Source organism: Flavobacteriaceae bacterium GSB9 (genome assembly GCA_022749295.1).
GTDB lineage: Bacteria > Bacteroidota > Bacteroidia > Flavobacteriales > Flavobacteriaceae > Flavisericum.
The window spans coordinates 3455343-3513013 of record CP062007.1 but is presented as its reverse complement, the minus strand read 5'-3'; the positions used below and the strand labels follow the sequence as shown (position 1 = coordinate 3513013).

32 protein-coding genes (1 of these 32 only partly in view) are annotated in these 57671 nt (G+C 37.1%); 9 read left to right on the top strand and 23 right to left on the bottom strand.

Annotated elements, in window-relative coordinates; all coding sequences use genetic code 11:
- Positions 1-79 precede the first annotated feature (79 nt).
- The 10 genes from GSB9_03100 to GSB9_03091 all read right to left on the bottom strand — a co-directional run bounded on the left by GSB9_03100 (position 80) and on the right by GSB9_03091 (position 15927).
- Positions 80-322, bottom strand: a complete 243-nt coding sequence (locus GSB9_03100) for a hypothetical protein (protein UKM66510.2) — start codon at positions 320-322, stop codon at positions 80-82.
- A gap of 16 nt (positions 323-338) precedes the next feature.
- Positions 339-914 carry a hypothetical protein gene (locus GSB9_03099; GenBank protein ID UKM66509.1) on the bottom strand — a complete coding sequence of 192 codons (576 nt, stop codon included), beginning with the start codon at positions 912-914 and terminating at the stop codon, positions 339-341.
- 7 nt (positions 915-921) lie between these two features.
- The gene (locus GSB9_03098) at positions 922-1908 is read right to left on the bottom strand and encodes an arabinan endo-1,5-alpha-L-arabinosidase (protein ID UKM66508.1); all 987 of its coding nucleotides are present in this window, start codon (positions 1906-1908) and stop codon (positions 922-924) included.
- Positions 1909-1912: 4 nt separating this feature from the next.
- Positions 1913-2887, bottom strand: coding sequence for a glycoside hydrolase family 43 protein (locus GSB9_03097; GenBank protein ID UKM66507.1), 975 nt, complete (start codon positions 2885-2887; stop codon positions 1913-1915).
- A 12-nt stretch (positions 2888-2899) separates the two neighbouring features.
- Positions 2900-4429: an arabinan endo-1,5-alpha-L-arabinosidase gene (locus tag GSB9_03096; GenBank protein ID UKM66506.1), complete on the bottom strand. Its 1530-nt coding sequence runs from the start codon at positions 4427-4429 to the stop codon at positions 2900-2902.
- A gap of 13 nt (positions 4430-4442) precedes the next feature.
- A complete protein-coding gene (locus tag GSB9_03095) occupies positions 4443-5996 on the bottom strand; it encodes an alpha-N-arabinofuranosidase (GenBank protein UKM66505.1) in 1554 nt (517 codons plus the stop codon).
- A 236-nt stretch (positions 5997-6232) separates the two neighbouring features.
- On the bottom strand, positions 6233-7609 hold the full coding sequence (locus GSB9_03094) for a vanadium-dependent haloperoxidase (protein ID UKM66504.1): 1377 nt from the start codon (positions 7607-7609) through the stop codon (positions 6233-6235).
- Positions 7610-7684: 75 nt separating this feature from the next.
- The gene (locus tag GSB9_03093; protein UKM66503.1) at positions 7685-11185 is read right to left on the bottom strand and encodes a VCBS repeat-containing protein; all 3501 of its coding nucleotides are present in this window, start codon (positions 11183-11185) and stop codon (positions 7685-7687) included.
- Positions 11186-11220: 35 nt separating this feature from the next.
- Positions 11221-12792, bottom strand: a complete 1572-nt coding sequence (locus tag GSB9_03092) for a RagB/SusD family nutrient uptake outer membrane protein (GenBank protein UKM66502.1) — start codon at positions 12790-12792, stop codon at positions 11221-11223.
- Positions 12793-12804: 12 nt separating this feature from the next.
- Positions 12805-15927: a TonB-dependent receptor gene (locus GSB9_03091; protein ID UKM66501.1), complete on the bottom strand. Its 3123-nt coding sequence runs from the start codon at positions 15925-15927 to the stop codon at positions 12805-12807.
- Positions 15928-16189: 262 nt separating this feature from the next.
- Here GSB9_03091 and GSB9_03090 point away from each other — a divergent pair, with 262 nt between their 5' ends.
- Positions 16190-16879, top strand: a complete 690-nt coding sequence (locus tag GSB9_03090; protein ID UKM66500.1) for an NUDIX hydrolase — start codon at positions 16190-16192, stop codon at positions 16877-16879.
- A gap of 6 nt (positions 16880-16885) precedes the next feature.
- Here GSB9_03090 and GSB9_03089 read toward each other — a convergent pair whose 3' ends face one another.
- The 13 genes from GSB9_03089 to GSB9_03077 all read right to left on the bottom strand — a co-directional run bounded on the left by GSB9_03089 (position 16886) and on the right by GSB9_03077 (position 41501).
- Positions 16886-18748: a hypothetical protein gene (locus GSB9_03089; protein ID UKM66499.1), complete on the bottom strand. Its 1863-nt coding sequence runs from the start codon at positions 18746-18748 to the stop codon at positions 16886-16888.
- Positions 18749-18812: 64 nt separating this feature from the next.
- A complete protein-coding gene (locus GSB9_03088) occupies positions 18813-20171 on the bottom strand; it encodes a glycoside hydrolase family 28 protein (protein ID UKM66498.1) in 1359 nt (452 codons plus the stop codon).
- A 23-nt stretch (positions 20172-20194) separates the two neighbouring features.
- Positions 20195-21730, bottom strand: a complete 1536-nt coding sequence (locus tag GSB9_03087; protein UKM66497.1) for an aldehyde dehydrogenase (NADP(+)) — start codon at positions 21728-21730, stop codon at positions 20195-20197.
- 5 nt (positions 21731-21735) lie between these two features.
- A complete protein-coding gene (kdgD, locus tag GSB9_03086; protein ID UKM66496.1) occupies positions 21736-22659 on the bottom strand; it encodes a 5-dehydro-4-deoxyglucarate dehydratase in 924 nt (307 codons plus the stop codon).
- Between the two features lie 25 nt (positions 22660-22684).
- Positions 22685-24211: a galactarate dehydratase gene (garD, locus tag GSB9_03085; protein UKM66495.1), complete on the bottom strand. Its 1527-nt coding sequence runs from the start codon at positions 24209-24211 to the stop codon at positions 22685-22687.
- Between the two features lie 15 nt (positions 24212-24226).
- Complete coding sequence (locus tag GSB9_03084; GenBank protein ID UKM66494.1) at positions 24227-25657, bottom strand: GntP family permease; 1431 nt, start codon at positions 25655-25657, stop codon at positions 24227-24229.
- Between the two features lie 3 nt (positions 25658-25660).
- A complete protein-coding gene (locus tag GSB9_03083) occupies positions 25661-26893 on the bottom strand; it encodes a glycoside hydrolase family 88 protein (GenBank protein ID UKM66493.1) in 1233 nt (410 codons plus the stop codon).
- 101 nt (positions 26894-26994) lie between these two features.
- Positions 26995-29115, bottom strand: coding sequence for a RagB/SusD family nutrient uptake outer membrane protein (locus tag GSB9_03082; GenBank protein UKM66492.1), 2121 nt, complete (start codon positions 29113-29115; stop codon positions 26995-26997).
- 13 nt (positions 29116-29128) lie between these two features.
- On the bottom strand, positions 29129-32443 hold the full coding sequence (locus tag GSB9_03081; GenBank protein UKM66491.2) for a TonB-dependent receptor: 3315 nt from the start codon (positions 32441-32443) through the stop codon (positions 29129-29131).
- A 476-nt stretch (positions 32444-32919) separates the two neighbouring features.
- Complete coding sequence (locus GSB9_03080; protein UKM66490.1) at positions 32920-33702, bottom strand: rhamnogalacturonan acetylesterase; 783 nt, start codon at positions 33700-33702, stop codon at positions 32920-32922.
- The gene (gene pelA / locus GSB9_03079; protein UKM66489.1) at positions 33689-35710 is read right to left on the bottom strand and encodes a pectate lyase; all 2022 of its coding nucleotides are present in this window, start codon (positions 35708-35710) and stop codon (positions 33689-33691) included. Before pelA ends, GSB9_03080 begins: the two co-directional genes overlap by 14 nt.
- Positions 35711-35888: 178 nt before the next feature.
- Positions 35889-36617 carry a hypothetical protein gene (locus GSB9_03078; protein ID UKM66488.1) on the bottom strand — a complete coding sequence of 243 codons (729 nt, stop codon included), beginning with the start codon at positions 36615-36617 and terminating at the stop codon, positions 35889-35891.
- Positions 36618-36623: 6 nt separating this feature from the next.
- Complete coding sequence (locus tag GSB9_03077; protein UKM66487.1) at positions 36624-41501, bottom strand: pectinesterase family protein; 4878 nt, start codon at positions 41499-41501, stop codon at positions 36624-36626.
- Between the two features lie 599 nt (positions 41502-42100).
- On the opposite strand from GSB9_03077, the gene GSB9_03076 reads away from it, so the two are divergent.
- The 8 genes from GSB9_03076 to GSB9_03069 form a co-directional block, all read left to right on the top strand.
- Positions 42101-44644 (top strand): T9SS type A sorting domain-containing protein, encoded by a 2544-nt coding sequence (locus GSB9_03076; GenBank protein UKM66486.2) that lies wholly within the window; start codon positions 42101-42103, stop codon positions 44642-44644.
- 469 nt (positions 44645-45113) lie between these two features.
- Entirely contained in the window at positions 45114-48329 is a 3216-nt protein-coding gene (locus tag GSB9_03075; protein ID UKM66485.2) for a TonB-dependent receptor, read from the top strand.
- A 2-nt stretch (positions 48330-48331) separates the two neighbouring features.
- The gene (locus GSB9_03074) at positions 48332-50179 is read left to right on the top strand and encodes a RagB/SusD family nutrient uptake outer membrane protein (GenBank protein UKM66484.1); all 1848 of its coding nucleotides are present in this window, start codon (positions 48332-48334) and stop codon (positions 50177-50179) included.
- 12 nt (positions 50180-50191) lie between these two features.
- Positions 50192-51907 carry a DUF5123 domain-containing protein gene (locus GSB9_03073; GenBank protein UKM66483.1) on the top strand — a complete coding sequence of 572 codons (1716 nt, stop codon included), beginning with the start codon at positions 50192-50194 and terminating at the stop codon, positions 51905-51907.
- A gap of 189 nt (positions 51908-52096) precedes the next feature.
- Positions 52097-53623: a pectate lyase gene (locus GSB9_03072; protein UKM66482.1), complete on the top strand. Its 1527-nt coding sequence runs from the start codon at positions 52097-52099 to the stop codon at positions 53621-53623.
- 3 nt (positions 53624-53626) lie between these two features.
- A complete protein-coding gene (locus GSB9_03071) occupies positions 53627-55870 on the top strand; it encodes a pectinesterase family protein (protein ID UKM66481.1) in 2244 nt (747 codons plus the stop codon).
- 123 nt (positions 55871-55993) lie between these two features.
- Positions 55994-57421, top strand: coding sequence for a glycoside hydrolase family 28 protein (locus tag GSB9_03070; protein ID UKM66480.1), 1428 nt, complete (start codon positions 55994-55996; stop codon positions 57419-57421).
- Positions 57422-57428: 7 nt separating this feature from the next.
- Positions 57429-57671, top strand: partial view of a DUF4861 domain-containing protein gene (locus tag GSB9_03069; protein ID UKM66479.1) — the start only. 771 nt of this gene lie beyond the right edge of the window; only the first 243 of its 1014 coding nucleotides appear in the window; the start codon lies at positions 57429-57431; its stop codon lies beyond the right edge, outside the window.

The window sequence follows — 57671 nt, the reverse complement described above, 5'->3', positions numbered from 1 at the left end:
TTAGTTAAAAACTATTAAACCATTAAAGTGCTATTGTCAAAAATTTATTCCAACTCTCATTGAATAGATTACACTACTTTTATTTTGATTCCAAATACTTACCCTTTATCATTGTAAATGAATGAGGAGGGAATGAATAATTTAGCAAATTATCCTTTGGCTTTATACTGTCTTTTTCTGTAGTCTTTACAATTTCTTTTCCAAAAGTGTTTTGCGATTTTATGTCAGGCCCGTTAACTTCCATAACGTTTAATTTCCCATTGAATGCACCTTCTTGCAATAGAATATCTGTTGAAATGCTTTCTGTAAGGTGTCTGTTCATTACAGAAATGATGATTTCATCTCCATTCTTGGCCACTGATACATCCAGATAAGGCACATTTAATATTATCAAAGGTTACCTGTTGTATAATATCATTACCAATTAAAAGCTTTACTGTAACCTGTACATTCCCTTCTTTTTTTAAAACAATTCGCCCATTGTACGACTTTCCTTTTTCTAAAGCAATGCCCGATTGTTGTATACCTTCAAACGCTGTATTTGTTATGGCTATTTTAGGCGAATGTGCGCCGACATAAGGATTCATTGAGTCCATCGTCACTTTGCCGATAGGCTCCCATCGATTAATTTTTTCCTTTCTATTAATAGGGTTTAACGTATCTGTATTTACCGGATAAAAAAACTTTCTATCATCCAATAATTCAGCCCACAAACAGTCGTCTACTAAGTTTCCTACATCTTCGTTACCAAGATTTTCCATAAACATACCATAAAGATGATTGGAAATAGAATCCTTGGTTTTAGAAATATCAATTTTTGCGACTAATTTTGTAACGGACTGCTGTTGATCACTTTTACAAGCCGTAAGCATGACACAAAACAGCACGGGCAACACCAATCTGATTTTTCCCATTTCTATTTTATTTTAAAGGAGATACTCTTGGCCAGTCGTTTTCCCAGTTTATTTCCTTAACAATCAATTTTGGAACACCATCATCTTTAGCATCGTAGCCATGGCTGAAATAATAATCTTTCCCATCGAAGCTATACACACTATTGTGCCCAACGCCATGCCAGTTTTCATCGCCTTCAATAACCAAACTTCCGCCTCCATGGTTAAGAAGCTTTCCTTCTTTATCTACATACGGCCCTGTTACCGATTTTGAACGGCCCACCACCACTTTGTAAGTACTGTTTTCGCCACGGCAACAATAATCCCACGACAAAAACTGATAGTAATAGTCGCCTTTTTTAAAAATAAAAGGACCTTCTAATGCGGCATCACCAGCATTAGCATCAGGTATATCTGGGCTTCTTTCTCTTCTTGCAATGGGATACCATTCTTGAGGTTGTGCCAAAGTTTTTAAATCGTCATTTAGTCTAACTATTTTTAATCCGCTCCAAAATGAACCAAATGATAACCAAGGGGTTCCTTCATCATCAAAAATTAAATTGGGGTCAATGGCATTCCATAAATCTCTGTTTGGAGCCGATTGAATTACAATACCTTGGTCTTCCCATTTATAGTTTTCGTCTTCTGGATTTAAAGTTGCATTGGTTACCAAACCTATTGCTGAAGTATTTTTACCAAAAGCCGAAATGGAATAATATAAATAATAGGTTCCGTTGTGAAAAGTGATATCGGGTGCCCAAATATGCCCGTTAAATCCTGGGGCTACATCTTTAGCCCATTTAGGACTTTCAGCAAAAACCGGCGCTCCCTTTTTCCATGTTTTTAAATCTTTTGAGGTAAACCTTGTAATACCAGGGCCTGTACAGAATAAATAGTACGTATCACCTTGTTTGGCTACAACAGGGTCGTGCGTTATTGGTTTATCGGTTTGGGCACAAGAAACGATTGTCACTAAAACAGCAAATAACGAAATGTAATGTTTTAATTGATTCATAATATTAGTTTTGAATACCTTCTGATGTCATAATAACACGTTTCATCGTGCCGTCTTCATTATAGTAAAGCCTATCTACACATACGGAACGCCTAAAACTACCTCCATGTGTGGGAATACTTCCATTATGGTAAATAAAATAATCTTTTTCTTTAAATTCAATAATCGCCTGATGGTTGGTATTACTGTTGCCAGCAACCTCATTTAAGATACCTTTAAACTCCCACGGGCCGTTAATTGATTTACTCATAGCATAAGCTATTTTTTCAGGAAATTGGTAGGCATACGATAAGTAGTACCAATCACCTTTTTTATGAATATATGGTGCCTCCGTGAAGTTTGGCAAATCAACAGTCATAATTGGGCCATCAAGCTCAATCATATTGTCTTTTAATTTGGCATATTTGCAAACGGTATTTCCCCAAAATATATAGGCTTGCCCATCGTCATCAATCCATACTGTTGGGTCAATATCATCCCAACTTATCTTAGTATGGGTCGTCATATCATTTGTTATTAATGCTTTTCCAATAGCATCAACAAAGGGACCTGTTGGATTATCGGAAACCGCTACACCAATGGCTTTACCGTGAATACTGCCGTGCTCTACAGTTACAAACCAATAAAACTCCCCATTCTTTTCAATCACTTCTGATGCCCAGGCACTCCCAGACGCCCACTTAAAATCTGTGGGTTTTAACGGTACGGGATGTTCTGTCCAATTAACCATGTCGGGTGAAGAATACACCAACCATTCATGCATTCTGTATGCATTAACATCGTTGGGTGCTTGGTCGTGTCCTGCATACAAGTAAACTTTATCGTTATGTACAATTGCTGCAGCGTCGGCAGTATATTTATCTGTAATGATAGGATTATTAAAGTTTAAATTTTCAATTTTTGAAGAATCGTTTCTTTTTGTAGATCCACAAGCAAAACAAAGTATAGAAGTGGTTAGCAAAGCCAATAATTTTTTCATAATAAATTTGAATTAATTTACTTTTTTACCCCAAATAGCCGTTCCATCATTATTTAAACCAGACAACAAAATGGTAGAAGCTACTTTGTTTTCCCAATCTCTACCGCGCTCAACATATAATTTATCCGTAAATCCGTTAGCCCAAGATAAGGTTAACCACGGTGCACTATATGTCCAAGAATTGTTGGAATCACCATTTATCGAACCATCTGCAGCCAATTCTAAACTAATTGATGTTTGAAAATCGGCCGATATTTGTTCTTCAGCATAGCCTGGAACTACACGGTAACCTAAAATGATTTGCTCGTAGGTTCCAGCTAGATCTGCTTCAGAAATAGCTGCTTGGCCAACAGCTGCGTAACGCTCTGGCGAAACAATAGGCCAACCATCTTCCGTCCAATGTATTTTACGAACGTGTAAAATCATGAAAAAACTATTTATTCCAGGTCTGCCTTGATGTGCCATATAGTATTGACCATTACCATCATTAAAAACAGCTGGATGTGAAACCCCTTGCCATCCAGAATGGCCATTGAATTTATAAGGTGCCAATATCATAGGTACATTATCCACCTCGGTGTTGATATTTATACCATTGTAATCGTAAAAAGGTCCGTCAGGTGTGTCACCACGACCTACCCTAACATTATATTTTGTTTGAAGCCAATCATATGAAATAAACATATAATATTTACCTTGCTCGGCATTGTAAATAACCTCGGGGCCTTCAATATTTCCATTAATGGAACCTCCAGTGAAGCCACGCTGTGCAATACGAGTTCCCTTAGTTCCGTTAACCAATGGCAGACCTGTTGAAGGATTTAATTTCAATTTATAAATACCGTCCCAGGCAGAGCCATAATAGAACCAATGTTCACCAGAAGGCGTTACCACAACAGCCGGATCGATGGCATTGGTTTGCCTACTTCCATCAGCTTCAGAAGTTACTACCAAATCTTTTTCCAACCATGGCCCTTCGGGGCTTGATGAAGTTGCCAATCCGATAACACTTAGTCTTCCTACTTCTGATGATAACGAATAATACAATCGATACTCATCTCCAACTTTCATAACGTAAGGTGCCCATAGTGAATTAAAAGGTTCTGCACCTTTACTTCGGATAAAATTGGCTCCTTTTGAAGGCAAGGTATTAAATGCCCAACCAACCCATTGCCAATTAATTAAGTTTTTTGATTTTCTGATTTGAATCCCTGGACGAACAGCCGATCCAAATGAGACATCGGTGTTATAACAATAATAGGTATCTCCTACCTTAATTACTGAGGGATCGTGTACATTGTAAGGTCCCCAGTCCCTAATATTTTCAACCCCAGCTACATCGTAGTAGGTGTCTTCAATATTATCTACTGTATAAATTTTTGAGGTTGGTTCTTCCTCTTCCTCCTCTTCTTGTTCTTCTTCCTGCTCTTGCTCTTGTTCTTCGTTTATTGGGCTATCTTTAGAACACCCATCAAACAATACGAACATAACAAGCAAAAACGCTAAACATTTAAAATTCCAAATTATATTAATCCTTTTCATAGCATAAAGTTTTTTATTTTCCTTCCAATACCACCACCGAGAAAGGAGGCAGTGTAAGCCTTAGTATACCTTTTTTAAGCTTGTAATCCTTAAATTTCACAGGAACAACTTTTTTGGGGTTGTCGAAAGTATTGTGGTCTTGCAATTTATCGGAAGTCAAAATTTCTCCAGTAATTTCCTTAATTTTCAACTTACTTAAATCCAATTCAATTTTATTTTCCTGCTGTGAATCTATATTTACCAGAGAAACATGAACCATTCCGTTTTTATCTCTTGATGCCGAAGCTGAAATGGCAGGCAGCGTTTCGCCTTTATAAGTATAATTTGGCGACTTAAAAGACAACGGCAATAGCTTGGAATCTTGGTGCACCGCATACATTTTCATAACATGATATGTAGGAGTAAGTAGCATTTTATCGTCTTTGGTTAAAATCGCCGCCTGAAGCACATTAACCGTTTGAGCTAAATTGGCCATTTTTATTCTATCAGCTCTATCATGAAACATATTTAATGATAAACCAGCAATCATGGCATCACGCATGGAATTTTGCTGGTAAGCAAATCCAGGATTGGTACCTTCTTCTACGGCGTACCAACTTCCCCATTCGTCAACCACCAAGGCTACTCGCTTTTTAGGGTCGTACTTATCCATAATGGAAATATGGGTATCTAAAATTTCATTGGTTCTTAAACAGTGTTTCATGAAAAGGAAATAATCAGACTCGTCAAATTTTGTTGCAGAACCTGTTGGTGGCCAACCCGTTCTTGTATAATAATGTACCGAAAGCCCCCACATCATGTTATGTGGCACATCGCGCATCATCACTTCCGTCCAATGATAATTGTCTGAATCGGCTCCAGATGCAATCTTTTTTATGTTTACTCCCGAGTAGTTTCTTGCGTAGGTTGCATATTGTCTGTAAAGGTTTGCAAAATATTCCGGCGTCATATTGCCTCCGCAACCCCAGCTTTCGTTTCCAATACCCCAATATTTTACTTTCCAAGGTTCTTCCTGTCCGTTGGCTTTTCTCCAATTGGCCATAGCTGTGTTTCCGTCATAATTACAGTACTCAACCCAATCGTTTAGCTCTTCCACCGTGCCGCTTCCTACATTTCCTGCTAAATAGGGCTCTGTTTCGAGCAACTCACACAATTCTAAAAATTCATGGGTCCCGAAGCTGTTATCTTCTTCTACCATACCCCAATTTGTATTTAAAATATTAGGCCTATCTGCTTTCGGCCCCACGCCATCTTTCCAGTGGTACTCGTCGGCAAAACAACCTCCCGGCCAACGCAAATTGGGGATTCTCAAACCTTTTAAAGCCTCTATAATATCGTTCCTCACTCCATTGGTGTTTGGTATGTCACTGTCCTCTCCCACATAAAACCCGTCGTATATACTACGCCCCAAATGTTCCGCAAAATGACCGTAGATGTGTTTGCTTATGGTAGGTGCAGACTCGTCTTGACTCACGATTATCGCCGTAGTATCTTGTGCATAAATAATGGAATTTATGATGAAAAATAGTGCGACACATTTCCAAAGAGCTAATTTAACTTTAAACATAACCATAGACTTATTTGTATTATTTAATTTTAGTTGAATGAGTATACTGAATAAAAAATATAAGTGTAATTTACACACTTACAAATTAATTAAAAAGTTTTAAGATTTCCAAAAACACATTGGTGAATTTTATTAAATTAATCATAAAATATAATGTTTGCAATCACTTTTATAATCAAAAAGCAAAAAAATTAACAAATTGACATTTTAGATATTAAGAAAACCTTAGAAAAGCACTAATCCTCCACACCCTTTAAAGTCTTAAGGTTATCTACAATATAGTTACCTATCGACTTTCCTTGATTTAAACCTTCATTAATTGCCATTTCATAATGTATTCCCCCATATAATCTAGACAAAGCTGCTTCTTCTGACGCCTGTATAAAAGAGGTAAATGACCTAGCGGGTAAACCATACTCCATTTCAGTAGTATCTTTAAATCTAAAATTATCCCCAAACAAATGTGTTAAAACAATTGCAGCAGACCCAGAAATTACAGAATGACCACTTGTATATTCAGGAAAGGGGGGGGTTTGCAAAAAGGGCTCCCAATTTTCGTCTATTGACTTATTAATTACTGTTTCTGGACGCACTACCAAGGTGTTCCATTTAGCATCCCAACAGCTTATAAATCCATCAAAAAGGGCTACTGATACGTTGGCAAAAGCATTAACAGTTTCATCAAAACTAGATTTGTCTATGACCGTGGCAAGCGATGTTATACCAATCCAATGACCGCCAGGTGTTATTTTTTTTGTAGCAAACATAGCATGACCTTGGTGGTGCGAAACATATGGATTACAGTCCCAAAACTTTGCTATATCTGCACCTTTTGTGTTCAATTTACCACCAACCTTATAAACTTCAAGTAGTTGCTTTAAGAAAGGGCTTCCTTCAGTTAAATCAAACTCTATGGGTGGGGTGGGTTCAAATTGGTTTGCTGACTGCAACACCAAAGTTCTAATTTTATTCCAATGTGGTTCTATACCCTGCATATAATCGGGCGGTGTAGGTTTCCAATATTGTGGTTCCTTGCGAACTATGTATTGCGGATAAGTACGGGTTTGCTTATAAAAATCGTTGTCCGCCCACTGTAATATATGTTGAGCCACTTGATTTCCGTATTCAAGTGACGCATCCAATACTCTTTTAGGAAGTCCAGTTTGGGTTAAACTATCGTAACAACTTTCTTGAAACTCGGTTAGTTTGTCTTCGGAAAAAACAAGTGCCTTACCAACAGTAAGAAATGCATGTACAGATGCCAAATGAAAGTTAATATTCTTGTTTGATGGCTCTGGCACCTCTTTAAAATCTTTTACCTGCCCCACTAAACTGTTATATTTTTCAGGGTATTTTTTTTGAATAACGGCATAAGACGCTAAACTGGGGTACATGTAAACCCTAGATGCCACCGGAGGTGAAAATATATCGTAAACAATAACATCGGTTAATTCTTTAACAGCCTTCCTAAACAAATCTGGATTATCCAAGGCCTCCTGATATCTCGTATCTTCTTTACAGCCAGAAATTGAACATATCAAAAAAGAACATGAACATATTAAAAAAACACGTTTTAAGTAAATGACATTAAATGTAGGTTTATTATATAACATGACTGTTTTTAAAATTAATTGGTGTTAACGCCGTGATAGAAATCCTCTTTAATTCAAAATAAAAGCTCTGCGGAATTAATCGAAATTTAATTTACGTGTCTCCTTACCCATATTACCATAAAAAGTGATGGTTTTCATTGATGGAATAACGCCAAAACTGTTGGATGATTGCGATAAATACCCCCCTCCTAAGTTAAACAATAGTTTTCTCTTAGTACCATCTTTAAATTGAATTTCAGCAAAAAGCTCGTTGGCTTTGGGTTTTACTGTTGTTTGGCTTTGGTTACTAATGGCCCTTGAAGCTACTTCCCCATTATTTTTACCCACTAATACCAGAGATGTTTTTGGGGTATTTATTCTTACTATACTTTTTGAATCTCCTAAAACCGTAAAGCCTGTATCGCTATTATTTAACACTTTAAAAGTACCATCTCCCTGGTTTTTTAAAACATGTCCTATCGAGGCATCATATCTGCCGGCCCCAACTTCGGTAGCGTAATTATTACCTACCAAAACTAGGTCTAAAAACCCATCGTGATTGATGTCTTCTGCCAAAATACCATTTATGGGCGCTACTTGGGTTTCCAGTGGAAGCGGACTAAGCTTAAACTTGTTGTTTCCCAAATTCTCAATATAACAGGTCCTCAACTCAAAAGCCTTTAATGTTTTTTGCTCTGATGTGTTAAATAAACTTAAAACATCTTCGGTGGAAGACTTTGCGAACGTGTTATAGTACAAAAACTTTTTCTTTACTTTTGGCAGTTGTTTTATCAACTGGTCCAGTGAAGCCATTGGATAATATTGCCCCTCTTCAAATTTTGAAAATATAGGGTCCACAGCTCCATTATCATCAAAATCGGCATAATCTAGCCTTATGGGCTGATTGTCTATCACTTTTAAATTAGAATTCAAACCCAGGTTTCCGGCAACAAAATCAATATCGCCGTCGTTATCAAAATCTCCAGGTTGGATACTGTTCCAAAGCCCAGAGCTATTCTGTAAGTTGGAACTTGACGTTATGTTTACAAGTTCTTTACCATTTCCTTTTAACAGCGTTATTGGCATAAACTCCCCAACTAACACTAAATCTAAATTTTTGTCATTATCAAAATCGGTCCATACGGCCGATGTCACCATGCCCACTTCATTTAAATCCTTACAAACCGTACTATTGGCTATTTTAAACTTACCAGAATTGTTTTCTAGTATATAGCTTTTGGGAGCAATAGGATACTTTCCGGGCACCATGCGTCCACCAACAAATACATCGATATCGCCGTCACCATCAAAATCGGCAGCTGAAACAGCCGATGTACTTGTTAACATTTCAGGTAACTCCCCGATTTGTAGCTCTCCATTTTTGTTGTAATACATTCTGTCCTGATAAGCCTCATGGCCTTCATAACGTTCAGACCCTCCACTGGCAACATAAATATCGTTAAGCCCATCGCCATTGGCATCAAAAATCACAGCGCCTTGGTCTTCATACAATTCGGTATCTTTTATCTCAACTTTTTTAAATCCCCCATTTTTTTCTTGATAATGTATCGTTGAATTATGACCATAAGCCCCTCCAATAAAAATATCGTCCAAACCGTCACCATTTAGGTCTGCTACTGCCATTCCCGGCCCTTGGTTAGAATACTTTTGCATGAGCAATGATTGCGAGGCAAAATCGTTATAACTTTTGTCTTGGTGAACGTGGTTGAATAATGAGTCTATTTCGAAATATTTTGGTTTTTCAATTGACCCGGATTTTTCTACCTGCTCCGCCATATTGTAATCCACAGTAACTACCTGATTAGTGCTTAAATTAAAAAGCGTGTTGGTTTTTCCTCCAGGCCATTCTACCACTAAACTATCAATATTTTCCAGATTTTTTAAACCAAAATGAAGCGTAGTTTCCACCGAACTTTGAAAGCCCCTTACCGGCTGGTTATACCTTATTTTTTTATGGGATGCAACGTGGACCGTTGCTTTTGCTCCAATCCCTTTTTTATTATTTGCACTCCCTTTGAACTTAACCTTTAAATAGTTTGAATTCGCAGTATCGGTTTCACGAAGCCTATTTTTATAAACGAACGCATTTTGATTGATATTACTGACCATCAAATCAAGATCGCCATCGGCATCGAAATCTGCATATACCGCTCCGTTAGATATTGATTCTTCATCAAAGCCCCAGTCTTGGGTTACTTTTTCAAAGGTTGAATCCCCATTATTTTTGTATGCGTAATTAGCAACTTTTATTGTAGGCCTGGTGTAAAGACAATCAATAACAGATTTTTTAAGTTCATCGACGTCTTTAAACGCCGAGGCTTTGCTTTGCCTAAACTTTACAAAATCCATATCGGTAATATCCTTACCAAAACCATTTGTTATGTATATATCGTTCAAGCCATCATTATCAAAATCGGCTATTAACGGCGCCCAACTCCAATCGGTTTTATCGATGCCAGAGAGTTGGCCTATTTCACTAAAGGTTCCGTTGCCATTATTACGCTGCAACATGTTGCGCATGTGTTGGTGCCCGTATCCAAATTGTAAAGCAATTTGAAATATATCGTGAGAGTGTGCACCAGACATGAGCTTTCTTCTTTTTACATTTTCCGGAAGCATATCAACGGTTATCACATCCAGCAAACCGTCGTTATTGATATCGGCCACATCATTACCCATTGAGAAATGGCTAATGTGACCAAAATGATTTGAAACGTCTTCCTTAAACGTGCCGTCTTTTTGATTTATATATAAAAAATCGTGAGAGAGATAATCGTTAGAAACATATAAATCTGGCCATGAATCGTTGTTGGCATCAAAAACTGAAACTCCCAAACCAAAGCCTTCTATGGAAATTCCGGCTTCTTTTGAAACATCTTTATATACTGGATGGTTTAAAGCTTCATTAAAATCATTTCTGTACAACCTATCAGTATTTCTCCCTTGGCCATCTTTGAGTATAGCTCTAATCCGGATAGCAGATTTTTCAAAACCACCACCTGTTAGCAAATACATATCCAAATCGCCATCCAAATCGTAGTCAAAAAAAATAGATTGGATGGATTCACCTGAATCGTCCAAGCCATAATCTTCAGCAGATTCGGTAAACGTAGCATCACCATTATTTATGTAAAGCAGATTAGGAAACACACTTTTGTTCCCCATTCCGCCAACACTTAAATATATATCATCAAACCCATCTTGGTTAATGTCGATTACGCTAACACCCGTACACCATTTTCCTTCGGTATTTATACCAGAACTTTCGGTTATATCATCAAATTGCAATTTGCCTTTGTTAATATAAATTTTGCTCTTTACTAAATTTCCCGAAAAAATAACATCCGGTAGACTATCTCCATTAAAATTTCCAACACCAACCCCTCCACCATTGTAGAGGTATTCATAGTTTAAAATGTTAATTGAATCGTTAGTAGATATTTCATTTTTAAAATTGATGCCTGAAAAATCTGCACTAATACGTTGAAATAATGTATTATTGTCGTTATTTTCTCTAGCACAACCTGTCGCAATAACGACCACCAGTAAGACAAGTATTTTGTTTTTAACTTTCAAGCACCAATTATTTAAAAAACTAACTCAAATTTATTTTAACCTTGGTTTGCCGCATTTCCATCTAAATTAGGGTTTCTATCCAATTCCGTTTGTGGTAAGGGTTGATATTTTCTATTTGGTGCAAAAGAATTGAAGTCTGGATCATTTGCTTTTAACTCATTTAATTTTGTTGCATCATCTAACCAGCCCCATCTTTTAATGTCATACCATCTTAAGCCTTCAATGGCCAACTCGGTTACCCGTTCATGTTCCAATTGATCCATAAATTGACTTAAAGAATAAGCTGCAAATTCGGCCTCCCTATCTGGAAGGTTTGCTCTATCTCTAACTCGTTGAACTTGGGCTGCCGCTGAAGGTATATTACCCGTATTTGCTAAACATTCAGCATACATTAATAAGACATCAGCAAAACGTATGATATGGTAGTTAATACCGCAAGTAAATGGATCTCCTCCTGTGTTTGCCAAAGTATATTTTGCAATATAGAATAGATTCGGATCAAAAGGATAATCTGCTTCTACAGGATAATCAATACCATAAGCCTGCGTTAAACCTTCTGAAGGTTGATATGATAATATAGTGGCTGCAAAACGAGGGTCTAATTTGTCATCAACAGTTCTTTCCATTGATAATTCATCCACTAAAAATTGTGTCGGGATAAAGTCATAAAAATCACCTCTAGAATATGTGGGAGCAACTGCTGAAAATTGCCTCCAATTCACAGTAGGATCTCCTCCCCAGTTAAAATCTACATTTGCACTCTGAGTAAATTCAGCCCAAAATATTCTACCCGGATTTGCATTTTCTAGAGCGGGATCTTGAGAAAACAAATCTCCATAATTTGGAGCTAAATCATATACTTGTGAATCTACAACAGCTTTAAAATAAGGCAATGCTTCATCGTGTAATCCTTGATACAACTTAAGCTTTCCCATCAATGAATTTGCTGCTCCACTAGTGGCTCGGGCTGCTTGACCAGTATCTGGTCCAGTAACATTATCATAGCTAACAGGAAGTTTGCCTATAGCCTCATTTAAATCTGCCTCAATCTGTGCATATATATCTGATTGAGTTATTTCTTGATTAGAAGGGAAAAAACTCTCCGATCCAGCTTGCACCTCCAATACCAAAGGAACATTATTATAAACATTTGTAGCATTAAAATATGCTAAAGCTCTTAAAAAATACGCTTGACCTAAAAGCCTTTCTCTAAGCTCAGGTTCAATATCTTCAATTTGATTAATAGCTGCAAGGGCTTGATTAGCTCTATTGATAACGGTATAATAACCAAGATATGCTATTTCAAGCGCGGTGTCTGTAGAAGGCACTGTAAAATTTCCAGTTTGTGTTAAAAATACCCAAGGGCTTCTAGATCTTGCTTCATCTCCTCTAGCATCACCCATAATTGGTGTCATTCTCTGATAATTTCCATCTATTATAAGCCCATTGTAAATGGCATCCACTGCAGCTTGCGCTTCTTCTTGACTTTGATAATATTGATCAGCACTAAGTCTATTTGGGTTTTGAAGTTCTAGTTCATTATCACACGAATTAATTGATGCAATAACAACTACAAATAAAAATAATTTTAATATGTGTGTTTTCATTTTTCTTAGCTTTTAAAATTTTAATTGCAATCCTACCATGGAAGTCATTGGTCTTGGATATGTTCCAAAATCAAAGCCTGGATTTAATACACCAGCTTGAAAATCTGGATTATAACCCTTATATTTTGACAAAACAGCTACATTTTGTAAGGTAATAAAAAATCGAGCATTAGACATATACATTTTACTGGCAATATTTTCAGGTAAAGTGTACCCCAACGATATTGTATTTATCCTAAAATAGTCTCCATCTTGTAACCAACCAGGCCTGTTTGAATCCCTACCATTGTTGTTAGGATCGTCTAAAATAACACGTGGCACAGTGGTGTTCGTATTTGTTGGTGTCCAACGGTTTAAAATATCCTCGTGCCAGTTGGTATATCCAGAAGTTGGCATTAAACCACGGTATAGGTTACTATTAATTAAATTCCCACCACTACCTTGACCAAATATGGTAAAATCGAAATTTTTATAGTTTGCTGTAATGTTAAGACCATAGTAATAGGTTGGCAATCCTTGACCCAAGAATGTACGATCTTCATCTGTTATAGCACCATCAGGCGTTCCATCTGGTCCACTGATATCCTTAAACTTGATGTCTCCTGGTGCTGTTCCAGGGTTTTGAAAAGGCGCATCAGCCACTTCTTGGGCCGATTGGAAAATACCATCATAAACCCATCCATAATGTTCACCTAAGGAACGACCTACAATATTTCTAGTTCCAGTACCAGTAAGAAATTCTTGACCACCAATTTCAAGTATCTCATTCTTTACTGTGTAAAAGTTAGGAGCAATTTCAAAAGAAAAATTATCACCAATGGGTTGTCTATAAACAGCAGATAATTCAATACCCGAATTTCTTATCGATCCAGCATTGGACAAGATTGTAGAATTAAACGCACCAACTGTGTTTGACAATGGCACAGGGATATCAACTAAAACGTCCTCAGATGTATTTCTATAATACTCAGCAGTAAAATCTATTGCACCATTTAAAAGGGTAGCATCAAGACCAATACTACTGGTTCTTCTGGTTTCCCATTGGATATCTTCATCAATAAGCTGTGTTACAGCTGCCCCAACAACCGTTGAGCCTCCTGAGAATTGATAAGGAATACCTCTATTTATGGTTCTTTGATACAGGTAGTTTCCAACTTCCTGATTACCAACTTCACCCCAACCACCTCTCAACTTAAGGGTGTTGATAAAATCCGGTAATTCAAATTCGTTATGTATTTTCCAAGCTGCAGAAACTGAAGGAAATACTTCATATCGCACATCAGGATTAAATCTTGATGACCCATCATATCTAATATTTCCCGTGATGAAATATTTATCATCAAAAGAATAATTTATACGTCCCAGCAAAGAGAACAATGCAGCTTCTTGAATATTATCAAAAACACTAAAATCAGTGGCATTACCTAGACTTAAAACGTAAGGTTCGGTAAGACCTCCACCAACTGCTGTAACTGCTCTAAACTCGTCCTTTTGATAGGTTTGACCAGCTAAAACAGATATATTATGCTTACCAAACTCTTTGGTGTAGTTTGCTGTATTCTCAACCAAAAATCGACTTATGTTGGTATTAACAACACGCAACTGAGCTAGTGGATTAGGAAAAAAGTAACCTAAATCGTATTTAGGTACAAAGAGCTGACTCTCAATATTAGTACTATTATAAGACGCACTCGATTTTAAAACAAGTCCATCAATTGGTTCAAAACTCAAGTACAAATTAGCATTTAATCTATTTACCTTAGACTCATTATCAATCAATGTATTTATTCCCGGGACATTAAGCGTAATGGATTGATGAATGGTAGCATTGGCTCCTCCATAACCGCCAAGTCGATTTGAATCATAAACTGGAATTGTGGGTGCGGCCTGAAGCAAGTCATTAACCAATGTTGGCCTTCCTCCAGGTAAATTGATGGTAGCTGTATCAAATAAAGGGTTTTCATCTGAATGCACAAAAAAGAGGTTTTCACCTACTGTAAATTTGCCGAATTTTGCTTCTGAATTTACTCTAAAAGAATAACGCTTGTAATTTGGGCCTTGCCCTACTAAAGTACCTTCGTTGTCTAAATAATCTAAGGACAAAAAATAATTGGTATAGTCTGTACCACCAGCAACATTAAAGTTATGGTTTTGGATGAAACCATTTTTATACCCCTCCTCTTGCCAATCTGTATCTATATCGTCAATAAATTGAGGAGAGCTAGGGTCATTCCCTAGTGGTATTGGTATTTGACCATTAGGAGGTTGAACGGCATTAAAATTATTTATCAACTCCCTATTTATGGTTTGATAACCCACTCTATCCAGTACCGGAAGACTTTGTGTTATGTTTTGTATACCATAATATGATGAAAGACTAAAAGTAGTTTTTTGTCCTTTTTTTCCTGATTTAGTTGTCATTATGACAACTCCATTACCTGCTCTATTACCATAAATAGCACCTGCAGACGCATCTTTCAGTACTTGAACGGATTCGATATCATTAGGGTTAATATCCCTAATGCCATCAACAGGAACACCATCAACAACATACAACGGCTCTGCACTTGCTCCTATACCAAAAGTAGCTACACCTCGTATTCGCACACTAGGTGCGGCACCAGGTTGACCATCTGTGGTAATTGAAACACCAGCTACTCGACCTTGCATCATTTGTGTAACATCATTAGTAGCTTGTTTTGTCATTTCTTGCGTATCTACAAGACTTACAGCTCCTGTCAAATCAGATTTTTTCTGGGTACCATACCCAACAACCACCACCTCGTCCAAAGAGGTTAAATCTTCTTTTAATACTACATTGATAGTGGTAGAACTCCCTACGGTTATATCTTGGGTTAAATAACCCAAATATCTAAACTCCAACACATCGCCTGCCGACGCCTTGATAGAATAATTACCGTTAAAATCTGTCACGGCTCCTTGAGTACTACCAAGAAGCAAAACATTTACCCCAGGCAAAGGAATCCCTTCACTCTCAGAAGTAACCGTTCCTGAAATTGTTTGCTGTGCAAAACTAAAATTTGCACAAGCCATCATAATCACCAATGCCATTAACCATTTCTTGAATGGCCAATTACATTGACGACTAAATAATAGTAGTTTAGTTGTAATCATACTAGTTTGTTTTTAGTTAGTAATTAGAATTAATTTAGCACTGAAATAATGAGAAACCTTATTACCGTTGGTTAGTCGGTACACAAAATATTATAAATTTCCCACAAGTGTAAATCTCACATTTGTAAATAAATAACAAAAATTTAACATTTACAAATTTTTTTTAAAGTAAATGTATATTTAACACTTATTCCGTATATTCGAAGCAAATAAAAATTCGACATATTTCAGGTAAATATTATTTTTGATCAAAAAAATAAGTATGTATAAAGGATATATTCCCGAAGATAAAGTTTTTCTCGCTATTGATTGTATTATTTTTGGTTTTGATGATGAAGACCTAAAAGTACTGTTAATACAAAGAGATTTTGAACCAGAAAAGGGCAAGTGGTCTTTAATGGGCGGGTTCTTAAAGCAGAATGAAACACTTGATGATGGAGCCGAAAGGATTCTTTACAGACTAACAGGTATGCACGACATTTACATGGAACAGCTTTATGCTTTTAGTGAAGTTGACAGAGATCCTGTTGCCAGAACCATTTCCACTTCGTATTACGCTATCATCAACGTAGAGAAACACAACGAGGAACTCATTGAAAATTTTAATGCCAAATGGTTTAGCCTATCAAAAGTTCCTGAATTGATATTTGACCATGGTGCTATGTTGGACAAGGCCATAAAACGATTACGAAGAAGAACTTCAATTAACCCTATAGGTTTTGAACTGCTCCCCGAAAAGTTTACTATGCGCCAATTGCAAAAACTTTATGAAGCTATTTTGGATAAAGAACTCGACAAAAGAAACTTTATTAACAAAATACGCTCAATGGACATTTTGATTAAGCTAAACGAAAAAGACATGACCTCATCTACAAAAGGTTCATTCCTCTATATGTTTGACCAAAAAAAATACAATGAAAAACACGATAATAATTTCTATTTAAAGTTGTAGGCACTCTTACTCAACATTACCTGTTTCGATATAGGGAGTTCTATCCCAAGGAAAACTTAGAGTTGGGCGGTTAGCATAACGCTTTGTAAAAATAGTTATTCTTGTACCAGCTCCCGGTAACAATTTAACCCAAAAACTAGAATTATTAATTTGAACTTTACGTCTTCCTATTTCAATATGGCTACATTGATGCTCGGCATAACTTCCCACTTGAAGAACAACCTCTCGCGATTCTAGCTGATTAATATTAACCAAATTAACAGCAACATGACCGGCCGAAATTTCATCAATCAAAGCTGCTACATCATCCGGGACACCAGCCCGTTTCCTTTCTGGATCAAAATATCGTAAACGCGCATGTAATGGACCACCGCCTCTACCTGGGTCCAATCCAGCCATCATAAGTTGACGTAGTGCCTCAATTGAAACTGGGTTGTATTTCATGGGGTCATCTGCTAACCGTGTGTCTGGAGTAGTCATATCATTCAACATAGCAGAGTGTTTTCTCTTTATTCTTTCCAAATCAGAACGCAAAGCAAGTTCTGGATAATCGGGATTATTACCTTCCAGAAAATCAATCCAATCATTATTATTAAACCGTGCTCGTGCACTGGGAGAAAATGTAAAAAAATAACATTCCAAAGCGCTCCACTGGACTGGTCTTGTTCTGTAGGCATACCATCCATCATCTCCAAACATATGTGGATATTGAACTTTACCATTTATAGTTTTTTTATTGGAATTTATTTTATCCAACATATCTCCCCAAGCATTAATATATTTAAAATCTCCTGTTAACAGCAGCGCATTACTAAACCCCACAAACCCTCTGTATACACGAGTTCGATGTACTATCTCCCCTGTCTGCGGAACTATCGGAGAGAAAGCCCAACCATACGTACCCCCGTACCATTTACCATCAGTAGCGCCTCCTATTTTTCCATCTAACCCAACATTACTAGGAATAATACCTCCATTTTTATCCATGCGTTCCAACCATGCATCAGCGTACTCAACTAACCAATCTTTATATTTCTGTTCACCGGTTAGCATAAAGGCGTTCGCTGCCAAACTAGTAGCACTCAAATTTTGAGGATGATCTCCCACCACATCTGTGTAATCCTTGAAATGCGACAACATTTCCTCATAATTGCGCTCTCCATGCCCTGCTTTAAAACGGTTTTTAATTTGAATTCGGTCTCCTGCCCAATCCAAACTCGTAGCCTTTCTCATTAGTGGGCCCCGGCTACCATTAAACATGCTTTTGATAATTATATGTTTCGAATCGTAATTTTGTGCTCCGGGGTCTTCGTTCATGTAAAAACCAGCAAATCGTCTCACGCGCTTTTCAAAATCTAAATCATAAGGGTCGGACAGTCCTTGTAAATTAAACACGCGCAACCCTTCGCCGTTATGCATCCAATCCATCATAACCGGAAACTCTTTATAATACATACCATCTCTTGCAAACGGAACTTCCACAGTTTTAGCCGAGGTATATTGTTTTAGATGGCCTTCCCAAGCTTTTTTATAAAGATGCAAAATGTCGTTTGAAGCCCCTATGGCATGAAGAATAGGCCAATCAGCAACGTTTTCAATAGCATCATCTGGCCCGTCATTTGCCCCCCACCGTTCAACCGCTAACAAATAGCCTCGATCATCAAAATATTTATCAAAGAATTTACGGCATGCTTCAACATTAGTGTCCAACAATTCACGTTCCAGTAAAGCCCATGTTGGGGGACTCATGGGTGTACCGACTAATATTTTTTTTTCAGCTGAAAACGCTTTTCCATTTTGCGCATAAGTAAACATTGGAAAAACCACAAGCATTACTAAAAAACCTGTTTTAATAAAAACACTACTCATGACACCTGAATTTTTAATAATCAATATATTAGAAAATCAAAATCAATCCGACATATATGATTATTTATTTAACTGAACTTGGCACACCTTGTTTCTCACCAATGACTACCTCATTAAAAATGACATTTTTTGTATTAGACAAGGTCATTCCGTTCTTGGCTGAATCTATAATTATATTATCGAGTAGAACATTTTCCACCTTATATTCTGGATATCCCTCAATAACAATAGCAGCATTAGAAACATCGGTAAAACTTAAATTTGATAATGTAATATTTGATATTTTTGAAGGAAACAGCCCCCCACCTTCCCCGTGATAATTAGCGGTCATATAAATAGCATCTTCAACATTTGAGAATGCAATATTTTGAACATAAACATCTTTTATGTAACCGCCTCTATCAGAATTTGTCTTTAGATAAACGCCTCGTTTTAAATATCCGCTAGCCTTACAATTGTAGGCTAATACATTACGCACACCTGCAGACATTTCACTACCTATCACTAAAGCGTGCAACCCTTTAAACCGACAATTTCTTACGATAATATTTTCTGAAGGCTGCTTAGAATTTGCTCTCCCATCATGGTCTCTTCCTGCCTTTATGGCAACATTATCGTCTCCATTGTTAAAATCGATATCTTCAATAATTACATCACTAGAATTTTCAATATCGATCCCGTCATTATTTTTGTTGTGGGCATCATATTTTAAACCTCTTAGCGTTATACTCTTACTTTTTAAAATATGAACACACCAAAATGGAGCATCTTCTATTTTTACGTCTTCAATAAGAATATTTTTAGAGTTCACGAACTGTACAAGTTGCGGCCTTAAATAATAACCTTCTCCTAAAACACGGTCTTCAACAGGAGTTTGGTTGTGATTCATTTTCCTGCTTAATTGCTGCCCCTTATCTTGGATAGGTTTCCAAGTAGCCCACAAACCGTGTCCCTCTCCGTCTATTGTTCCTTCACCTGTAATGGCCACATTAGTAACATTAACACCATATATCATGGGGCTGTAATTATAAAGACTGGTACCTTCCCAACTTGTTAAAACCAATGGGTAATCTTTTGGGCTAGAGCCAAAAATAAGTTTTGCTCCTTTTTCTAAGTGCAACCTTGTATTACTAACAAAATGAATCGGTCCGTTTATTAAGTATTCGCCTGGTGGGACAACAATAACACCTCCATTTCGCTTTTCGCAACGCTTCATTGCCTTATCGAAAGCAGGTTTACAATTCTTTGTGCCGTTTCCCTTTACTCCAAATTTTGTTATTGAAACTTTGTAATCGGGAATAACAGGTAATTTAACACGTGCTTCAATGCTACTAATCATTGAATCCTTATCAAACTGCCTTTGGGCAAAAATAAATTGTGCTCCCAAAATTAAAACTAGAGCAAAAAATTGTTTTTTAACCATTTTCTTTTTTCTATTTTGTGCTTCTATTTTTCCAAGTTTCCATCTACAAGACGCCATATATTGAGCTTATTTTCCGCTTTAAGGGCATCCGGCAAAAACTCGTCTGGGTAATCCTGAAAACATACAGGCCTTACAAAACGTTTGATGGCGTTTGTACCTACTGAAGTGGATTGCGGTGCGGTTGTAGCAGGATATGGACCTCCATGCACCATTGAATGACACACTTCTACTCCTGTTGGATACCCATTAATTATTACACGGCCAACTTTTTTCTCCAAAATATCAAAAAGTTCTTTGTAGTTCTTTAAATCTTCATCGGTTCCAAAAATAGTAGCGGTTAAATGGCCTTCCAATTCTTTAGCGGCTTCAATGACTTCATTTTTCGACGATGCTTCAACCAATATACTTGAAGGACCAAAGTTTTCTTCGGCCAACGATTCGTGCTCTTTTAATCCAGATACTGTTGTTTTAAAAACCTTTGGAATGCCTACATTAATGTTTTCTTCACTCTTTCCCTTTGCTATTTCAATTACATTTTTCAACGAAGCAATTCGATTAAGACCTTCGTTATAGGCTTTTGAAATTCCCGAAGTAAGCATATTCCCTGCTGAAATCTCACTAATACTTTCACCTAATTTATCATAAAAGGCATTGACTTTTTCAGATTTCTCAATAAATGACAAACCTGGATTTGTACAAAATTGACCAACGCCCAAAGTAATTGAACCCGCTAAACCTGAAGCGATTTCGTCTCCTTTCTCCTTTAGTGCTTGAGGCAAAATAAACACAGGGTTTGTACTACCCATTTCAGCAAACACTGGTATAGGTTCTGACCTACTATTAGCATAATCGAATAAGGCTTTTCCGCCGTTGAAAGACCCTGTAAAACCAACTGCTTTTATTTCTGGATGTTTTACCAACAACTCACCCTGCTTATTAGAATTACTGTGTATTAAAGAAAAAACACCCTCTGGCATATTCGATTTTTTTATAGCCTTTTGAATGGCATTGAAAACCATTTCTGAAGTTCCTGGATGCGCTGGGTGGCCTTTGAAAACAACTGGGCAACCAGCCGCTAAAGCAGATGCTGTATCACCGCCTGCAACCGAAAATGCTAACGGGAAATTACTGGCACCAAAAACGGCCACAGGACCTAATGGCAGCAACATTTGCCTAATATCTGCCTTAGGCAATGGTGTTCTATCAGGATTAGATTTATCAATTCTTGCATCAACCCAAGATCCCTCCCTAACCACACTAGCAAAAAGTTTAAGTTGGTTTACTGTTCTTCCTCTTTCCCCTTGTAATCTACCTAAAGGGAGGGCTGTTTCTAAATGGCACCTTTCTAATAAAGCGTCTCCTAAATTCAGTATTTCCTCTCCTATTTGGTCCAAAAAGCTTGCTATACTGTCTTTATCTGTCTTTCTATAGATATCAAACGCTTTTACAGCTTTTTGTACAGCTTCATTAATTTGTTCTTCTGTGGCATTAACAAAATCGCCATCCAATTTTTCATTGGTAAAAGCGTTTATGCCATGAAATATATTGTCACTACTCATAATTTTTACTTTTTTAAAGTTTCAGCTTTTTTTATCAATTTTTTCAACTGCTCTACTTCATTTTCGTTAGGCTGTGGCAAAGGCGCACGCACATTACCTGCTCTTTTACCTATTAATTCAGCCCCTGCTTTAATTAAACTTACAGCATAACCTTGGGCATTGCTTCTCAATTTAACAAAGGGGATGAAAAATTCTTTTAAAATTAAATCAACGGTTTTCTTATCACCTGCCCTAAGTGCCTTGTAGTAATGGTTGGCCATATCGGGAACAAAATTAAATACAGCAGATGAATACGTGTTTACACCAATAGACAAGTAAGCTTCTGATATAATTTCGGCTGTTGGAACACCGCCAATGTAGGTTAAACGGTCACCAATGGTTTTTATAGTTGTATTTAAGGCTTCCATATTTCCTGTGCCATCTTTTAGAGCAATGAAATTAGGACAATCGTCTGCCAATTTCTTTAGATACTCTACTGGTAAAATTCCGTTTGCACGATTATAATAAATTACTGGCAAGTTGGTACTTTGGATGATTGTTTTAGCATACTCGTACACACCACTTTTAGCACACTCCGTAAGATAAGGCGGCATTAAAAGCAATGCATCAATCCCAGCTTCCTCTGCTATTGACGCAAACTCAACAGCTTCTGGGATACTTCTACCCACGCTTGAAACGGTCGGGACACGTCCCTTTACGGTTTCATTTGTTATTTTAACTATGTTTTTATATTCCTCTTTTGACAGTGAAAAGAACTCACCTGTGCCCCCTGCAACAAATATTGCAGAAACCTCGTGCGTAATAAACCACTCTAAACGATCTGCAAAAGTGGTTTTATTAAACTGTCCGTTGTCATCCATATCGGTTACAGGAAAAGATAAAAGTCCGTCACCTAAAGCACTCTTTATTTTTTGAAAGTTTGAATTCATCGTTATTTTTATTGAAGTTATTTTTCTAAGTTAATGGTCCTGGGTTAAAAAGAACCAAATCGTTATGTATCCCTAAAATATCGCAAGCAACCTGTTTTTTGCCGCTGGAAACATCCAAAATCATATGAAACAAATCCCAGCCAGCTTCCTCAATTGTTTTTTCTCCGGTTGCGATTTTACCTGCATCAAAATCGATTAAATCGAACCATCGATTACTCAATTTTGAATTTGTTCCAACTTTTATAACCGGTACCATAGACAAACCATAAGGGGTTCCTCTTCCTGTCATGAATAAATGAACGTTCATTCCTGCTGCAAGTTGCAAGGTACCACAAACAAAATCGCTTGCTGGTGTTGCCGCAAAATTCAATCCTTTTTTTCTAATTTTTTCTCCTGGCTTTAGCACATCAACAATTGGAGAGGTCCCAGATTTTGCTACTGACCCCAAAGCTTTTTCCACAATGGTACTTAAACCGCCCTTTTTGTTTCCTGGCGAGGTGTTCTCGCTCCTATCTACACTTCCTTGTAATAAGTAATCGTCGTACCAAGCCATTTCTTGAATTAGGGCTTTGGCCACTTCTGGTGTTTCAGCCCTAGGGACTAGTAAATGAATGGCGTCTCTTACTTCGGTGACTTCAGAAAACATCACACTGCCTCCAGCCCTAACTATTAAATCGGCTGCAAAACCGGCCGCCGGATTAGCCGTTAAGCCAGAAAACGCATCACTGCCACCACATTGCATACCCACAACTAAATCTGAAGCTGGACAGGTTTCCCGTTTCCGTTTATTTAATTTTTCTAAATGAATCTTCGCTGTTTCCAAAATACCATCAACCATCTCGTTAAATCCATGAAAAGATTCATCTTGCATATAGGTAATAGAATCTCCAGACTCTTCTTCATTACTAACAAGGCGTTCTGGACGTAATTTTTCACAGCCCAGGCCCAAAACCATAATTTCGCCCCCAAAATTTGGGTTAACAGCTATATTTTGAATTGTTCGAATTGGCACAATAGCAGCAGGTGCATTTATTGCTACACCACAACCGTAACTATGTGTAAGGCCTACGACATCATCAACATTTTGATATTGACCAAGTAGTTCCGCTTTAATTTTTTTAACCACAAACTCCGTAAGTCCTGCAACACACTGTACACTATTAGATATGGCCAAAACATTTTTTGTACCTACAGTTCCATCATCATTTTTATACCCTTGAAAAGTATAGCCTTCCAATGGTTCTAAACTTGTAGTATTAGGTTTTGGCATTGACAAGAACTTTAATTCAGGTGGTTTAGGCAACATCATATTTGTTTCATTCACCCACTGCCCCTGTTTCAAGTCTTTATTTGCATAACCTATTACCTCAGTGTACCTTATTATTGGCTGCCCTTCATCAATATCTTGCAAAGCCACCTTGTGCCCATTGGGAACATATTCCAAAAGGGAAAAACCTTCATTTACAAAAGTTCCCTTTTGCATCCCCTCTTCATTGGCCACAATACCCACATTATCCTCAACCGAAGTCTTTATTAAAATATTATTTTTCATTTTTTTACTAAAACATTACACAAAAGGTAAAAATTTTGAACCAATCATAACAGCTATTAATCCAGCAATTGCCATGACCATTAATAATATTGAAAAATGCTGAATGGTTTCTTTTTCTTCCATGCCAGACATTTTTGTAATTATCCAAAATGCACTATCGTTCATCCAAGCAAAAATCTTAGATCCACAGCCTATTGCCAAAGCAATATAAACAGGATGGAAAGCCAAACCTGCATCTGCAACACCTCCAATAATACCAATAGTTGTTACCATTGCGATAGTTGCCGAACCTTGAGCACTTCTCACAATTGCGGTAATTACAAAGGCCATAGGTAAGATAGCCATTTGATAATTTGCCGATAATTCTTGGATTCTAATGCCTATTCCAGTTTGTTGAAGCATTTGACCAAATGCACCTCCAGCAGAAGTAATCAATATTATCATACCCGCACTTGTTAATGCCTCATAGATATATTTTTTAAAAATTTTAATATCCGATTCTCGTGAGTACATCAAGTACATCGCTATTATCGCAGAAACAAATAGTGCTATATTAGGATCTCCCAATGTTGAAAAAAACACTTCAAGGTTTTCTTGAGTTGATGTTAGGCCTGTTCTGCCTTCAAACAACATATTAGTTAATGTGTTTCCCGTAATTAAAATAATTGGAAGGATAACTGGTAAAAGAGACAACCAAAGGTTGGGAAGGTCTTTATTTTGAGTTTCAGAAATTTGCTTTAGTTCTTCAACACTAATATCGGGTGTACTTCGCATTGGCAAGTCCCACCGTAAATTTGCCCATTTTGCATAACCGTAACCTGCCAAAATTGTTATGACTCCTACTCCCAAACCTCCTATCATCATAACACCTAAATCTATATTCATTGTTTCAGCAACAAACAAAGGACCAGGTGTTGGAGGGATTAATGAATGTGCCATCACACCACCGGCAATTACCGCCATTAAATATAGCCCAAATTTCCTTGGGTTTTTAATTCCTAAAGATTTCACAATAGGAATCATCAAATAAAAAACGGTATCAAAAAACACAGGAACTGCCAAAGTAAAACTACTAAACAAGAGCGCTACTGAACTATTCTTTTTACCAAAAACACCTAACAAACTTCTAACAATTCTTTCGGCACCACCGCTTCGCATTAATGAAGTTCCTATAATGGAGGCTAAGGCTATCAATATTCCTATTTTCCCACTAGTATTACCAAAAGCTACACCTAATCTTTTACCCAGACTTACTTGTGAAAACTTTAAAGCTTCTTGTTCTGACATTCCAGTACTAATACCAAAAGCATAGATGAGATCGGGCGATGTTAAAAAAGCAGTTACCAATGCTGCTAAAAGCAAGGAAATTACGGCATGAAGCCTTAGCACTAAAATGCAAAATAATACAACAGCAGTTCCTGTAAGGATTATAAAAATTGGATCCATGGCTTATCTGTTTAGTTCAATTGCAGCTAACACAAATGGCCCTAGACCATGAGAATTATCTGTTAAAATAGGCTCACTCATGTAGTATTCAAAAGAACCATCTCTATATGGGTTTCCTCCTAAACCAGCGCTTTTACAAACTTGCGTGATATGGACTTCTCCATTATCATCAACTTTTATAAGCTCATTAACTATGCCGTTAAAACCTTTATTGGCAACATTAAGGTAATTTTCTGGCAAATACCCTTTGTTTGCTCCTTTTGCTAAAGCATAAGTTAACATGCACGAGCCTGAAGCCTCTAAATAATTAGGCTCTTTATCAGGCATATTAGGCACTTGATACCACAAGCCTGTTTCGTCCTGATATTTCTCAATAGCTTCTGCCAATTGATTTAAATAATCAATTAGCAACTGTTTTTTTTTGTGGTCTTCAGGGAAATAATCCAAGGTATCAACCAAGGCCATAGCATACCATCCAAGCGCCCGTAGCCAAAAGTTTGGTGCCGTTCCTGTTTCTTTATTGGCCCAGTCCATTTGTTTACTTTCGTCCCATGCATGAAAATACAAACCGGTTACTTCGTCTAACGTGTGGTCATGTAGTAATTTAAAATGGTGAGCAACATCATCTAACTTTTCACCATTTTCAAATTCGGTATTATAGCGTGCATAAAATGGTTGTCCCATATATAAACCATCAAGCCACATTTGATTTGGATATATTCTTTTATGCCAAAATCCTCCCGATGGTGTTCTTAAATGTGTTTCCAATTGCTTTCTCAGGGTTTTGAGAGCAGTAAGGAATTTTGGATTTTGAGTGGTTTCATAAATATCAAATAGAATTTTACCTGCATTGATATTGTCTATGTTATAGTCATTTAGTTTGTAGTTTTTTATTTGGCCTTTTGAATTAATTATGGTATCAGCATAATCTTTTCCATAATTGAAATAAATGTCCTTTCCCGTAACATCATAAAGTTTTTGTAACGACAAACAGAACATTCCGATTTTATAATCCCACTTAGTTTCTGTTCTGTCATCAATTTGCCAAGCTTCTGGATAACGTTTAATAACAGATAAAGCCATACGTTCCGACCATTTTAGGGAATCTGGAATGACAGCTTCTTGATTTTCATTTAAATTGGTTTGACTTTGCTTTTTTTGTTTACAACTATTTGAAAGAAACAGAACACATACAATCAAAATACTTCTTAATAAATTGTTTTTTTTAAATGTCATACATTAGAATAAGATTAGTTGATTTTTAGTTGGTTTTATTTAAAAAATAACCCGCTACGAAATTAGAAGCGGGCTATTTTTAAATTTAACTGTTCATTTTTCTACTCAGAAGCATGTCCGTATCCTTGGGTTAAATTTCCATTTGAAGTACGTAAAGCATCACCTGATAACGGCATAATATAACGAGGTGGTACTCCCGCAGCATAAGAACCATCAGGATATCCTTTAAAAAGATCATCTGTGTACTCTGCTTTAGCTTCAACAAGGTTTATACCCCAAGGAGAGAGTTCGTAACCATCAGCCAAAAGAGCTAAACCTTCAGCACTTGCAGGATCAATATATCTATACAAACCCCTAATTGCCAAATGGTTTTTTTGCAAATCTGGAGATAAGGTAGTAAGATAGTCTGCCCATCCGTTATTTGTACCTCTCCAGCCGGGTACCAATACAGGGTATCTAGAATCTGATTCAGAAAGTCCTTCTGGCGTTTGAGTTGTCAACAAATCTAAACTTGGGTCAACATCCTTTATTGAAACGTGTTTAGTATAAATGTAAGCCGAAATTTGATCACCATTATCAAACGTATAATATCCATCGCTTTCAATGCCATTAATCATGTCTCTCATGTTATCACGCATGGTTTGTATTCTCTCTGGCATTGTACCAAATAAAACCATATCCCATCGTGTAACACCCTCGCCTCCAGTCTCTAACTTAAGTTCCATTTCTATACCTTTCAATAAAGCTTGACCAGTCAAGCCATCAACATAAGCATTAACCTTAGTTGCTTGATCTGCAGCAGAAAACGCTCTACCACGTACTTTTTTAAAGTATGTTTTAGCAGTTGCTTCATCACCTGTTGCAGCAGCGGCATAAGCCAAATAAAGCATCACACTACCCATACGCACCTGTTGCCAATTTACACCTGACTGACGTTGTCTAGGGATATAAGGGTCTGACATTCTAGCTTCATCAAATTTATTACTCGCCAAGCCACCTCTTTCACGGTTACCTCTAACCCAACTCATAAGTATTTCACCAGCTTTACCTGTATTACCAGTAATACAAGCAGTTATTTCACGACGCTTATCATCTGGATCAAAGTCTGAATAATAGTAATAAGGGTTTATACGACCTTGCCCATAACATTTGTTAGGACGATCGTTAGAACCAGCACCTCCTGAAGGACGCCCCCAAGAATATGGCCAATCTGAATTTTGAGTTCGCGTATAACCGCATTCAAACAAGGATTCTGGACTAACCTCTAAATCTAAAAGCTTTTGAAAGTTTAATTGAAATGGGTTATCAAAACCTGCACCTCTATCATCTGTTTCTATTAAATAAGCCGACCCAGAATCATTAACAACTTTTAGATAGAATTCCTTAGCCGTTTGCATGAAGCTTTGCCAATTACTATTTCTAACATATACACATTGATTCTGAGCATCTTCTTGACCCCATTGGTCAAATGATATACCCTCATAATCAAAATCTGTTCGACGCAATTGGTAACCAGCAGCGTCAAACGCTAATCTGGCAATCAATTGATTTCCATAAACACGAGAAAAGGTTTCAGCTGTAACACCTTGTTCGCCCAAGTTGTACATCAGAGGTACTGATTTTTTGAGAGCCGCAATTTCGTTATCATAAATATGGTCTCTAATGGTATAGCCTAAGGTATCTGTTTGAGCTGCAGTTTTAATTGGATAATCAAAATAAGGCACATCGCCAAAATACTTGATTAAAAGCTTGTAATTAGTTGCCCTGTGGCATAGAGCCTCACCATAAAGATGCGTCCATGCGTTCTTCTCTCCAGAAGCTACCGCACTTTGATACTCTTGTTTTCCCTCTATTGATTTCATTACCACATTAGCCCGGTTAATTAATAAATAAGACTCTTGCCAAGTATCTCTGTGGGCATCGTCATCAATAGGATAGGGCACTGGAAAAAGCCCCATAGGAATATGTCTAGCCTGTGCAGTGTAAGGTTCTGGATGATGCTCCGAATCAGACCCTACAGAGGATACGTCATAAAAAAGCCTTTTGTCAAGGTCATGCCAAATATCGTACATACCAGCTAAAACTTTATCAGCTTCTTCTGGATAGCCAAAAACGAAGTCTTCATCAACACTAGATGGATTTTGTACCACCAGAAAATCTTTCTCGCACCCCGTATTCACTATAAAAGCTACAGAGAGCATTAAATACATTAGTTTTTTCATAATTTCTTTTTTTTTAAAATTCAATATTTAAACCGAACGTATACAAACGTGGGCGCGGATAAGCATTCAAATCAAGTCCTGGCGTTGGATACCCCCCTTGGTTATTTGCATTATCATTAATTCCACGACTTTCTTGAACGTTAATTTCAGGATCAAAACCGTCATAACCCGTTATAGTAAAGGCATTAAAAACCGACCCGTAAACACGGAACCTGTTTATTCCTAGTTTTTCAATTATACTTTGAGGAATTGTATATCCTAAAGTAAATGTGTTCAGCCTAAGGAAAGAACCGTCCTCGATACCAAAAGAAGACGCTACAGCAGTTTCTGGATAAGGCAGAAAAGTGCTTGCGTTCGCATTAAGTGCATCCAAAGCCGCTGGCTCAACAACTTTTGTTAATTGTCCGTTTACAATATCGTAAATTTTGTAGTGTCCAGCAAGCTCTTGTAACCTGTTTCTATACAAGCCTTGCTCCTTGCTTCCCAAGTAAGCGTTGACATGGTTAGCATTATAAATATCATTGCCAACACTCCACGTGAAATCAAAGGTAAAATCGAAAGCCTTATAGTTACCATTCAGACTAAAACCACCTGTGTGGGCCGGGTTGGCATCACCAATAACTGTGATGTCCTCATCATTAATAACACCATCTCCATTAAGATCTTTCAGCTTTTGAACGCCAGGATATTCGGATTGACCACTTGGCTTGTTATCTCTAGTACCATAAACTGTACCAAGAACACCAGCTTGATAAGATGGCACCCCCTCTTTCGTTGTATAAGTTTGATTAGCTGAATCATAATCAAAATCATCTGTGGTATACCACCCATCATGAACAAATCCACGCATTAACCCTACGGGTTTTCCTTCCTCTAAGAAATAATCATTTCTTGGGTAGAAGTATACCCCACCAAAACCAGAACTATAAGTTCCGTTTACACTTTCATCTAACTTATCGACATTTCCTTTATTGATATTTATGTTAAAGCTTGCCAACAAATTAAAATCTTCAGATCTCACAACATCCGTATTCAAAGACAATTCTATACCCTTGTTACTTGTTTGACCAATGTTATCCATTGTAAACGCAAATCCACTCAATGGAGATGTTGGCGTTACTAGGAGTAAATCTTTAACGGTATTTTTATAAACTTCAACAGTACCACTTAATTTACCTCCAAATAACTGGAAATCCACACCTAAGTTTCTTGTAATAGTTGTTTCCCATTTTAAATCTGGGTTAGCAAGTAATGAACCTGGAACGTAGCCTTGTTGTCTTACATCGTTCAATGACCATCTCACCGTTGTTGGAGACCAGCTTTGTTTCCATAATTCAGCACTAATGCCATCATTACCCACTGAACCATAAGAAAAACGAACTTTCAAATCATCTATCCAACTCACGTCATTAAGGAAGTCTTCATCAGACGCTCTCCATGCGATTGCACCTGCCGGAAAATACCCCCACTGATTACCTAATGCAAATTTCGAAGAACCATCTGCACGAAATGTTCCCGTTAATAAATACTTGCCTTTGTATCCATAATTAAGACGACCAAATATAGATTGAAGGCGATTTGGTACTCCACCACTTGTATTTAACGAAAATAATTCAGAGCCTTCCACCCTATTATAGGAATTCATATTGTTCCAAGCACGCTCTGCATTGAAGGAAACAGGGTACTGCTCTCCTGATACAGACACAGACTCAGAACCAGAATCGGCTACCTCATAACCAGCTAACGCACTAACTTTATGATCCTCTCCTAACCCTTGAACTTCGTAATTTAAAGTATTCACCCATCGGTAGTTCCATCCTTGACCTTGACTTACATTTGCATCCCCGCCAAAGGTTGGATTTCCTTCATTATCCAAATAATTACTAGCCGTAGGCCCTGTCCATGATTTATTGTTGTCCCAACTTAACGCTAAACTTAGGTCGGTCTTGGCAGTAAGACCAGGTATAACATCCCACCCTAGCGATGTGTTAGCCACTAAACCACGACTGACTCTGTCGTTCTCTGTATCATTGGCAATGGCAACAGGACTATATCTATCTTGTAAAATACCAATGTAATCACCTAATTGTGTATTAATCGTTATATCCTGTTCTCCTAAAATATCTGAGGAGTTAATAGGACGGAAATAATATGCGGTTGAATTTCCTCCATTATCACCTCTTTTAACTTGACGAAAACGTGTATTAATAGATAGCTTTAACTTTTCTCCCAAATTTTGATCCAATCTGAATTGTGCGTTTGTTCTTTCGTAAAAAGACCCCACTTTGTTTCCTTCTTGATCTAGATGGTTGGCTGATATTAAGTATTTTGTATCTTCAGTTCCTCCAGAAACACTAAAGTTATGATTGTGCGAAAAAGCACTATTATATAATTCTTTAGTATAATCACGACTTTCTACATTTCTATAATAATCTATTCCTGCGTCATTGCTTCCTTGATAATCTCCAATCGCCCATAATTTTTCCCATGCCTCGCTATAGTTTGAACCAATAGCCTCTGCATAGCCCCAGTTATAAGCAATGTAATCGTAACCATCCATAACAGGAATATATTCTGGTATAACACTAAACTGTGTGTATCCATCGTAAGTAACCTTAGTCTTTCCAGCAACACCATTTTTAGTCGTAACAATGATAACACCGTTAGCTCCACGAGCACCATAAATTGCTGTAGAAGATGCATCCTTTAAAACATCTATACTTTTAATTTGGTTACCTGGAATATTACTAATGGTATTTACCGGAAACCCATCAACGATGAAAAGCGGTTGATTACTTTGTGTAATTGAACCACCACCACGTACTCTAATTGCAATATCGGCACCTGGGCGTCCATCTTGTGTTGTAACCCGAACACCTGGTAATTTACCTTGAAGTGCTTGAGCGGCATCTGGTACAGGTACACCTGCAATCTTTTCACCTGTAACTGAGGCAATAGCTCCAGTAACATCTCGCCTTGTTGTACTACCGTAACCTATTACTACAACCTCATCTAAAACGCCCGCTTCCTCAACCATGGTCACGTCTATTGGAGACCTTCCGTTAACAGGAATTTCTTGTTTTTTGTATCCTAAATAGCTATAAACTAAAATATCATTAGGCGCTGTTCTAATTAAATAATTTCCATCAAAATCTGTGGTCGTTCCCGTAGAACTGTTTTTTATGATAATTGAAACGCCTGGTAACGGCACCCCCGCTTCATCTGTAACCGTACCGGACACATTCACTGTATTTTGGGCATATATTGGCACGCACAGCATCAGTGCCAATAATAAAAAGTAATACTTAAAATTATTTTTTGTTTTCATACTTATTAGTTTAGTTTGTCTTTTTGTAAGTTTTTTTGAATTGAGTTTGAGTTTTAATCTGTCATAGGCATATTGTTTTAAAGTTAGAGGTAGTAAATTTATTTTTGGCATGTATTAGAAACTTAGGTATTGATTTCCAGTATTAAACCCAATTCCACTACACTTAATTAAGAACATAAAACACTGCAATTCATTTAAATAAAAAAGGAAAAAGTCTTAAAATAATCCTTTCCTTTATTGCAATCGATTACAATGATAAAAAAATTTAAAATATTAACAAAACATTAATATGTATTTTATGGCATTAACAGAATTTAATTTTTTTCCTGCTATTTTTTTAAGTATACATATTTTTAGCTATTATTTTTAATTAAAAACAATGAATTTAACTATTTTTTTGAAAAACACATAAAGCATTTTTTTTACCCTCTAAAAAAACATACAAAACGCCCTACAGAGGTTTACCTAAAAAATATTCATTTTATACTATTGATTAATCTTGGCTCTCTCTTTCTTAGTTCGGCCAAAGCAAGCTTAGCCACCTCATTAGCTCCGAGTTCGGATAAATGTGTATTATCTTGTTTTCCTTTTTTATAATAAGGGTGTTCTCCTTCCTCGAAATGTAGGTGTAGTTTTTTAGAACCCTCAACACCGTAGGACTCTTCTAAGTTTTCAGTGAAATATTGTAAATCAATAAACGGCACATCATACTCCATGGCTACCAGCCTAGTTTCCAAAGGGTATTCGCCGTGTGTATCTATTAGCGTGCCGTGCTCATTAAAATTTCGTCTCACTATAGATGAAAAAAGCACAGGTGTCGCCCCTTTTTCTCTTGTTTCTTCAACAAACCTAATAAGATTATGTCTGTATGTTACATGCGGATTGGTATAACGGTCCGGAGATTTAAACTTTTGATCATTATGTCCAAACTGAATAAACACGTAATCGCTCTTCTCAAGCGTTTTTAAAATGGAATCCCAACGCCCTTCACCTATAAAACTCCTACTACTACGCCCATTTTTTGCCCTATTATCTATGGTGACGTGTTCTTTAAAATACTGAGGCAAGACCTGTCCCCAACCGTGTTCTGGGTTATTTTCAGGATTCTTTTTATTGGCCATTGTAGAATCTCCAATTAAATAAATAGTGAACGGCTTATTTGCGGTTTCTTTCTCGGCTGCCTGCTTTTGCTCGGCCTGATTATTACAGCTAAACAATGCAATTAAAATTAAAAATGAAATGGTTTTAAAAACGTTCATACCAATTTAGTTTAGTTTTATTGTTTTGATTTGTTAAAATATTTCTTTTAGTATACTTTTTTGCCTCACGCTTTTTTAATTGATGCGACCATAACACGCGTTTTTCTGGTTGATAACCTTTTCCAGAACAATTGTATTCGGCATAGTAAGTCTGTGTCTCAGCTTCTTTTTTACCCCAATTATGCCAACCTTCGGGACGTATATGACTTCCCATCTCACAATTGATAAAAACTGTCTTGGCATTAAACCGCCAAGGCCTCCCCAAATAAACATTTTTTACATTTTCTTCGGCGGTAAGCTTACAGTTTTTAAACACGTAACCAAATTCTTGCCCTTTAGGTGTCGAAGCAGCTGTAATATAAGAGTCTGATTTACTGTGAAGCCTGCAATTTTCAAACAACACCGTTGCTCCCCCAAAAATAAAATCAACAGCGCCCTCGATATGACAGTCTTTAAAATATTGCTTAAACCCTTCGCCTTCTGTGTAAAGCGTATCTTGATATCCTATTAGTGCACAATTTTCAAAATAACAACGGTTTGCACTTACCGAAAGCGCTACTGCTTGGCCCACAGGCCCCGAAACATTTTTTATGGTAAGGTTTTTGGCCATAAAATCATCACCCTCAACCAAAACCGTCGAAGTGTGGAACGTACTGTTTCTTCCCAAATTTATTTTTTTGAAGAAATCGTCATATACAATGATGGTTTTGTCTTTGCTTTCACCAATGAGCGAAACGTGAGTATTCCATGAGTAAACATGTACCTTTTCATTATATACACCATCTTTAACATTGATTATAACACGCTGGTAAGGAAAAGACTTAGAGGCATTTATAGCATCTTGAATAGTCATAAAATCGCCACTTCCATCTTTGGCGACAACCATATTATACTCATCATTTGGTTTTTTATTTGATACGCGTTTTTTATATTTCTCTTTCCATTTCGGATAAAAATCCAAGACCTGCTGCGGATCGTCTGTGTACCAAGCATAGCCGCGCCTACGTTCCAAGCCAATCTCGGCCATTGTAGTTTTTTTTATACCATCTCTATCACAAAAAAATGGGGTATTATCATCCAACTCCATAAACCTAGCCCAAAGTGGTTTGGCATTACTATCTTTAACAACCTTCTTGTCAACAAACCCTCCTTGGTCATTGAAAATATATTCCTGTTTGATTCCCTTAATTTTTACATTTTCAAACCATTCAACTGCTTTAGTTATTGAATTTTTAATAGCTTCAGTGGGATTTTCAATTGACATGAGCAACAAAACAATGCCCGCTGATTCTTTTCCGCTTAATGAGGGCAGCTCGTAACTTCTTGCTTTTGCTGGCGCTAATGTTTTCTCGTCATGCTGAGCGCACCAGGCTGTTAAAACGCCATTTTGTTTGTATTGTGTCTTTAAGATACAATCAACCCCTCTAGTAAAAGCACTTTCAATTTTTTTCTGAAGATTATCTGAAACCTCTATAGAAATGCTACCATTATTATCCTTAATATCCTTTAGGAGATTCATAATATTAACCATGGAATCGTCATTGTAGGTGATATGTGTATAATACCCTTCTCGCAAAGGATAAAACTGGGGCCAGCCACCATTTTTATATTGAGCTGCCAAAATATAATCGAGCCCTTTCAAAAAAGCTTCTTTATATTTTTCATCTGGTATTTGACGATACATTTTAGATAAAAAACGCATTTCTTGAATAGTTGCCCCGTTATCTGTTGTGACATCGTAGACACTACTTTTTTGTTGCTGCAATTCAGCTTTTTTATTTTCGGAAAGTTGCTCATGCATTTGGATGTTTTTTGGCCAGCCCCCAATATCGCGCTGATAAAGCAAAACGTTATTAGCTATTCTTTTTGCTTCTTGAGAAGAAAACCAAGCACTTTCGTTTTTGTGAACGATACGTCGCCATGACCTATCGTGAACTTGAGCTTCAGCAATCGCTCCAAAAAAATAGATATTTATAAAAATAGCAAGAATATAGTTTGACAATCTCATCTTTGAATAGCCTGTTAAATTGAGTTTATTGTTATATCGAGTAATCGATTGCCTAATTTAGGTGTCTTTTTTGAAAAATGAAATTGTTTTAACTATTAATTTTCCCAAAGATACCGATACAAAAAACCCCACTATTTGATATGTATCAAATAGTGGGGTTTTAAAAAATAATTAGCTATTAATCAGCTACTTTAAAGGTATAAGTAGCACTAATTGACGTATTTACTCCATCACTGGTCTCAATATGCCAGAAATAAACAGTTCCCGACTCAACAGCAACGTCAATACTATTATCAGTGATGTCTTTATGACTTTCAGGAACTTCTTGGTTACCATCCACCGTATCAATAAAAACGGTATAAGTAACATCATCACCATCGGCATCAGAGCTTTCCCATTCGAGGGTAACATTACCTTTTACTGGAGTTATGGTTACCCCAGAGGCTGGGCTTAACAATGTTGCAGGAAAGGGAACGCCATTTGCTTCTCCATCCCCCGACACATAGAATTTCCAGGTATCAGAAAACGTTGTTGTATCTCCTGAGTTTTTGGAAATAATCTTCCATGAATATGAATAACCTCTCTGTAATGTCACCTCTTTACTGGTTTCAACTAGATTGAGTCTATTTATAGTCTCACCTGTTACTAAATTGATGATTTCTAAATCATATTTTTCGGTTGCTTCAGAGGCGTTCCATGTAAACAGCACTCTCGCTTTATTGTCTCTGAGTTCTCCTATCTCACATGGTTCGTCATTTAAAGGAAGGGTCAAAACTGCATTCCCAGGAGTAGTGTCAAATGTAGGACCTTGTCCATTCTCGTCATCACTTGAGCACGCAATTATTAGGGCACTGGTTACAAAAACCAAAAGCGTTCTGAATTTTAATATATATTTTGTGGTTTTCATAATTGATTATTTTTTAACGATTTTAATTGATTTTCTAACAGTATCTCCATTTAATTGAAGGTAATACAAACCATCTCCTAAATTTGACAAATCAAGGTCTAAAGTTCTGGTTAAGGATAGATCTTTGCTTGAGACCATATAATGCCTACCTTGGATATCAAACACCGAAACCTCAACCCTTGAATCGTTACCGTTAACATAAACCTGAAGGTTACCTGCAGTTGGGTTAGGATAAACTAGCACTTCTTCAGATAAAAATATGCTTTCTGAATGCTTACCTTGACAAGCGGAGTCTGTAGAAATCTCCAAATTGTTCTGACCTGAAACCAAATCAATAACAATTGAGGATTGGCTTGTTGTTATTACCTGACCGTTATGGTTAATGTTATAACTATCAGCACCAGATAATGATATCGTCACTTTATTTTCTGCTCGGCCTACTTTAGACGACACTTCGAAATTAGTTGGCCCCTCGACAGTCACGTTAAAACATTGCTCATAATTATCTCTACCATCAATGGTTATACAAACTTCATAACTTCCAGCACTTAACCCTTCAATAGTAGTAGATGATGAAAAGGCAGATGCCGCTCCTCCGTTCACAGATACGTTAAACGTATAATCTGTATTTTGGGAAGTAATATTAATCCATCCATCATTTTGTCCCTGACAACTGACAGAATTTGCTGTTATGCTGAAATTGTTATTCGGAAGTTCAAAAACCTCACAACCAAAAACATTTACTGTGGCACCTTCTGGAGAATTAGGACAATCGTCCTCACTATCAAGAAAACCATCTCCATCACTATCATCACAAGTATCACCAATACCATCATTATCAAAGTCTTCTTGATTAGGGTTGTAGGCTAAATTACAGTTATCATCAGTATCTAGTACACCATCATAATCAGAATCCTCTTCGGCATCTAATGTTGGGATTGGATCCCAGCCATCGTTGCCTTTTGTAAAGTTGAATGTTGTAATCTCCGTGCCATCCGTTAAAATTGGTGTCGATAATACTGTAGACCATGATACACGGTTGCCAGAATTATCTACTCCAGACTCTTCAATGGTTCCATATTCATACATAAACGGAGACTCTCCTCCCAATGAACTTGTCCAACCTACAGGATTAATTAACGATTCCCCTTCATTGCCAGGATAGGTTGATTCATCTATAGTTGTATTATAAAATACGACTTCACTTGTATTAGGTGCCCATGGTCGTCCAAAATAACCAGGTTTAGAACCATTAGTAGAGGCTGTTTCTACTCCAGGAATTGGAGATACTACATGACCTTCATACATTAAATAACCTCTTCCGCCGGACTGTTGTGCTGCTGTAATATAGGCAGCATCATTACTTGCATCACTGGTATTTAAAACAAATTTGGTTTTATAGAAAACCGCCGTCATTGCTCCAAATATATAATCAACGGCTCCCATCATTGCTCCTTTGTATACAACAACTCTTGCAGGAGCTGCTCCATAAAATGAGTCTTGACGTCCAATTACTCGGCAATTATTCAAAATTACTTTATCGGCACTAGAAGCAACGCCTATGGCTGCGGCTTGAGTAACATAACCTGCAGCTCTATTTTGCACATCGGTATTGCCGTAATCGGTAGGTCGTGTTGGTAATTTTGATGGATCTTTAGCTTCAACTACATCTTGCGATTCTTTTAAAGAAATATATTGATTAAAGGAGTTCTCAAGAATAATATCCTCTATAGTAATGTTAGTAGATTTAATAACTACTGTAGCATTCCAATATGATGATCCGCCACCGGTTCCTTCTCTATTTACATAATCTGTATAACCATTGTCTTTATTGACAGCAAGTGCTTCGGCGCTCCATTTATTATCGGTTCCCTGGCTATAGAAATTATAAGATTGTCCGTAATAAGAAGTTATCCTCACAGCACCATCTTCAATATCAACTCCTTTGTTTAAAAGTCCAATGCTTGGAATGGACGCTGCATTTTTTAGATGGATATTTGGATTTTCAATAACCAACATTTCCTCATAATTGCCTGGGTCTATCATTATAGTGACCTGTTCGTCATTTGGACGATCCATTCTTGCAACCTCATTTAAAGCACCATTAATGGTTTGATAATCTTTATCTTCACCTACCGTAATAACCGATCTGTATGGTGCTATTGATACGGTTTTAATTGAAACGAAATAGGTAGTTCCTCCAATAGCTACATTAACATAGCCGTCTGTGGTTCCTTGATAAATATACTCCCCAACTACATTTACACTTGTACTTTGTGAAGTATTTTCAATAGTTGGCCCACCTTCAATAGAATAGTTGGACACATAATAATCGGTTAATATCACCTTATCTCCAGGTTTTACGGGTATAGCTATGGTAGCTCCAGCTCCAGCGTTTAAATCGCCGTTACCTCCTCTTACATTCACTGCTCCTGTAAATAGAAGGCCTTTATAGGCTGTTGCACCAGAGATATTACGATCCCTAAATACCCATTCAGTTACAGGATCAAACTTTAAATCTTTTGTCACGTTTGCTCCATTTACTGTTAAATTCGATGTAAGTGCCATTTCAAGTGGATATTCATCCAAACCACCATCATAGCTGATAGAGTAGACGCCATCACGCAGTGCGACTGCATCGATATCAGTAAAACTATAAGAATACCCTTCTTCATTTAAATTGGTAAAAGTTAAACCCACCAAAGCGCGTTGAGTGGCATTTAAATCTGGGGTATTAATCGTTATATCATACAAAGGTTTAGGAGTAAAAACTATGTCTGCAGTTTGATTTCCTGTTATTGTAATAGTATTATTTAAAATTTCATAATCATTTACACCTTCTGCTGATATTGTATATTCTACATCTGCTTCTAATTCCACAGAATAGGTTGATGCTGTTTCATTAATAGTAATAATAGGATTGTAAATTTTATTAGCATCAGGATCTGGTGTGAATGTTAATTCTAGGTTAGTCAAATCTGGCAACCCTGTTATATTACCACTAACACTATACAATGTAACCAGTAATACTTGAATATCATAATTAGTTGTTTCTTCAGTAACATTTAGAGTGAGTCCATTACCTATAAGGTATCCATTCGCATTTTCTAAACTAAGAGTGTATGTATAATCATAAGGTAAGTCAATACTATAAGTGCCATTATTAACCACTGCTGAAAAAGTTTTACCTGCTTCATTAGTGAAATTAATGGCATAGCCATCTGGAATTCCAGGAGCGTTGGTTTCATCAACATTTCCAGAAAGAGTTACATATTCAGCATCTTTTCTAGAAAATCTATAGACGCTCATTTTATCATTAGGTGAAAAAAGTTTATAATCACCAGCAGCTTTAGCGACAAATTTGAATTCCACTAACTCTGTACCAACTGAAATGATATCATCTTGTATTGAAGAATCGGCTACGTACTGAAATTGAATATTATCTGCTGTGCCATCTTGGGAAAGAAGTGCAACCGTCAACTCATCATCTTCAGCTAAAGTAATAGTAAAATATCTACTGTCTGAACGGCTATTACTATAAATTCTACCTGTATAATCAGGATTGGAAGTACCCAGGTTTTCATCCCAACGAGTAAGATTAGTATTAGATGTTCTTAATCTATCACTTGTGCTACTGGAACTTGTCCATGATAATGCTCCTTCAGTCCAATTTGTCGGTAAATTTGTACCAGAAGTACCTGGGGTCACACCATCATACCAGGCATTAATTTTAGCTTCATCTAACATATTGTTATAAAGTACGGGGTCAAATTGTTGTGCGCCAAAGTCCCAAACATCTGTTTTTGGGAATACAACCGTTTGATTTGTTACTTCAATGGCAGGGGTGTATGCAACATTACCACTAAAGGTAAAATATAAGGTCCTTGGCCCTCCTCTATATGTAAACTCATAATAACCTGTTCGGTCTTCCATATCGGGATAAGCATCCATATCTACATCGAAAACACCCAGTTCATTTCCTCCGGGAGAGATTCCACCACTCATAGTTCCCGCACTGAATCTAGATCCATAAAAGCGAACTGTAGACAGAGTTCCATCAACATCAACCTCCATCACATTACCATCTCTAATAGCTACACCATATTGAGTACTATGAAACAATGTTGTAGAAGCTTGTGTTCTTAATTTTCCATCAGGACTTGTGGTAGTTAGAACGGGATTCCATTGAACACCATCATTTTCAAATGTAGACCCATCACCTAAATTATAGACAGTTGGTAAAACTATTTCACCGTTTAAAACACCCTCAACATGAACATTCGCAAGACCAAATTGCTTTGCTTCCTGTAAGCTATATAAGTATACTTTTAAAGTACTTGCACCAGCACCAGCAGTGATTCCTAGACCACTTAAATCATAACTTAAAGATGAATAATTACCATCACTATCTCTTGCTGTAGCTTGAGCTGTTACTACAGAAGTAGTACCATTCTCATTAACCCACTCAATATCAAGTTTGCCATTTCCAGTCCCAAATCTTTGGGCATCGAGTGTAATTAAGGTTGGTGTAAATGTCAATCCGGAAACTGGCTCAAATACAAAATCTACAGCACTTTCAGGTCCAGCTGTATCAATTTTTCCGTTGGTCTCCCAACAAGTAAATAAACCGCCGTTTGCAGTTCTTGTACCTGCAGGATCACCACCGGTGTAAAATATTAAATTGGCCCCATCTGTAACACTAGCACCAGTTGGCTCAAAATATGATTCTGTTCCTGCCAAGTAATCTGCAGATTGAGCTGCAGAGCCTTCATCCAGCACCCAAGTTATACTAGATGCGGTATCCGCAAGTGTTGTTGTTTGTCCTTGCGCCAAAAATGCAAATAGCAACAAAGGAATCATAAAAACAAAGGAAAGTTTTCTCATTTTTAAAGTTAATTTAATTATTGTTTAGTTGTACACTATTAATCAAATCATTGATTGAAAAATAATGTTATTTAATAGGTCTTAGTTATTTAATAAGTCTTAAAAAATTCGGGCATTTCGATTTTAAAAAAACGAAAAGGAAACTAATAAATTAAAACATAATTTTACATGAAGTAAAGTAGATAATAACTATTAATTTCACAGGAAAATTGCAATCGATTACACAAATATATTAGAAAACTATTAATTTCCAAATTATTTGATCTTAATATTAATAAATATAACGGCTTATTATTCCATTTGAAAGTGCATTCCTAATAAAAGCTTATCGTTTAACGCATGTAAACACTAGTTGTCAGGCTTTTTTTTATTGTATTAAAAACTCTGAAAAACATTTTTTTTTAAGAATACCTTGAAGAAATCAAAATTCAACATTAATTTTCCTGCTAATGGAAATATAAATGAATACAATACTTAAGATCATTTCATTTTTGGTAAAACCATATTAATACCCTAAATCCACATATCATAACATTAAAACATTTCTTTTTTTATTTACTTCATCGCTTTATTAGTTCATGTTTCTAAAATATCTACATTTGGATAATCGATTACATCTAAATTATGCTAAAGACAATGTATTGAAAAATTTATGCTTTTACTCGGCTTTTCTTTGGGTTACCTTTTATGCTGTAGCCCAAAATGTTACTATCATGGAATCTAGTGGCTGGCTAGAGTCTGCATACATAAAGTGGAATGATGTAGCCGAGGCCGAGAGCTACAACGTATATATAACTGGCGAAGGCCTCAACAACAAAAAAATAGACGACCAACTTATAAGGTGCTATAATGGGTACCATCGTGCAGATATTTTAGGTTTAAAAGCAGGATCGTATACCATAAGTGTTGCCTCGGTAATTTCGGGAAAAGAAGACAATATGACCACAAGCGACGTCATTACCGTTGAAGCTCATGACCGCACAGGGTTTGCTTTTTCCAATGGGCGCGTTCCAGGAGCCTATAATTTAGATGGGACTCTAAAATCTGGTGCGGTAATTCTGTATATAACAGAGAATACAAAAAACACTGTTGAACTTAATGTAACTGGAGCCAATTCCAATCCCTGTATAGGCCTTCAAACTATTTTAGATGGTTTCAAAAAAGGAAACGACAACCGCCCATTGATTGTCAGGCTTATTGGTCAAATTACCGACCCCGATTATTTATTGAATGGCGACATTGTTATTGAAAACAAAAATAATGCTTCGAGCCACATCACTTTTGAAGGCGTAGGCGACGATGCAGTCGCAGATGGCTGGGGTATTCGGGTTAAAAACGCAACAAATATTGAGATTAGGAATATTGGCTCTATGAACTGCGATAGTAATGAGGGCGACAATATTGGGCTTCAACAAAACAACGATTATATCTGGGTACACAACGTTGATTTCTTTTATGGCAATGCGGGTGGTGATGCCGACCAAGTCAAAGGTGATGGGGCTCTTGATTGCAAGCGGTCTACTTACGTAACGTTCTCATACAATCACTTTTGGGATTCCGGAAAATCCAACCTTTTGGGGCTGAGCGAGGACCCATCAGATGATTTATACATTACATACCACCATAATTGGTACGACCATTCAGACTCTAGGCATCCACGGGTGCGTTATTATTCAGCCCATGTTTACAACAACTTTTACGACGGAAACTCAAAGTACGGCGTTGGTGCCACCAATGGTTCCTCTATTTTTGTTGAAGCTAATTACTTCAGAAATTGTAAATACCCTATTTTAACGTCTATGCAAGGCTCTGATGTTTATGATGAGGATACGGGGTCTAACGACTATTCTGACATGCCAACATTTTCTAAAGAAGACGGGGGAAGCATTAAAGCCTTCAAAAACCATATTGAAGGCGCCAGACGTTTTGTGGCTTACGGAGATAGCAATTTTAACAATTCAACTGTCGATTTTGATGCCTATGTTGTTTCAACGAGAAATGAAACCATGCCTGCCAATGCAACTTCGGTTTACGGTGGAAATACGCATGATAATTTCGACATCGACCCCTCAGTGATGTACAATTATACCCCTGACACTCCCGAAGGTGCCAAAACTAAAGTCATGCAATATTCAGGACGCATGAACGGTGGTGATTTCACTTGGACATTCAATAATGCCACCGATGATACGTCTTATGCCGTTGATTCTGGTTTAAAGAGTGCTTTAACAAATTACACCACAGCGCTAGTTTGTGTACAAGGCGATGTTGGTCCAGATCCAGCTATTACACTAACAGCAAATGTTGGCGACGGATTGGTTAATCTGAACTGGGATGTAAGCAACTACAGTGCTTCTACCTACGAAATATTTAGAAATACAGATTCTGACCCTGCTGGAAGAACAAAAATAGCCGACATAACTACCCCAAGTACATCAAGCTTTACAGACAACACCGTTGAAAACGGAACAACCTATTACTATTGGATTGTGGCCGATACCTCTATTGAATCCAATATTGAATCTGCAATGCCCGTTGAAGGTGGAACTGCTACAGGCGACGAAACACACAACTTCACTATTGTCGGAAAAAACAGCACTTTTTATTCCATAACAGGCAACCTTTCCGACTCCAAGGGTACGGTAAACTATAATGGATTAACCCTAACGCAGTGCCTAAAAATCGAATCGAGCACCAATGTAAGCTTCACCACTACTGCACCATCCACCCTCACTTTGGTCTTTAAAGAAGGTTACACAGGCGATATCAAAATAAACGGAACAAGCTATGCCATTTCCAACGGTATACTTTCTTTAGAGTTGCCTACAGCAGGCCCATACGAAATCACCAAAGATAGTGTAGCCAACCTTTATTACATGAGTGTTGAATATGAATCATTAGGCATAAGCTCTTTTGAAAGCGCCAATATAAAATTGTTTCCTAATCCAGCTAACAGCATGCTCTATTTGAGTTCAAAAACAAAAGTGAGCCATCTAAGCATTTACAATTTATTAGGTGCTTTGGTAAAAAAAGTTGGAGGCCATATCAAGGAGGTTGACATGACCAATTTAAAGAAGGGCAGCTATCTAATTAAAATTAAAACCGACCATAGCACAACGACAAAAATAATAGTTAAAAACTAGCGTTTTCAAAATCTACAAATTGTAAAAAAACTGGAAAAAATTCATCCCGGGGATTTAAGTTTGCATCATGTTATTTTCTTCAGAACAAGTCAATTTACATAAATGCTTCTACCTGTATTTTTTCATTTCATACTGTATAATCCACCACTCTTAATAGGTTTTTTCTCAACATAAAGCCCAAAACTGCTATTTAATAAAAAAATAACCCCGAAAAATAGGAAATAACCAAATTTTTATTTGGATTTTGGTCAAATTGTTATAATTTCGTGTAATCGATTGCACCTATTGTTGCTTTTTAAAGTGGCAATTTTGTACTAAATCACAAACAAACTTTTAAATTCAGTACTAATTAAACTAAAACTCTATGACAAATTATTTATTATTTGATCATCTTTTTTTCTCTTTTAAGCTACGGAAAAAAAGAGAACCCCGTAATAAGGTTATCTATGCCTTGTTAATTCCTTTATTTATGATTTGCGCTAATGTTCATGCACAAGACAACATAAGTGTGAGCGGTGTAATTACAGATGGAGGCGAACTGGGAGGTCCATTACCTGGTGTAACCGTTCTTGTTAAGGGAACATCAAACGGAACCTCTACAGATTTTGATGGAAATTACACATTGAATAATGTGGATTCAAATGCTACTTTGGTTTTTTCCTATGTTGGTTATAAAACTCAAGAGGTAGCTGTAAATGGCCAATCAACTATTAACATTACATTACAAGTTGATGTAAGTCAATTGGATGAAATCGTTATTGTTGATTACGGTTATGGTAAAGTGAATAAACTAGACATGACGGGTTCTACTGCAAGCATTGGCAGTAAAGAACTTTCAACCATACCTATTTCAAGTGCTGCAGAAGCACTTTCTGGTCGTTTACCTGGTGTAAATGTCACCTCTGCTGATGGCGAGCCTGGTGCCAGTATAAAGATTAGAGTAAGAGGTGGAACCTCATTAACACAAGATAACGATCCTCTGTTTGTTGTTGACGGGTTTATTGTTGGTGATATTGACAACATTCCGGTTAATGACATTGCTTCTATCGATGTATTAAAAGATGCTGCAGCAACAGCGATATATGGAGCTCAAGCATCGAACGGTGTAATTGTTGTAACTACAAAAAATCCAGTTGCAGGGAAGGTTTCTGTATCCTACAATAACTTTTTCCAATTTAATGAGTTGCCCCAAGATAGAAAGTACAAGGTCTTAGATCCGTATGAGTTTGTTTTAGCGAACTATGAGTATGCAGCTATTCAAGGTACTACACAAGTTGAGCGCTTTGAAAGATTCTTTGGTAAGTATGATGATTTAGAGCTATATAAGAAAAAACAGGCCACAGATTGGCAAGACAGATTATTTGGAGGATCCAGAGTTTCACAGTATCACAATTTAAGTATTGGTGGTGGTACTGAGGAGACTAAAATGAATTTAAGCCTTTCTCATAACGATGACGAAGGCCTTTTACAAGGTTCAGCTTTTCAAAGAACAGCTATCAATTTTAAATTAAATCAAAAAATAACAGACAACCTTAAACTTGATATTCAGACTCGAATTACCAACACTGTAAAAGATGGTGCCGGTACGTCTAACAGGGCTCAAATAAAAATCAAAGATGCAGTACAAACCCGCCCTGTTAATGGTATTGCCGACGAAATAGATCTTGACTTAACTCAAATTAATGATGATGATGATTTTCAACAATTCATTTTAAGTTTAAAAAGCCCTGAAGAAGTACTTGAACAAGACTGGAGAAAAAGAACAGATAACGATTACGTACTCAATGCTGCATTAACTTGGTCTATTACCGACAATTTAACAGCCAAATCATCTTTTTCACGTTCAAAACGTTTTCGTGAAGAGTTAAGGTTTTACGGTCCTTTAACTAGTGAATCATTCAATAATGGAGGTAGTTTACCCTTGGGGCAAAAATCTAACTCAGAAGGAGAAACTTATAGATGGGTTAACACTTTAAACTATAACAAAGATTGGGGGGAGTCTAAATTGGATATATTATTAGGTAATGAAATATCCTCTCAAGGAGGGTTTAGTTCGTTCCTACGAGCGGAAGATTTTAGGTTATCCATAACTCCTGAAGAGTTATTTGCTAATATGCAATTAGGTCGTGCTGATAGATTTGGAACCGAGGAAGCTATAAAAACCAACCGTAAATCGGTTTTTGGTAGATTTGATTTTAACCTACAAGACAAATACATAATTACTTTAACGGCAAGGGCCGACCAATCTAGTAGGTTTCGTGGTAAAAACTCATTAGGCATTTTTCCCGCAATAGCAACTGCTTGGAAAATAGACCAAGAAGATTTTATGCAAAATGTAGATTTTGTTGACCAACTTAAATTAAGAATCACCTATGGTGAAACCGGTAACGATAGAATTCAAGATGGTGTAACTGCATACCTTCTAAATACACAAACTTTTAGAAGCCCTGGCTTTAACAATGAGGATAGCGTGTATTACTCTCCTGCTAGCAGTTCTTTATACAACCCAGATATAAAATGGGAAACCACATCGACTAGTAATTATGGTTTAGACTTTACCTTATTCAATAGGCGTTTAAATGGTACTTTTGATTATTACAGGAACGAAACACGAGATCTTTTGTACAAAAAACAAATTGCCACTAGTTCAGGTTTTCAGACGGAATGGGCCAATATAGGGGTTACTGCCAATGAAGGAGTTGAACTTGGAATGACCGGATATATCATAGACAACAATGATTTTACATTATCGGCTAACATAAACATTGGTCATAATGTGCTAACAATCGAGAGATTGGATGGAACCAATGAAGCTTTTGCCAGATCAAATTGGGCCAGTACAGATTTAAGAAACATTAACGACTTTCAAGTCCAAACTGGTGAAAAAATTGGTAATATGTATGGTTTTGTTACCGATGGTTATTACACCGTTGACGATTTTGAAAGCTATGATGAAAGTACAGGGAGATATGTTTTAAAAGATGGTGTAGCAAACTCAGGTGGTACTGTAGGTAACATTAATGTTAGACCTGGGTTTTTAAAATTAAAAGATTTAAATGACGATGGTGTAATTAATGATGATGACCGTCAAGTAATCGGTAATGCCCTACCCGATTTTCAAGGTGGTTTTGGTGTTAACGTAAGATGGAAAAATTTTGATTTATCTACCTTTTTCAACTACCAGGTTGGAAACGACGTATATAATACCGGAAAAATCCAATACAATCAATTTAGACGTGTAACAAATGGAAACCTATTAACAACTATGAGTTTAGATAACAGGTTTACGTATTTAGATGTCAATGGCTCGTATACAGGTACCCCTGGCGCTATTGTAACTGACTTAGATGATTTGAGAGATCTAAATACAGGTAAAAACATCTGGTCGCATGCCAGTTACGGTGTAGCTCAGGCAGTAATTCATGACTGGGCTATAGAAGATGGTTCTTTTTTACGATTAAATAACGTAACTTTAGGATATTCTTTACCAGAAAAATTAATTTCTAAAATTGGCTTGTCTAAATTTAGAGTATTTGCAACCGGTAGAAATTTAGCCATTTGGACCAAATACTCAGGATATGATCCTGAAGTTGACACGAACTCTGACCCCTTCACCCCTGGTGTAGATTACTCTTCTTTCCCAAGAAGTCGTTCTTACACTATTGGGTTAAATGCAACATTTTAATTATGAAAAAGAAACTTATAAATATGAAACTTAAATTATTGTTAGTAGCTATTATACCTACGGTATTAATGACTACATCATGTGACAAGGACTTTTTAGAGCCTGAGTCCATCTCTTCATTTGATACCGATTATGTGTTCTCAAATGTAGATGATGCTAGGAATGCGGTAAATGCAGTATATGCCTCCTTCAACCAAGATGCGTTCCGTTCAAGACTATCCAATAATATGACGGGATGTACTGATATTGAAACCCAGTCTGGATGGACAAGTTCAGGTGATAGGTATCAAATATGGAATTTAGAAGCTACTGTCAGCAATCGTGATTTGGATATTGTTTGGACATATGCCTACCAAGCTATCAGAGATGCTAACGTAGCTATAGAAGGTATTAAAGCCAGTGGCAACTTAGAAGCTTCCGATGTTTCCGTAAGAAACACATTTAATCATTTATTAGGTGAAGCCCATACCCTAAGAGCCTATTGGTATAGTATGCTTATTTACTATTTTGGTGATGTACCGTATAGTATTGAGGCTCCAAAAGCCGGTAATGATTTTAATCTACCTAAAACAAATAGAAACACCATACTTACTGGCGAAATTCAAGCTTTAATTGATGTTGAGGCCAATATGCAATGGGCCGATCAATTGCCTTATGGTATAGAACAAGTAAATCGTGAATATACTTTAGGTATGATTGCCAGATTGGCTTTACAACGTGGCGGTTACTATTTAACCCCAGAACTCAACATGGTAAGAGATAGTGATTATTTAGATTATTATGCTATTGCAAAACAATATTCCAAAAAATTAATTGATTTAAAAGATAGACCATTACCAACAGATTTTAGACAAATCTTTTTAAACCAATGCCAATTTATAAAACCTCTAAACGAAGACATCTTATTTGAAGTTCCTTTTGCTAAAGGTGGTGGTGATGTTGGTTGGAATATTGGTATTACCGTTCAGGGTGGTACAACTGCGAAGCATGATTACGGTTCTGGTAATAATTATATGCACATACCTCCAACATATTATATGTCTTTTGATAGTGCTGATAAAAGACGCGAGGTTACCTGTGGACTATGGCGAATTAATACCGAGGCAGAACATGAACATGTAGGTGGAGGCAATATCTCTCAAGGTAAATGGAGCCGATGGTTTTTACCAGAACCTCCAGGACCAGAATCAGCCAAAGGTACGGGCATTAACTGGCCAATGATGCGTTATGCCGACGTACTACTAATGTTTGCCGAAGCTGAAAACGAATTAAATGGCCCAACATTAGAAGCTCAAATGGCTTTTAAACGTGTACGACAACGTGCTTTCAATGAAGAAGACTGGCCAGCAAAGGTAGATGTTTATACCTCGCAAATCTCAACCTCTAAACAAACGTTCTTTGACGCTATAGTTGATGAACGTGCTTGGGAGTTTGGTGGTGAAATGATTCGTAAGTATGAATTGATTAGATGGAATCTTTATCATGAAAAAGTTGTTGAGACTGTCGAAGGTCTTAAAAAATTAAGGGACGATGCGGTTGAATTACCTGAAGTCAATAACCTTCCCGATTATCAGTATTGGAAAGTTGATGATGCAGGCAATTTTACTGTACTTAACCCAGACTATTATTTGGCTAATCCTCCAGACGATAGTTGGACAAGGTCAAACTTTTTAAGATCTTTAAATGACAACACTTTAGTATACAGAGAATGGATTACCCGAGATTGGGCAAACTATATTGACCAAGGCCCTAAACCAGGAGTTGTAAGATATATTTTCCCAATTCCTGCAGTTACCATCGAGAACAGTCAAGGTGTTCTTAAGAATGATGGCTATGGATTTAACAATTAAAAAAAACTAGATATGAAAAGTAAAAGTAATATATTTAACATGAGGTCGTTATTGCTCTTATGTTTAATCTTTACCATGCTTAATGCTTGTGATAAAGATGATGAACAGTCCTTTGAAAAGACACGTTTGTTTAGGCCCGTACTTAATGAGGATTTATATGCAGAAGGCAATACTATTTTTGTTAATATGGCCAATCTTAAGCAAGCCATAGGATATGTAATTGAAGTAAGTAGAGATACATTTGCAACTATTGACTACACCATTCAGTCTGATACAAACTATGTCGAAATAAACGAGAATACTGTTGGTGAAGAGTTATTCTGGAATACATTATATCAAGTAAGAGCCACTGCTCTTGAGTCCGATTCCGAATACAATAGTAGAATTTCTGATTTAGGTAATGTAAGAACAGAAGTTTTTCCTAGTATTTTGAATTCTCCTGCACCTTGGGATGTTACAGATGTTGCTGCTAGAGTAACATGGGATACTGTTAACAGTGGTGCTCCTATTACCGGAATAAAGGTGTTCTCAGCGGACGACTTAAAACTAAATACTCCCTTATTTGAAGAAACTCCAATATCATCTGAAGAAGATGAAGCCGGTGAAGGTTTTGTTTACGGTTTAACCCCCGAAACAGATTACCAAATTGCTATTTTTAGTGGCGCAGAAATTAGAGGATGGGTAAACTACACTACTAAAGTGGCGGATATTGACCCTAACTCTCCGGGTGTAATTGACATAAGAGATGATGAAAGCCCTTCTGCTGTAACAAATGCGGTTGCGGCTGCCCAAGATGGTGATATCATTCTAATCAAAAGGGGTATAACTTACGATTTACCCACAAATTCCAATCCCCTAACAAAATCCATCACCATCAGAGGAGCCTATGGTTTTGGTGAACAAAAAGCAAAACTTTTTACCACAGGAAATTGGGGTATTGCCCAAGGTTCTAATATAGGCCATATCCGCTTTATCGACGTAGAAATCAAAGGGGAAGATTATGGCGGTGATTATGTATTTAATCCTAATACTGGAGACACTAATATTGAGGAACTACTCTTCGACAATTGTAAAATTTCAACCTTACGTGGCATTTTTCGCTTAAGAGGTACTAATGCAACTTTAAGCAATTATGAAATTAGAAATTCTACTATCGATAGTATTGGAAACTATGGTATTATAACATGTGATACAAACCCAGGTACACCTCAAACAGCCACCGTTGAGAACATTAAATTCGTAAACAGTACATTTAATCATGTTCAGGTAGGTATTACTTCTAGAAACAATTCGGCTTCAATAGTAATTGAAAGTTGCACTTTCGCTAATTTTCCTTTAGGCGGTAATGCTGGATATAAAATGTTCCGTTATAGAGGAGGCGATGACAATAATAACGTTGCTAATGGCATAATTATTTCTAATACCATCTATGGTCATGCCTGGGATCAATCAGGTGAGGCTGAAGAATACCCGGTAACAGGCATCGAAGGTCTGCCCAATACATCTTTTGATGTTAGCAATACCTATACTGTTGACGACTTTTCTTGGTATATTAATGATAACACAGGCGAAGCATTAAATGCAGTTCCTAATTTACCCCTAGGCAATGCCGGAAGTACACAAGATGAACTTTGGGTTGATCCTGAAAATAATAATTTCAATATTAAAGATTCAGGATTTCCTGGAAAAAGTTCTGCCGGTGACCCAAGATGGCGAGTGACATTATAATAATAATAGATTAAATTTGAGGTCTACTAATAGACCTAATGAAATGGATACCTTAAAAGCATAGTTTTAGGGTATCCATTTTTAATATATCAAAAACTAAACAAACTCCACGGATAACTAAACATTCACCTTAGTGAATTCAAAAATGCACAAGACATCAAAAACAACATATTATTAATAGCATAAAAGATGAAACTATATCTAAAAACCATACTGTTAATATTCCCTTTTCTGGTGTTTTCGTGCAGCAGCAGCTCACCTTCGGATACCCCCAAACAAGAAGAGCAAGAAGAAGTAGAGCCTACAGAAGAAGAACAAGAGCAACAGGAAGAAGAAAATGGAGAGCAGCAGCCCACACAAGTTGACGAAGAAGCCTTTGCTTTTCCTGGTGCCGAAGGGTTTGGCAGACATACAACCGGTGGCCGCGGTGGAAAAGTTCTTTTTGTAACTACACTTGAGGATTACGGCAAAGGTAGTTTAAGAGAAGCTGTAAACACTCCCGGAGCCCGTTATATCCTATTTAAAGTTTCTGGGACAATCCGACTGCTTTCAGAATTAAAAATAAACAATGGCAATGTAACTATTGCTGGACAAACTGCTCCCGGTGATGGCATTTGCCTTAAAAATTACCCCGTTACTATAAATGCCGATAATGTTATTATCCGCTACCTAAGATTTAGAATGGGTGATGAGGCTCAACAAGAAGGCGATGCCTTAGGCAGCCGTTTTCATAAAAATATTATTATCGACCACTGCTCGATGAGTTGGTCTACCGATGAAACAGTTTCCATCTATAACAATGAAAATACCACGTTGCAATGGTGTTTTATAACCGAAAGTTTACGCAACTCGGTTCACGATAAAGGCTCGCATGGTTATGGTGGTATTTGGGGAGGAAGAAAAGCATCATTTCATCATAACTTGTTAGCACACCACGATAGTAGAAATCCACGATTAGGAGAAGCAGCTGGTTCTGCATTTGCTCTAACCGATTTGGTCGATTTACGAAATAACGTTATCTACAACTGGCAAGGCAACAGTGCCTACGGTGGCGAAGCTATGAACGTTAATATTGTAAACTGCTACTACAAACCCGGACCAGTTACAACCAAAGACACACGTATCATGTCTATTGACAAAAATAAAGTTGAAGGAACCGAGGTTTACGATATTTGGGGGAAATTCTACATTGATGGTAACCATGTCGAAGGCAGTACACAAGTTACCAACGACAACTGGACCTATGGTGTTTACAATCAATTTCATCATAGCTATGGCACAGTTTCTGAAGAAGATAAAGCAACCATGAAACTTTCTGAACCACACAACATAAACAACAACGTCACTACACATACCGCGGTTGATGCTTACAACAGAGTTCTTGCTTACGGAGGAGCTTCATACAAACGAGATGCTATCGATACCAGAATAGCAGATGAAGTAAAAAATGGGTCATACACTTACGAAGGTTCTAACGGAAGTACAAAAGGTATCATCGACACACAAAACGATGTTGGTGGTTGGCCAGAACTAAAATCTGAAACCCCTCCTACCGACACTTCTGGTGATGGTATGCCAGATGACTGGAAAGTCGAGATGAAACTGAAAGTTGAAGAAAACAACCCTAATGGCCATGACCTTAGTACTGGTTACGAAAACATTGAGGTTTATATCAACAGTTTGGTGACTTCAATTACAGAAAATCAAAATAAATAACATATGTTAAAACAAGCGTTCTTTTTAATCGTCCTATTTTCAATAATTTCATTTTCAAGCCATGCCCAAGATTTGGCCTTCCCAACGGCTGAAGGTTTTGGTAAATATACCTCAGGAGGCAGAGACGGAATAGTATATACCGTTACCAACCTTAATGACGATGGTGAAGGAAGCTTAAGAAAAGGAATTGTAAAAAAAGAACCCAGAATTATTGTCTTTGCCGTTTCGGGCATTATTGAGCTGAAATCAGATTTAGATGTCAACCCCGGCAAAGGCAATTTAACCATTTTGGGGCAAACGGCACCCGGTGAAGGCATTACCCTAAAAGGTTACCCGTTTACCATAAAAGCCAATAACGTTATTGTGCGCTATTTAAGATTTAGAATGGGGGATGTTAACGAAGTTCAGGGCGATGCACTGGGGTGCCGAGATGCCAAAAACGTAATTATCGACCACTGCTCGGTAAGTTGGGCCACGGACGAAAATGCTTCGTTTTACAATAACAAAAATTTCACCCTTCAGTGGAGCATCATTTCCGAAGCATTAAACCGCTCGGTTCACAAAAAAGGAGCGCATGGCTACGGCGGTATTTGGGGAGGGGTTAATGTGTCATTTCATCATAATTTAATGGCCTCGAACAACAGCAGAAATCCGAGATTTAGTGGATCTAAAACCACCGAAAATTCAGAAAACGAATTTGTAGATTTTAGAAACAACGTCATTTACAACTGGGGCGAAAACAGTATTTACGGCGGCGAAAAGGGTTCTTATAATATAGTAAACAATTATTTTAAATCGGGTCCAGCAACAACTTCTTCTAAACTAGACCGCATTGTGAGTCCTTCCAAACCTTACGGAAAGTTTTATGTGAATGGCAACCATGTTGAAGGTTTTGAGAGCATCAGCCAAAACAATTGGGCTGGTGGAGTACAATGCGATAACCTTGAAGAAACTAAACTAAACTCGGAAATTGACATCGACAACAATGTTAAAACAACTACCGCTTCGCAAGCTCTTCAGTCTGTTTTAGAAAATGCCGGAGCTAATATTTATCGAGACGTTGTAGACACAAGGATAGTTCAAAACACTAAAAGTGGTAAAGTGAGTTTTAAAAACGGTATAATCGATTCGCAGAAAGACGTTGGCGGATGGCCGAAATTAAAACATGAAATGGGCAAACCCGATTCAGACGAAGATGGCATTCCCGATTATTGGGAAAACAAGAACGGTTTAAACCCCAACGTGAAAGATAGCGACCTCAATACCATTGACCAAAATTATTCGAATATTGAAGTCTATGCAAATTCATTAATCGACAGAACTCCAAAATTGACCAAAATAAATGACGAAGATTTTCATTTTGTAGTTAATGCTAATGGAAGCGGCGATTTTAAAACTGTGCAGGAGGCTATTGATGCTGTACCGGATTTCAGAAAAACTGAAACCAAAATTTTTATTAAAAATGGTATCTACAAAGAAAAATTAGTGCTTCCTTCATCAAAAATTAATGTGACATTTGTGGGAGAAGACAAAAACAAAACCATTTTAACAAACGACGACTATGCCAAAAAACAAAACGCTTTTGGTGAAGAAATGGGAACTACGGGCTCCTCATCCTTTTTTGTTTTTGGCAATAACTTCAAAGCAAAAAATATCACATTTGAGAACAGCGCGGGTCCCATTGGCCAAGCCGTGGCTGTTAGGGTTGATGGCGATAAAGTGATATTCGAAAACTGTAGGTTTTTAGGTTTTCAAGACACCCTTTACCTCCACGGAAATAACAGCCGCCAATATTATAAAGATTGTTATATTGAAGGCACAGTCGATTTTATCTTCGGGTGGTCCACAGGGTATTTCGAAAACTGTGAAATCTACTGCAAAAGCAATGGTTATGTTACGGCTGCCTCAACCGATAAAAACACCAAATATGGTTTTGTTTTTAAAGGTTGCAAAATAACAGGAAACGCAAACGAAGCCACGTTCTACTTAGGGCGCCCATGGCGCGATTATGCACAAACCGTGTTTATAGATTGTTATATGGATAAACATATAAAACCCGAAGGGTGGCACAATTGGGGTAAATCTCATGCCGAAAAAACCACATTTTATGGCGAATATAATTCTTCAGGCCCTGGAGCCTCAAATAAACGTGTAAAATGGTCGAAAAAAATATCGGAAAAAGACCTTGAACATTATAGCAAAAAAAATGTTCTGGGTGGTACAGATAACTGGATACCAGAATTATAATTGCACAGGCATTCGTTTTTAGGAGTAATACCAACTAAAAGTTTAAAATATTGTTTCTTTAAATTATGCCAACAACCACAACTTTAGTATTTTAGTCAATCGATTACAATTAAACAAAAACTCATGAAATTATCATTTTTTAAAGGATTACTTCCCTCCCTATTCCTCGGAATAATTTTAACAACCCAAGTAGCTTGCAAAGACAAAGAAAAACAAGTTGCCGAACCTGATCCCTTTGATGAAGCGGAAGCTATTATCAATTCCATTAAAATTCCAGAATTTAAGGATGCCACCTACTCTATTTTAGATTTTGGTGCCGTTGCCGATGGTGAAACATTAAATACGAAAGCTATAGCGGCTGCTATCGATTCTTGTAGTAATTCAGGTGGAGGAAAAGTAGTTATTCCTGCTGGTGATTTCCTAACTGGGCCTATTGTTTTAAAAAGTAATGTAAACCTTCATTTAGAAGAAGGTGCCAATGTGTTATTTTCAACAAATCACAAAGATTATCTTCCTGTTGTGCACACGTCATACGAGGGTGTTGAATTAATGAACTACTCGCCGCTTATTAGAGCGTATAAACAGAAAAATATAGCCGTAACCGGAAAAGGTACATTAAATGGCCAAGCCAGCAACACCAACTGGTGGCCTTGGTGCGGCAAAGACTCTTATGGATGGGTTGAAGGTGCTCCTAAACAACACGATTCTATAAACCTGCCCACTTTAAGAAAAATGAACGAAGCACAAGTACCTGTTTCTGAGCGTGTATTTGGTGAAGGTCACCACATACGTCCTACCTTTTTTGAACCCTTTGAATGCGAAAATGTATTGTTAGAAGGTGTTACTTTTACTAATGCACCATTTTGGGTTATTCACCCATTAAAATGTAACTATGTAAGAGTTGACGGTGTAACCGTAAGTAGCCATGGGCCAAACAACGATGGTTGCGACCCAGAATATTGTAAAAACGTGCACATTACTAATTGTACTTTCGATACGGGTGATGACTGTATTGCCATTAAAGCAGGACGTAATGAGGACGGCAGACGTGTAAATATTCCTAGTGAAAATATTGTAGTTGAAAATTGCGATATGAAAGATGGTCACGGTGGCGTGGTTTTAGGTAGCGAAATTTCAGCCGGCGTTAGAAATGTTTTTGCACGTAACTGTAAAATGGACAGCCCAAATTTAGATCGCGCTATCCGTATTAAAACAAACACTTTAAGAGGTGGTTTTGTTGAAAACTTGTACGTAAAAAACATTCAAGTGGGACAAGTAAAGGAAGCTGCTCTCAAAATAAATCTTCACTATGGTATTTATGCCAATCAAGAAGGTGGCTTTATCCCTAAAATAAACAACGTACACCTAGAGGATATAACAGTTGAAAACAGTGGTAAATACGGTATTTTAATTAAAGGGCGAGAAGAAGCCGTTATTCAAAATGTATCTTTAACCAATGTTCATATTAAAAATGCTAAAACACCTTTATCAGTTGAGTATTCTGAACCAATCGTATTTAAAAACACAACCATCAACGGAAAAGAACAATAAAATTATTATGAAAAAGTTAGCAATTTTATCATTGGCCTGTTTAGGCCTTATTGCCTGTAAAGACAAAAAATCAAATACCGAAACTGTTGAAAATAAAGCTGTTTCAGAAGAAGTGGTACCGCAAAAAACCTACGCAGAAATTTCCATTGCCCAAGGTGGCACATGGGTTGACGGCCCTAGAGGTCATAAGGAATATGATGGTGGAACGTCTTTTAAAAATGTAGAATCGCTTCAAGTACCTGCCGAGCAT

Bases quoted from the DNA above. Each gene is read 5' to 3' on its own strand.
- GSB9_03100 (UKM66510.2), bottom strand. From the start codon at position 322: ATGAACAGACACCTTACAGAAAGCATTTCAACAGATATTCTATTGCAA.
- GSB9_03099 (UKM66509.1), bottom strand. From the start codon at position 914: ATGGGAAAAATCAGATTGGTGTTGCCCGTGCTGTTTTGTGTCATGCTT.
- GSB9_03098 (UKM66508.1), bottom strand. From the start codon at position 1,908: ATGAATCAATTAAAACATTACATTTCGTTATTTGCTGTTTTAGTGACA.
- GSB9_03097 (UKM66507.1), bottom strand. From the start codon at position 2,887: ATGAAAAAATTATTGGCTTTGCTAACCACTTCTATACTTTGTTTTGCT.
- GSB9_03096 (UKM66506.1), bottom strand. From the start codon at position 4,429: ATGAAAAGGATTAATATAATTTGGAATTTTAAATGTTTAGCGTTTTTG.
- GSB9_03095 (UKM66505.1), bottom strand. From the start codon at position 5,996: ATGTTTAAAGTTAAATTAGCTCTTTGGAAATGTGTCGCACTATTTTTC.
- GSB9_03094 (UKM66504.1), bottom strand. From the start codon at position 7,609: ATGTTATATAATAAACCTACATTTAATGTCATTTACTTAAAACGTGTT.
- GSB9_03092 (UKM66502.1), bottom strand. From the start codon at position 12,792: ATGAAAACACACATATTAAAATTATTTTTATTTGTAGTTGTTATTGCA.
- GSB9_03091 (UKM66501.1), bottom strand. From the start codon at position 15,927: ATGATTACAACTAAACTACTATTATTTAGTCGTCAATGTAATTGGCCA.
- GSB9_03090 (UKM66500.1), top strand. From the start codon at position 16,190: ATGTATAAAGGATATATTCCCGAAGATAAAGTTTTTCTCGCTATTGAT.
- GSB9_03089 (UKM66499.1), bottom strand. From the start codon at position 18,748: ATGAGTAGTGTTTTTATTAAAACAGGTTTTTTAGTAATGCTTGTGGTT.
- GSB9_03088 (UKM66498.1), bottom strand. From the start codon at position 20,171: ATGGTTAAAAAACAATTTTTTGCTCTAGTTTTAATTTTGGGAGCACAA.
- GSB9_03087 (UKM66497.1), bottom strand. From the start codon at position 21,730: ATGAGTAGTGACAATATATTTCATGGCATAAACGCTTTTACCAATGAA.
- kdgD (UKM66496.1), bottom strand. From the start codon at position 22,659: ATGAATTCAAACTTTCAAAAAATAAAGAGTGCTTTAGGTGACGGACTT.
- garD (UKM66495.1), bottom strand. From the start codon at position 24,211: ATGAAAAATAATATTTTAATAAAGACTTCGGTTGAGGATAATGTGGGT.
- GSB9_03084 (UKM66494.1), bottom strand. From the start codon at position 25,657: ATGGATCCAATTTTTATAATCCTTACAGGAACTGCTGTTGTATTATTT.
- GSB9_03083 (UKM66493.1), bottom strand. From the start codon at position 26,893: ATGACATTTAAAAAAAACAATTTATTAAGAAGTATTTTGATTGTATGT.
- GSB9_03082 (UKM66492.1), bottom strand. From the start codon at position 29,115: ATGAAAAAACTAATGTATTTAATGCTCTCTGTAGCTTTTATAGTGAAT.
- GSB9_03081 (UKM66491.2), bottom strand. From the start codon at position 32,443: ATGAAAACAAAAAATAATTTTAAGTATTACTTTTTATTATTGGCACTG.
- GSB9_03080 (UKM66490.1), bottom strand. From the start codon at position 33,702: ATGAACGTTTTTAAAACCATTTCATTTTTAATTTTAATTGCATTGTTT.
- pelA (UKM66489.1), bottom strand. From the start codon at position 35,710: ATGAGATTGTCAAACTATATTCTTGCTATTTTTATAAATATCTATTTT.
- GSB9_03078 (UKM66488.1), bottom strand. From the start codon at position 36,617: ATGAAAACCACAAAATATATATTAAAATTCAGAACGCTTTTGGTTTTT.
- GSB9_03077 (UKM66487.1), bottom strand. From the start codon at position 41,501: ATGAGAAAACTTTCCTTTGTTTTTATGATTCCTTTGTTGCTATTTGCA.
- GSB9_03075 (UKM66485.2), top strand. From the start codon at position 45,114: ATGATTTGCGCTAATGTTCATGCACAAGACAACATAAGTGTGAGCGGT.
- GSB9_03074 (UKM66484.1), top strand. From the start codon at position 48,332: ATGAAAAAGAAACTTATAAATATGAAACTTAAATTATTGTTAGTAGCT.
- GSB9_03073 (UKM66483.1), top strand. From the start codon at position 50,192: ATGAAAAGTAAAAGTAATATATTTAACATGAGGTCGTTATTGCTCTTA.
- GSB9_03072 (UKM66482.1), top strand. From the start codon at position 52,097: ATGAAACTATATCTAAAAACCATACTGTTAATATTCCCTTTTCTGGTG.
- GSB9_03071 (UKM66481.1), top strand. From the start codon at position 53,627: ATGTTAAAACAAGCGTTCTTTTTAATCGTCCTATTTTCAATAATTTCA.
- GSB9_03070 (UKM66480.1), top strand. From the start codon at position 55,994: ATGAAATTATCATTTTTTAAAGGATTACTTCCCTCCCTATTCCTCGGA.